Origin of the sequence: Paenibacillus sp. GCM10027626 (assembly GCF_042676285.1) — a bacterium.
Classification (GTDB): domain Bacteria; phylum Bacillota; class Bacilli; order Paenibacillales; family Paenibacillaceae; genus Paenibacillus_Z.
This window is the reverse complement of record NZ_JBHTHC010000002.1, coordinates 686,794-744,464: the sequence shown is the minus strand read 5'-3', so window position 1 is coordinate 744,464 and position 57,671 is coordinate 686,794. Positions and strand designations below refer to the sequence as shown.

Here is a 57,671-nt window from a genome sequence, read left to right as displayed (position 1 = left end):
AATTGTCGTCCCTTGATTCGGCTTGCTGAATACGTCGATTTGTCCTTCATGCAGATCAACAATCCGTTTGGCAATGGAAAGGCCTAAACCTACTCCTCCCGTTGTCCGTCTGCGCGCGCCATCGACACGGTAAAAGCGCTCAAACAGATGGCTCATATCGCTCTCCGGAATGCCTATTCCCTTGTCGGATACAGAAAGGCGTACATTGCCTTTTGTAATTGCAATCGTAATATCGATTGGCTCTTTGCTATATTTGATCGCATTGTCCAGTAAAATTACGAGCAGTTGTCTGATCTTATCCTTGTCCGCGCTCACCTTCACGTCGGTCTTCGGCGTATGCACGCGAATTATCCTTTGAAATGTCGTATAAAGCATATCAGCGGTTTCATCTGCCAGCTGCACCAGATCGAATGTCTCCAGCTTAAGCCAATCTTCCTGTTCCGCCTCCGCTAGTACAAGCATCGATTTGGTCAAGTTTTGCAATCGCTCGCTTTCTTTGACGATCGCTTCAATCGCTTCATCACGCACGTTATCGTTGTCTCGGCCCCAGCGGCTGAGCATATTGGCGTAGCTGCTTATGACAGTAAGCGGCGTCTTCAATTCATGAGATGCGTCAGCTACGAACTGCCGCTGTCTGGCGAAAGTCCGGTCCAGCTTCTCGATCATCTGATTAAAGGCTCTAGCCAGCTGCTCCAGCTCGGCGGACTGGTCCTTGCCGTTCAGTTCTATTTTGCGCAGCTTGCCGCTGCGGTCAATCTCGCGCATCGTCTGCACCATATGCTGGATCGGAGAAGTCAGCCGCGAGGTGAACCAATAGGTGCCCAGTATTGCAAACAAGATGGCGCCTGCACTCGTCACGGTCAGCGCGATAACGAGTACCTGCAGATAGCTGTCAAGCAGCGTCAGCTTGCGGTACAGCTGTATTTTGCCAATAACCTTATGCCCCTCGTACAAGGGCACTTCCATATAAATGACCCGCCGCCCTTCAACTAGCAGCATCCCGGTTTCAAACTGGCTGCTAAAGGTCGTCTCCAGCGCAATGAGCTCGGGGTCGGAGCCCTGGGAATTGATCGTCTTGCCGTCCGGTGTGACAATCCGGATCAACTCATTGACATTATAATAGTCGCGCAGCAGCTCGGGATCGCTCAATCCCGCTATATTGTCCACCCTTGGATCTTCAAGCAATATATTGACCTTGTTCGTTAGCAGCTGCTCCTCGCTGCGCATCGTAATCTTAATGACGAACAAATAGACAAATATGTTGAATAAAATAAGGATGAAAATTAACCAAAATATTGTGAAAAAAGTAAATCTCCTGCGGAGTGTCATGCGTCAGGCTCCTTTAACATATATCCCACCCCGCGAACGGTATGAATCAGCTTATGCCGATAGCCCTTGTCGATTTTCTGCCGCAAATAACGGATGTACACATCAACGAGATTCGTCTCTCCGATGAAATCGTATCCCCACACCTCTGACAAAATGTCTTCCCGGGATTTTTCTTGATTTTTGTGCTCGGCCAAATAAACTAGCAGTTCAAACTCCCGCGGCGTTAGCTCGATTGGCATCTCCTTGCGGAATACCTTACGCGAGCGCAGCTCAATTGACAGGTCTGCCGCTCTAATGACATCGGCACTCTCGGCTTCCTTCTGCTGCTGTCCGAAAATACGCAGCAAATTGCGAACGCGGGCCAACAATTCTTCCATCGCAAACGGCTTCGTAATATAGTCATTGGCCCCATGCTCAAAGCCGCTCACCTTATCAGGAATCGTATCCCGCGCTGTCAGTAAAATAATCGGAATCGGGTTGCCTGCTTGTCTTAATCTTCTCAGCACCTCAACCCCGTTCAGCTCAGGCAGCATGACGTCGAGCAGCAACATATCCCACTCGCCGGACACCGCCTGCTCCAGTCCGCTGCGGCCGTCGGCAGCCCGTCCAACTGTATATCCTTCATGCTCCAATTCCAGCTGTAATATGCGGGCAATTCCGTCTTCGTCCTCTATAACTAAAATACGTTCTTTCATCTCGTTGTCCACCCATTTCTTGTGGTTTCTCTAATGGAACCGATCTCCCTTTATCATAATAGAAGCGCCTGGGGCAATTCAAGTTGACCGAATGTCAAGGACCCCAGAGCGCTCAGGCATTATATGAATAACGTTAAGTCGTTTGCATCGACCAGGCTTCGACATCCCATACTTTAGTAACCCAATCCTCATAAAATTCGGGCTCGTGGGATACGAGAATAATGGTGCCTTTAAAAGCTTGCAGCGCGCGCTTCAATTCCGCCTTGGCTACGACGTCAAGATGGTTGGTCGGTTCGTCGAATGCAATCCAGTTGCTTTCGCGCAGCATCAGCTTGCACAGACGCACCTTGGCCTGCTCGCCGCCGCTCAACTGGCTAAGCGCGCGAGTAATATGCTCGTTCTTGAGCCCGCAGCGCGCCAGCGCTCCGCGCACCTCATGCTGGTTCATATGCGAAAACTCGTTCCATACATCGTCCAGCGGCGTAATGTTAGGCGCCTTAGCCTCCTGTTCAAAATATGCAGGATGCAAATAGTCGCCATGGTAGACCTCGCCATCAAGCGGCTGAATCAAACCGAGTATCGTCTTCAGCAGGGTAGATTTGCCAACACCGTTGCAGCCGACGATCGCAATTTTGTCGCCGCGCTCCACCAGCATGTTCATGCTTGGCAGCAGCGGCTTAGTATAGCCGATGACGAGCCCTTTAGCCTCGAACACGGTTTTGCCGCTTGTGCGCGCCTCTTTAAAGTTGAAGGTCGGCTTCATTGCCTCGTCGGGGCGGTCAATCCGCTCGATTCGCTCGAGCTGCTTCTCCCGACTCTTGGCCCGGCCGCTTGTAGAAGCGCGCGCCTTATTGCGCTGAATGAAGTCCTCCTGCTTTTTAATGTACTCCTGCTGCTTTTCATAGGCTTCAATATGCTGGCTTTTACTAATATCAGCCATAGCGAGAAACTTCTCATAGTTCGCCGAATAGCGCGTCAGCTTGGCAAACTCCAAATGATAGATCACGTTGACGACCTCATTCATGAAGCTTGTATCATGGGAAATCAGGATAAACGCATAAGGATAGTTTTTCAAATAGCTGGACAGCCACGTAATATGCTCTTCATCCAAATAGTTCGTTGGCTCGTCCAGCAATAAGACCGTCGGCTTTTCCAGCAGCAGCTTGGCAAGCAGCACTTTCGTCCGCTGGCCGCCGCTGAGCGCCGTGACATCGCGATCCAGCCCGATCGCACTTAGGCCGAGACCGTTCGCCATTTCTTCCACCTTGACATCGATCAGATAGAAATCGCCAATCTCCAGCTGCTCCTGGATTTCACCCATCTGCTCCAGCAGCACCTCCAGCTCCTCCGGATCGGCATCCGCCATCTTGGAGGCAATTTCCCCCAGCTCCTTTTCCAGCTCCAGCAGCGGGAGAAAAGCATCCTTCAATATATCGCGAATCGTTTTTCCCTGTTCAAGCTTCGTATGCTGATCGAGGTAGCCGTAACGGACCTTGGGCGTCCACTCGACTCTGCCTTCATCCTTGAGCACCTTCCCCGTTAAAATATTCATTAGCGTCGACTTGCCCGCCCCATTGGCGCCTACAAGTCCGACATGCTCGCCGGCCAGCAAGCGGAAGGATACATTTTTAAAAAGCATGCGATCGCCAAAATTATGATTTAATTCTTCCACGGTCAATAAACTCATTTTACTGCGGCTCCATTTCTTCTAAACTAACGACTTCGATAAGCCGCTCGCGTTCCATTGTATCACAGGACATGTCCCGATTAAATCAGCTTCCTGCGAAAAGCTGCTCAATCAGCGGCCAAAGCGCCCTTTTCGTACTTGCCAGGGAACTTTTGTCAGAGCCAATTCCCCGCCCATGCCACACTTGATGAATCATATCCTCGGGTGCGAACTGCGGCAGGCTTGCAGCCGGCTCGCCCGGAAGCATGGCAAGCCATTCCTTGCGCCCGCGGAATGCCATATCTTTATTTAACAGCCACCAAGTCCGTTTGTGTTCGAGCGCCAGCCGTCCAGCCTGCAAGCCTTTGCCCTCGCGCAGCCGGGCCGGGGTCCATTTGGATAAATACGGATCGGTCACCAAAATCAGATCATCCGCCTCCATTGCATAGCGGAGCGCTTCCGGCTGCAGCCAGCTGCTTGATAAGTCGAGCAGCGATACAGGAGCGCCGCAGTTCTCGTACATAAAATGAAATTTTTCCATTTTATCGGCCTGATCCTTATAGCCCCCCGTTTCCAGCCAGGGCAATCTGGCATGCCACTTGACCGCACCCTCCTGACATTGCGCATACCTCATGTCGGCCGCCTCAGATGCAGCGCGGCTTTCATCAAGCCGGAGAGCAGCATACCACTCAGGCGGCAGCAACGGATGCTCAAAGGCTGCACAAGCCTGCTGAATTCCGATCAGCCGCGCAAGCGCTAAAGCGATCGTCGTCGCTCCTGCGCCGGATGACAAGGAGGCAACCGCAATGCGTCTCGTCTTCTTCCCGTTATTGCAAGTAAGCTTCGGGGAGATATTCGCCCTTTTACCGTTATTTCCATTTTGTGCAAGCCACCCCTGCAATGCTTCCTCTACTTCCGCGACACCCGGATAGCGGCGTTCCGGGCTCTTTTCCAGCATGCGGGCTACCATAGCTCTTATCACTTGCGGGACGGCAGGAGGCAATTGCCGCGCGGAATCTGCAAACGAGGTTGGCGCAGTGCCGCCGCTCAGCAAGAAATAGAGCAGCGTGCCTAAACCGTATATATCTGTCCGCGGATCGCTTTGTCCAGCACCAGTCTGCTCCGGCGACGCAAAGCCCGGAGAACCGATTAGCACCGTGTCTTTGCCCGCTCCGGCTTTGAAATGCCTGGCAATGCCAAAATCAATCAATTTCACTTGCCCGCTATGATCGACCATAACATTGCCCGGCTTTAAATCACGATGTATAATCGGCGGCTGTTGCTTATGCAAATACGCCAGCGCACGGCACAGCTGCACACCAATCTCTAAAATCTCATTAAGCTCGGCCTTCCATACTTGCAAAGTTACGCCGTCGATATAATCGATGACGAGCAATTCCGCCTGATCGCGGCCAGGCGGGAAATAATCGACAATTTGCGGCAGGCAAGGATGGTTGAGGCGCATGAGCATTGCCGCCTCCTCCGCCAAATACAAGCCTTCAGCGGCATGTGCCCGATTAACTTTTACCGCCCGCAGCTTGCCCTGCAGCTTCCGGTCCTCGACCGCATACACTTCCCCCATACCTCCGCGGCCGATACATTTTATAATCCGGTAGCGCCCATTCCCGACATACTGTCCTGTAATTAAGCTCAACTTGTCTTCCTCCCTCGCACAAATGGCCGCAAAAAAAAAGCACCCCGGCATGCACAGCTTCATTCATCTGTGCAGCGGGATGCTTTCCCGGCTATGTTTTTATTTCTTCATTAAGTATAACGTAATTTCCTCGCGATTGTGAAATAATTGCTTCGCTTTCTGCAAAGTAAATTCAGCGTCCAGCTTTGCGATCACATCGCGTATCGTTTGCAGCGGCTTCTTGTGCATAAGCTTCACAGTAATAATTGCCGCAGCCCCGGCTTCTAATGCCGGAACCAGATCCAGCACCAGCTTGCACATTTGCAGCGGGCTCCAGCTCATATCGCATACCAGCAAATTAAACTGTCCCTGCTTGAACTGTACATCGGCCGCATTTTTGTTCAGTACGGTCAGCCGCGGATAAGCTGCAAGCGACGGGTGCAGTTCCGCTGGATCTACCGCCGTGACCTTCAGCCCCCGCTCAAGCAGCAGATGCGTCCAGCCGCCGGGAGCAGCGCCGATATCAAGCGCTTCCCGGTAGCTTGCCAAATCCAGATGAAAGGTCTGCTCCGCTTCCAGCAGCTTGAATTTGGCGCGTGATATTTGGCCGTCCTCCCGCTGGAATCGGACAGCTCCCCCTGGCCAATCGGAAAGCTGCTCCTCCGGTGTGCCGATCCCGACATATAATACATCCTTGCCTGCCAGAATTGAAATAATTTGCTCTGGTGACTTCACTGTTGGTTCAGCGCCAGTCTCCATCAGCACCGCATCCAATACGGCCTTCGTATCGGCAGCTGAATAAGGAAACGGACTATGGTCTACACGGCGCAAATGAACAGCAACCGTATGTCCGGCAAAGCGCAAACGGGCATGGCGCACTACATCGCCTAATGCCTGCAAGTCGTCTGCAGAGCCGCGGATGGGCAGCTTCCGCTCCACAGGCTGAAGATGGCGCAAAAAGATCGGCTCTTTGCTATGAATGCGCTCAAGGGCCTCCTCCCGCTCTTCAGCCACTTCAATCCAAAATATTTCGCCTGCTGCCAGCTGCATCATCTTCATGCCGGGGAACAAACGGCGAAGCTCCTCTGCAGCATAAGCGGCAAATCCGCGGTTAGCGGTACAAATCCATTCTGTCAAGCCCGTTCTCCCCCTATCGGCCGAATCCACGGACGATCATCTGCCCATTCGACCTCAACCGGCCAATCATAAGCATCGCTAATAATTTGAGCGGTTACGACATCCCGTTTAGGTCCAGCAGCCATAATTTCACCTTGACGAATAACAGCAACATGTGTAAATAATGTTATAATTTCCTCCAGATGATGGGTTACATATACGATGGTAATGCCGCGCCCTTTTAAATTGCCCAGGTCGATAAGCAGCTTCTCCCGCTCATGCAGATCAAGCCCGGCGCAAGGCTCGTCCATAATAAGCAGCTTGGGATTGCTCATCAGCGCTCTGGCCAGCAAAATTTTTTTTCGTTCCCCTTGGGATAACGTTCCGAAAGGCTGCTCGGCCATATGGCCAAGCCCAACTTCCTCAATATGCTGCAACGCCTTCAAGCGAACCTGCTCATCGATCTCTTGGTAAAATCGCAGGAAAGCATATTCGCCTGTCGCCACTACCTCCCATACCGGGTCGCCCAGGTTGAGCTTCTCCACCATCGATTGGCTTATATAGCCCACCTCTTTGCGCACTTCGCGCACATCGCATTCCCCAAAGCGATTTCCCAGCACATCGACAACCCCTGATGTCGGGAACAGATACCCTGTCATCATTTCCAGCAAGGACGTTTTGCCTGAGCCGTTGCGTCCCAGCAGCACCCATTGCTCGCCTTCCTGAATATGTAAATTGACATTGTTCAATATTGTTCGCTCGTCTCGGCGCCAACAAATATTCTGCATTTGAATCATTATCTTCAATCCCCCATTATGAATCGGTCATCGCTTTATTAATGATATGTACATGAACCGGAGCATGCTCCGCCAGCATCCGGTACATCTGCATTTTGCCTGCCGGACTGGAAGTATGCAAATAAATCGTTTTCGGAAACCGTCCGCTTTCAACAATATAACGAACGACCTCAAGCCCCGTCGGCTGTCCCCACCCCAGGTCATAATCCAGTGACAGCGTGTCAACTTCCTCATGCTGCAGCAGCAGGATGCATTCCTCTGCATTGCTGGCCAATACGAATCCGGCTGGACATGGTCTGTAATCATCCAAATAAACGTTCATCGTCCTATCTCCTCTCCCATTGACAGATAAGATCGAGCTGAGATCGATGTGTCCCATCGTCGTCTGACGGCGTTTCCAGTATAAAGGGTACTTCCTTCAGCAGCGGATGATTGACGAGCCATTCAAACCCTTCCGCGCTAATATGCCCCTCGCCAATTCTCGCATGACGATCTCGTCTGGCGCCGAAAGGGTAGACGGAATCGTTCAAATGAATAGCCAGCAGATGGTCGATAATGCCCAGCTGCTCGGCCTTGTCCAGCCACGCTCCGTGCGGTTGTCCGTCCCACTGGCCGCTGGCGACCAAATGGCAGGTATCCAGGCAAAAGCCAATCTTATTATGCCCGCGGCTCAGGCTGCGGACCTGTGCAAGCTCCTCCATCGTAATTCCCATCAGCGTATGCTCGCCGGATTGGTTTTCAATAAGCAGCTTGGCCTTCCCATTCCAGCGGTCCGCAATTTCGCTCAAGGAGATGACGATGTTTTGATAGCCTTCCAGCAATGTCTTGCCTTTATATACGCCAAAGTGTACGACCACTCCAAGCGAGCCGCATGCTTCAGCGATCGTCAGATCGTTAAGCAGCGACTCGGCAGTGCGCGCACGGTGAAGCGGATCTTCTGCCGCAATGTTAGCAGGATAAGAAGAATGGGCAATCGACACAAGACCGTTCTGCTCGCAATACTGCCTGCAGCGCTCCGCATCTGCGTGATCGAATGCTTTTACGGCAATGCTGCGAGGGTTTTTCGGAAAGTACTGAAAGGCGGCCGCCCCTTGCCCTAGGGCGCGTCTGGCCGCTTCCCGATATCCGCCGCGGGTAGAGACATGACAACCGGCTCTCATCGGCCGCTACCGTTCCTTCTGACAGGCTGGGCAGAAAAATATTTTGCGCGAGCTTGCTTCACTCTGCACAATCGTGCCATTACAACGCAGGCAGGGTTCGCCGCCGCGATCATAGACAAGGCACCGCTCGTTATAACCGCCCGTTAAAGTATCGTCTGAATCCAGCGGCAGCTCCATATAGCCGCCGGCAGAGAGAGCGTCATGCAGCACCTCCCGCATCGCTTTATATAACCGTTCCCAATCGGCCGCTTCCAAAGATGGAATGCGGATATCAGGACGGACGCCCGCTGCAAAGGCGATTTCATCTGCGTAGCAATTTCCTATGCCGGCAATTACATGCTGGTCGACCAGAGCAGATTTAAGCGCCGCTCGCTTGCCCGCAAACAGCTGTTTGAAGCGCTCAAGCGTCAGCCGCCTATCGAACGGATCAGGCCCCAGCGCTTGCAGCTGCGCGTCGACCTCCTTGGCGGTCAGGATGTGGATATAGCCAAGACGCAGGCCGATAAAGCGAAGCTCTCCTTTCGGGAAGCCGATCGTCACTTGGACCGATCGCTCGGGCTTCTCCGCCGCCGGTTTGAATTGAATCAAGCCGTCAAGCATAAGATGCAGCAGCAGCCTTTTCCCGTTATCCAAATGAAACAGCAGGAATTTGCCGCGCCGCTCCACATACCAGACTGTGCGCCCGACCAGCTCTGCTGCGAACTGCTCAGGCATCACGTTGATCGATTTTTCGCGGGTTACCTGCACGCCTGTAACCGGCTGTCCGGCAATGCGCGCTGCTAACTGTATACGATAATTTTCCATTTCCGGCCACTCTGGCATCGGGTCACTTCCTCGCTTATTGGTACAACTTTAGTAGGAACTAAAGCAAAATCTAGTTGTATTACAATTTATTTCTCCATTATCGTTAGCGTGCCAGTTTGCCAGTCATAATAAACGTCAAGGCGAGGATAATTGTTCAATTCTTTGCAACAATAGATGCAAATCCCCGATAACTTCATCAGCATGACAATTAGCGCGTCCAAGCAGCTCCTTGTAATTCGTTTCCGTCGCAAGACCTGTCAATACAAGCGCCGACCGGCAGCCTACAGCATGCGCCGCGGCGATATCTGTCGCCGGGTTATCGCCGATAACCCACACCTGTTCCACCGGGAGCCCGATGCGTGACAGGGCGTAATTCATCATGATTGCCGACGGCTTACCGATGACAGTCGGCTCTGCTCCGCTGGCCCGCTCCAGCATGGCCGATATCGACCCTGCTCCGGGAATAAAACCTTTATCAGAAGGAAGAAGCACATCCGGATTCGTTAATATATAGTCGGCTCCTGACCGGATATGGCTTACAGCTGCCGCCAGCCGCTCATAGGTGAGATGGCGGTCAATTCCTTGTACAACAACGTTCGGCTTTTCCTGGACGACCTGCAATCCGGCTTCGAGCAATGCATGCTCAAGACCGTGCTCGCCAACGACAAACACGCGTCCGTCTTGGTAACGATCGCAAATATAAGCTGCCGCAGCTTGCGCCGATGTGCAGACATGCTGCGGTTCAGCAGGAATCCCCATCGACTTCAGCCGTTCTGCTACCGCCTCCGGCGCAGCGGATGAATTGTTAGTAACAAATAAATAAGGCAGGTTAAGCCGTTCTAAGCCGCGAATAAGCCGATCGGCACCGTCAATCATCGTATTGCCGTGATAAAGCGTGCCGTCCAGATCAATCAACAATCCGCCGAGCTTCCGCATACTCATCGCTGATCCTCCTAACTTTAAGCCGCAGCCGTTCAATTCGCTTGCGTATCCCTTCAAGCTCTGCACGCTGCTTTGCCCCAGGGCGGACAAGCCCTGTATAGCGCCTCCTTGCAAGCGACAGCGCTGTTTCCGCTAACGCCAGCGCCGGCTCGAATTGCTTTGTTTTATGTTCATAATACATGGACAGCTCAATATGGGCTTCCCAGCTGTGCCATTCCGCCCCATCGGCAGCCTGTACAACCTTCTGCCACAATAACACAGCCCGCGGCCAATTGCCATACTTCTTGTCCCGCGCAGCCAGCATTAGCCACGCTTGGGGCGCCGGACTGCTCCATTCCTGCAGCCTGGCATAGAGCGGTTCGGCAGCGGGAGCGCCCTGCATCTTTTCCAGCCACATCCCGGTGCGGATCAGCTCTTCCGCCCCATCCGGGTAAGGCAGCCTTTCTCCCAGCTGTCCGGCAAGCAAGTGGGCGAAGCGAATCGCCAGACACGCAAGCGATATCATGTCGATTTCATTATGCCGGAATACGCCCAGCAGCGGAGCAGGCTCTTGGTCAGCCAGAAATTGAAAATAAATCGAAGGCGCCAGCATGCCAGGCACATCATCGACGCGGGCAATGCCAAGACGCTCCTCCTCGATATGGCTTAGCTTGCAGGAAGCGAGCGTATTGCGCCAAATGCTGCGGGAAGGATGCAGCAGATCGAGGTGAACCGGCTGCCAGGCAAATTGGCGGAAGCCATGCAGAATAAAACGGTTCATCAATACGGGCCAGTCGAAGGTTTTCCCGTTATAGGTGGCCAAATGCGTAAAGTTCGGCAGCTTATCCATGAGATAGGCCAACATTGCCCGTTCCTCCGCCGGATGGCGAATCAGCATTTGCTCGACTACAAATTGTTCGCCGCTGCAAAAACCGAGGCCGACCATGAAAGGAACATTGCCAGCCCCAATCCCGAGTCCAGTCGTCTCCAAATCAAAAAACAAAATGCGGTCATGGATAGGATTAACGGCTGACGCCCCTTCCTTCTGCGCCTGAAAGGCGATGAGACCCGCCGCAGTTGAAGCCAGCTCATCCAGCTGATGCTCCCCATGCCGGTAGGAAAGCGGGTAACGCCGCTCGCGCAGCAAAAAGCTGCCTTCCGCCGTCCGCTCCTCGCGGACGTCCATCCTTTTCCAGTCAGCCGACAGCTCCTCCTGCTGCGCATCTCCTGTATTCGCCGCCTCCGCTTTGCCTTCCTCCTGCTCCTGCGCAGCAGTATGGCTCTTCATTCGCAAAAGCTTATCACGCAGCCTGCTCATGGCATCACCTGTACTTCATCAATTAGTTCCAGTGCATTTGTTTTGCCGAGCAGCCCAACCTCTTCCATCGGTCCTACACAAGCCGGGCAGCCGCTCAGACAAGTACAGGAGCGAATAACCTCTCGCGCTTGCTCCAGCAGCTGCTCATGCACCTCGTAAAGCCGCTCGCTAAGCCCGATGCCGCCCGGGTAACGGTCATAAAAAAATATCGTCGGCCGTTTCGTATGTATCGCCTTCACCTGAGGCACCACGCGAATGTCCTGCGGATCACACATTAAATAGAGCGGCGCAATATGGACAAGCACGTTGGACAGGCCAAGCAAAGCCTGCTGCATCTCGTTCGTGCTTTTGCGCGCAGCCGCCTCTTCGCTGAAGGAAAACCAGTAGCTGCTCGTATGCAGCTCTTCCTCCGGCAGGTGAATTGGCCCTGAGCCGATATTTTCATGCGAGCGCAGACGAAGCTTCTTGAAAATAGTCGCTTTGGCGTTGACCGTTACTTCCCCGTATTGGCGAAGCAGCTCTCCGCTCTCGCACTGCTTGTCCACATGAAGCACCTTAAGCTCAACTGCCATGTTCGCATCTGTAAAATAGTCAACGTCCACTTCGCGGACGTAAGCTTTTTTCTCGGGATAATCCAGCTTCTCCACCTGATACTGGACGCCTTCATGGATATAGATCGCTTCTTCATGGATGAGCGTCGGCGCACTGAAGCGGTCAACTTCGCCAAGCACCCGGCTGCCGTTTGTCATATCGATAATAATAAAGTTCTCCTGCGCTGCAGACCGCAGCGATATTCCATGAGCCGGAAAGGACTGCTCCATCCAGTACCAGCGATTCTGGACCCGGTGCAGCACCTTTTCCTCTGTCAGAAATTCCAGCATATGCTCCAGCTCCTCCTCGCCAAATCGCTCACCTGCCTCAAACGGCAGCTCATAGGCCGCGCATTTGATATGGTCGATCAATATGAGCAGATTATCCGGATGAATCAACGCCCGCTCCGGCGGTCGGTTGAAAAAGAATTCCGGATGCTGAATCATATACTGATCGAGCGGATTGCTGCTTGCCACGAGAAACGTAACGGAAGTGCCCTGCCGCCGTCCGGCCCGTCCGGATTGCTGCCAGGTGCTGGCGATCGTTCCCGGGTAGCCGTTCATGACGCAGGCCTGAAGCTGGCCGATATCGATGCCGAGCTCCAGCGCGTTCGTGCTGACCACGCCGCGGATTTCGCCATTGCGCAGGCCGCGCTCGATTTCACGCCGCAATTGCGGCAAATAGCCGCCGCGATAGCCGCGAATCGTCTTCGCTCCCAGCTCATCCTTCACCTGCTCCTGCAAATAAGTAAGCAGCAGCTCGACACGGACCCGGCTGCGCGCAAACACGATCGTCTGCACCCCTTGGCGCAGCAGCATTCCCGCCAGACGACGCGTCTCCAGCACACTGCTGCGGCGGATTCCCATCTGCTTGTTCACAACCGGAGGATTATAGCAAATAAAGTGCTTCTCTCCCATCGGAGCTCCATTGTTGTCTATGAGCGCCACCTGCTCGCCGAGCAAACGCTCGGCATGCTCGCGTGGATTGTCGATGGTCGCCGAAGCGCAAATAAACTGCGGATTAGAGCCGTAGAAGCGGCAGATTCGCTTCAATCTTCTAATGACATTGGCAACGTGGCTGCCGAACACGCCCCGATAGGAGTGAACCTCGTCTATTACGATATACTTAATATTTTCAAACAGCTTTACCCACTTGGTATGATGCGGCAAAATCGCGGAATGAAGCATATCCGGATTGGTTACAACGATATGCCCGGCATTGCGCACCACTTGCCGCACCGCAGGCGGAGTGTCGCCGTCGTAAGTACTCGTCTTCAAATCGACATCCATCAGCTCTGCCAGCTGCTGCAGCTCAGCGACCTGATCCTGCGCCAGCGCCTTCGTCGGAAACAAATATAGCGCCCGCCCGCTCTCCTGCGCAAGCAGCGATTGCAGGACAGGCAGGTTATAACAAAGCGTCTTGCCCGATGCTGTCGGCGTGACCGCAACCACATGCCGTCCGTCTCTTACAGCGGCGAATGCTTCCGCTTGATGTACGAACAGCCGCTCGATCCCTCGTTCAGATAATGCCTTGCTAAGCTCAGGATGTATGCCGTCAGGCATCGGCACCGTCCGCGCCTCGCGGGCCGGAAAGGTATGCCAATGCGTAATGTTCTCAATAATGTCCGGCTGCTGCCGCAGCAGCTCCAGCCATTCCTCCAGACCGGAGGCTTTCCCCGTCCACCGGTTCATTGCACGATGTCCTCCTCATTCGTATACCTAATTTCTATTGTACAGAATGCATGTTCGGCCTGCAATGCCCACTCTAAACGGAGCGTTCAAAAAAATCGTAAGCCGCTTCAATTTCGGCAAACTGCCGCTTTCCTTCTTCGATCATCTTCGCAACGCTCTGTTTGTCGTAACGCGAGCTGAAATGCGTCAGTACAAGCCGCCTCGCTTTTGCCGCCTTCGCAATATCGATTGCCTGCTGTACAGTGGAATGGCCATAAGTATAAGCTTTTTCCTCCAGCCCTGTCTCAAATGTCGCCTCATGAACAAGCAAATCTGCGCCGCTGGCCAGCAAAATGCCATTTTCACAAGGGCGGGTATCTCCTAGCAAAGCTACAGTTCTGCCCGGAACATCAGGCTCAACCACCTCGGATGCAAGGATGATTCGGCCGTCAGGCAGCTGGGCATTCTCCCCCCGCTTCAGCCTTCCATAGAGCGGCCCCGGCGCTATTCCCAGTTCGGCCAGCCGCTTCGCATCAAGCCTGCCCGGCCGGTCTGCTTCCTCGACCCTGTAGCCATAGCAAGGCACCCGATGATCCAATGACGCAGCGGTGACGCGGTAATGCCCGTCGTCCATTACCACCTGTCGATCACCTTCAACCTCTACAATTGTTAGCTCATAGCTCAGCTGGGTCGCCGTATAATGGAACACAGCCTCCAGATAGCCTTTGATACCTGCAGGACCGTACAGCTCAAGCGCGCCCGCTCCTTCAAAATAAGAGCGACTGCTCAGTAAGCCCGGCAAGCCATGCAAATGATCGCCATGCAGATGGGTAATAAATATTTTTTCAAGCTTGTTCAGCTTTAATTTTGTTTCCATGAGCCGATGCTGGGTCGCCTCACCTGCGTCAAACAGCCAAAAACCGTTGGCCGGCTCAGGCAGCACCAAAGCTGCAGACGTTACATTACGCTCTTTTGACGGCCTGCCCGCACATGTACCGAGAAACAAAAACTTCATCGCGCAGCCTCCTTTTTATCATCATATAACAATACCCTTGAGCATGCGAATTTGCAGCTTCGCACACCCAAGGGTTAATGATCGTCCTACGCCTTATCTACGTTAAAATACTGTGCCTGCGGATGAGCAAATACCATGGCCGATACTGAAGCTTCCGGCTCCATCATAAACCCTTCTGTCAGTTCAATGCCAATGTCCTCCGGCTTCATCAGCTCGAACAGCGGCTGCTGATCCTCCAGGTTGGGACATGCCGGGTAACCGAACGAGACGCGTATTCCTTGATAACGGGCGCCATGACGCTGCTTCATCGTCATTTCCAGCGGATCCGGGAAGCCCCAAATGTCGCGCATCATATGGTGAACCTTTTCCGCCAAGCCCTCAGCGACCTCAAGCGCTACGGCTTGCAGTACATGGGAGCGCAAATAGTCGCCGCTGTCCTTCCACTGATTGGCCAAATCTCGTACACCCGCTCCCGCTGTAACGACAAGGAAACCGACATAATCCATCTCCCCGCTCTCTACCGAGCGTAAAAAATCTGCCAGACACAGGTAAGGCTCTACCTGCTGGCGTGGGAAGGAGAAACGTTTGATTTCCCGTCCCGGCTGCTGCGGATCGTAGATGATAATATCATTGCCCGAAGATTGCGCCGGGAAGAAGCGATACATGCCATGAGCCTGAATAATGCCGTCCGTGACCGCTAATTGCAGCACCTGATCGACCGTTTCTTTAAGCTGCGCCGCCTTTTCGTTGCCTTCTGCGAGCAGCTGCTCCACCTTGCCCTTCAAGCCCAAGTGATGACCAAGCAGCATCTGCATATTCACATATGGAATAATCTGCGGAATCGGCACATTGCGCAGTACATGACGCTCTAAATCCGGCGGCAGGTAAATGGGAGCATCTGTGGCAATATTCGAGCGCACAGCCCGCGTTAAAGTCGGCCCTTCCTTCTTTTCCTCAGGCTCCAGCCCGCCTGATGCCTTGAAATTGGCCCATTCCTCCTCAAAGGCTTGACGATGCTCAGGCACCATCAGCTTGTTGACGATATCAAGGCCTTCCATTGCATCTTTGGCATAAAGAACAAGTCCATCATATTCTGGACCGATTCTCGTTTTTGTAAACTTGCGGGTCAAGGCCGCTCCCCCTACAAGAATAGGGGCATTAATGCCTGCCGTACGCAAATCCTGAGCTGTCACGACCATCTGCTGCGCCGATTTAACAAGCAGACCTGAGAGCCCGATGGCATCTGCCTGCTCCTTGCGATAAGCTTCTATCAATTGCTCCGGCGGCACCTTAATGCCAAGATTTATTATTTTATAGCCATTATTCGACAAAATAATTTCGACCAAATTTTTGCCGATATCATGGACATCGCCTTTTACGGTCGCCAATATAACTTTCCCTTTGACCGCCGTTTCATTCTTCTCCATAAACTGCTCCAAATGAGAAACCGACGCCTTCATTACTTCCGCGCTTTGCAGCACCTCTGCCACAATCAGCTCATTATTGTTGAACAGCCGGCCGACTTCCTCCATCCCTTTCATCAACGGGCCGTTAATAATGTCCAGCGGGGCATATTTTTTTAGGGCCTCGTCCAAATCGGGGATAAGGCCTTCCTTCGTGCCTTCAACGACATAAGAAGCAAGCCGTTCTTCCAGCGGCAAATTCGACGTTTTTTCTTTTTTCGCGATCTTCTTGTCCCGGAATGCAGATACGAATGCCGCAAGTGTCTCGTCATTCGTGTTGAAGATCAATTCTTCCGCCAGCTTCCGTTCTTCTTCAGGTATAGACGCGTAACGCTCCAGCTTTTCCGTGTTGACAATCGCATAGTCCAGTCCGGCCCGCGTACAATGATACAAATAAACCGAGTTCAGCACCTCGCGGCCAGCATCCGGCAATCCAAAAGAAATGTTGCTTAGGCCGAGAATCGTTTTGGCCTGCGGATATTTCTCTTTGATCATGCGAATGCCTTCAATCGTCTCTACAGCCGAACCGATATATTGCGGATCGCCGGAGCCCACCGGGAACATATTCGGATCAAAAATAATATCTTCCGGATTTAAGCCGTATTTGTTGACAAGTAGTTCATACGAACGGGTAGCGACCTCCATCTTCGCTTCCCGCGAAACAGCCTGGCCGCGCTCATCAATCAAAATACAGACAACGGCCGCTCCATAACGATGAATGAGCGGTACAATCTTCTCGAATTTCGTTTCGCCGTCCTCCAGATTAATGGAGTTGATGATCGCTTTGCCTTGCGAATATTTGAGCCCCAGCTCAATGATATGATCATAGGTTGAGTCAAGCATGAGCGGCACTTTAATTTTCTTGACCACCTGCGGCAAAAATTGCTGCACCGCATACGCTTCGTCAATGTCTGTATCCTGGAGATTGATGTCGATAATATGAGCGCCGCCCTTAACTTGCGCCCTGGCGATTTCGGAAGCTTCATCGAATTTTTCTTCTTTAATAAGCCGCTTGAATTTGCGCGAGCCCGAAATGTTGGTGCGTTCGCCAATCATGATCGGACGATTGTCCGCTTCAATAAATACGGTATCTATTCCGGAAACGGCCGGCGGATGCTCGCCCATCTGTTGGCGCGGCTCGTATTTGGACAAAACCTCCACCATGGCACGCGTATGCGCCGGCGTTGTCCCGCAGCAGCCGCCGGCAATGTTGAGCCAGCCCTGCTCAGCAAAGGCGGCAATCTTCGTCGCCAGCGATGCCGGCGATTCATGATATTGCCCGTTCTCATCAGGCAAGCCCGCATTCGGATAACAGCTGATTGCCGCATCGGCAATTGCCGACAAGGAACGAATATGGTCGCGCATAAATTCCGGTCCTGTCGCACAGTTGAGACCGATCGAGACCGGCTTCAAATGTTCCAGCGAAATATAGAACGATTCAATGCTTTGTCCGGCAAGCGTCGTGCCCATCGGTTCGATTGTGCCGGAAATCATGAGCGGCAGGTGGGTGCCTGTTATTTCATACGCCTTTTGAATGCCGATGCTGCCAGCCTTTACATTCAGCGTATCTTGAGAAGTTTCCAGCAGCAGCGCATCAACTCCGCCTTCAATTAGCGCCACCGCTTGCTCGCAATAGCTGTCAACGAGCTGATCGAACGTTACGCCGCCCGTGACTGACAACGTCTTTGTCGTAGGTCCCATCGCACCAGCCACATAGCGCGGATGGTCCGGCGTCGAAAACTTTCTTGCCGCTTCGACGGCGATAGCTGCCGCTGCCAGGTTGATTTCCCGCGCCTTCTCGGGTATATCATATTCCACCAGAACGACTCCTGTTGCGCCAAACGTGTTCGTCTCCAAAATATCGGCGCCTGCTTCCAAATAAGCTTCATGAATATCACGAATGACGTCCGGTCGCGTCAATACAAGCATTTCATTACAGCCTTCGAGGTCTTCGCCGCCGAAATCTCTAGCTGTCAAATCGCATTGCTGAATCATCGTTCCCATCGCGCCATCCAATATTAAAATGCGCCGCTTCAGCATTTCCTGCAATGTCGGTTTGTTCATTCAAAAGACCCCTTCCGTGTCGAAAATCATTAAGACATAGTCTACCAGAATACTCGGAATTTGAAAAGCTGGCAATCGACAGCCTTCCGGTTTTATAATATAATTATTCATATCGGAAATAAGAATATTGGAAATGAGGGATTCGGGAATGGCTGAAATTCGCATTCGCAACACAGAAGAACGTATCCAGGGCGAAGAAAACGTTCGCGCTTTTTTGGACCAACAGGAAGTATTATATGAACATTGGAATCCAGCCAAACTTTCCGCAGAGCTGCAAAATAAATTTGTTTTGAGCGCTGAAGAGAAAGAACAGATCTTGGCTACTTTCGACGAAGAAATTCGCGATCTGGCACAGCGCCGCGGCTATCAGACATGGGATATTATCGCCCTGTCCGATGCTACGCCTAATCTGGATGAGCTGCTCAAAAAATTCGAGCAGGTGCATACCCATACCGAGGATGAAGTACGCGCCATTACTGCCGGCCGCGGCATCTTCATTATTAAAGGCACTGACGATGTCGGCTATTTCGATGTTGAACTGGAAGCCGGCGACGTCATCTCCGTGCCGGAGCACAAGCCGCATTTTTTCACCTTAATGGACAATCGTCAAATCGTTGCAGTTCGTCTCTTTATTGAAACTGAAGGCTGGATCGCGCATCCCTATGAAGATCCCGCATTTCAAAAATGAGAAAAGGTCGAGTTCAGGAAAGCATCTCCTGTGCTCGACCTTTATTTTAACATATCCGATCTAGCTAAGCAGTGGCAACAATTGTTCCAGACTGGAAATTTCAAGCGTAGGAATAATTTCGTCCGTCCGTTGTTTTCCGTCGCGGTTGATCCATACCGAAGTCATGCCAATTGTATTGGCGCCCAAAATATCAGTTGTCAGCTTGTCGCCCACCATGATGCCATCCTCCGCCTCAAGCCCAAGCCGCTCAAGCGCATGCTCGAATATCTCCGCCGCCGGTTTGCCACGGCCAAATTCGCCGGAAATAATAATATGATCGAAATACGGTATAAGCTCAGGCACGCCATCGAGCTTTTCCTGCTGCAAGTCCGGCGAGCCATTCGTCAGCAGGAGCAGCTTATATTTGCCTTTCAATTGATCGAGCACCCGGAATGTCTCCTCGTATACAATCGGACGCTTGCGGCGCTCTGCCGGGAATTGCTCCGCCAGTTCAGCGCCAAGCTCAGCATCGTCGATGCCTAGCGCCTTCAGTCCGTTCGTCCATGCATCCTTGCGATATCCTGGCACTAACTGCTCCATCTTGCGGAACTCAGGCTGCTTGCCGGCAGTGAAATTGCCCCAAAGCCCCTCGAATGGATTAATTCCGATCATCTTCGTAAACGTAATCGTCTCGTACGATTCATACAGCTTGCGGGCTTCAGCGCGGACTGCCTCTTCCAGCTTGTCCGGATCGATGCCGGTCTTGGCCGCTGCCGTCTCGCAAGTTGCCGCAAATGCTTCCTGAACGCTGCGGTCATCCCACAACAAAGTGTCATCCAAATCGAATAAAACTGCCTTCTTAGCCAACCCAATTCCTCCTAAATGCGATTACAGCTTATTTTTCGTTGAAAGTAACTTGATTTGCCGCAGCAAAGGCCCGCAGACGCTCCGTCATTTGTTCAATCGGATAACGGTTAATCGTACGCGTAAACACCCAGTTCGCACCCTTCACTTGCTCGATGACAACATTGCCGGGTTCAACCTTAATCGCCTTTATATTGCTAGCCATCAGCATCCGGTCGCCGCTAAAACGGCGCGTCTTCACATAATCCTTACCAACAGCCAAATAAGGGCGCCGCAAAATAAACATGACAGCCAGCAGCAAATAACAAACGATGGTTACCCAGAACAAGGTGCCGCTCGTCTGCTCCGCTCCAGAAGCGGTAGACATAATGGCAAACAAGGCTGTAAACAGCACTAAAAATGCCGGTAAAATAATGCTGCGCCCTTTAAAGATATCCGCGCCGGGCGCAGAGACACCCGTATTTAACGGCTTCTCCCCCCGCTTTTTCCGCTGCTTGTTCAGTTGAGCTTGATTTTTTCTTACTTTTCTTTCCCATGACCGCGCTGACACAAATATAACCTCCTAAAATGCTGTCTAATGTTTTATTGAGCCTCCGCCGTTTGAATCTTCATCCTCTGCCCAGCGAATCGAATTCATCTGATTGCGGAAGTTTCTTCTGAAGTTGTCCAAATATTCCTTGCGCAGTTGTTCGCGCTCGGCCGTCTCCTCTGCTGTGAGCCCAACTGTCTTATGCTTGCGCGACAGCTCATTAATTCTTGCAATTAACTTCTCCAAAACAAGACGCCTCCCTGATCATTAAAGCAATGACATATGTACCACCCTTTACTTTGCATTTTTAATCCTCAATTGTCAAGAATGCCGCGAGATGTTCACCCTTTGTTCCTTAATACTGCCAAAACAAATGCATAAAAAAAAGCGTCGAATCCGGGCAATGACCCGGACGCAACGCTTACCTAAATTGAAACTATCCCCCATAACGTCCAACCATTACTTCGCAGGCACGATCAACGTCTGTCCTACCTTCAACATACTGCTCTTCAATTGATTCCGCTGTTGAATATCATAGACGACACGTCGTAAATCCTCGTCTTGATTGCGTACCTTGCCCGCTATTGCCCATAGCGTGTCCCCCGCGCCAACTACGAGGATGCGTTCATCGGCACGAGCCGGCTCCAACTGCTCCCCGTTAGCGCTGCTTTTCACTAAATTCAACCCGCTGTAGAGCAATATTGCGAACAGCGCTGCTGCTGCAACACGCACCATCAGACGTCCTGCCGTCCGCTTCTTCATTGCCTGCTTTGCCGGCTTATTGCCCAGTTCCTTCCGATCGCTGCTATAATAAGAGATTGTCATCATGACCAGCACCCCAAACGTTTGTTCTGTTTTGTTGAATTTAGAATAGCACGAACATCCGTTTGCAGTCAATACCAAAACAAGAACTTTTGTTCGTAATTTTTTTGCAAAATAATTAAAGTGCATTTTTTCTCGAACCTATGTTTGTACGAACTCCGGTTCTGTGCTATAATTTTACACAAATGAACTTATGGAGTGATTCCAGTGTCGAAACTTTCCAACCGCCAGCAGGCGATACTCGAATTCATCAAGAATGAAGTTCGGGAGAAAGGCTACCCGCCATCTGTACGTGAAATCGGTGAAGCAGTAGGTCTCGCCTCGAGCTCGACGGTACACGGCCATCTGGATCGATTGGAGAAGAAAGGTCTGATCCGGCGCGATCCAACCAAACCGCGGGCGATCGAGATTTTGGACCAGACGATTTCAGAGCTGCCGTTCCCGCAAGCCATCGCCAAAGTGCCGGTCGTCGGCAAAGTAACCGCAGGTATGCCGATAACAGCAACCGAGAACATCGAAGACTACTTCCCGTTGCCGGCCGACCGCGTCGGGGACGATAACGTCTTTATTCTCAGCGTTATGGGCGAAAGTATGATCGAAGCGGGTATTCATGACGGCGACTATGTGATCGTCCGTCAGCAGCCGACTGCCATGAACGGCGATATCGTCGTAGCAATGACCGAGGATGATGAAGCAACCGTCAAGACCTTCTACAAAGAGAAGGATCATATCCGCTTGCAGCCGGAGAACGCTACGATGAAGCCGATTCGATTGCGCAATGTCACCATTTTGGGCAAGGTTATCGGATTGTTCCGCGACATCCATTAGAATGCGGGGCTGCCTTGCATAAGGCAACTCAAGTTACAGTGAAAAGGAAAGAGCTGTCTCAGAAGCAGTTGACAAACCGCTTCTGAGACAGCTCTTTTTTAACCACGCCAGAATTTATACGTTTTCAGGCTGTGCGGAAAAAACAAAATTCTTATTGGCGATAAAAACCACCTCAAGCTTACGAGGCGGGTTTGCCAGGCAAACCTATAGGTCGCTCATCCTCGAAGGACTTCGATAGAAGTTTTTCTCATCGCGTTCATATAGATACAGCTTCCCATTATCCGCATAGGTAAAGCCTGGGCCGTGAAAGCCCCTCCTTTTCAGCTCCTTGCGCAAATAATGCATCAGCGCTGCATGGCTCACAATAAGCACGCTGCTTGCCTGTCCGACCATAATTTCATCGATCACCGTTTTGACCCGCGCCTTTGCCTCCTCTATATCCGCTCTCGTGCGGCGATTAAACAGCCCTGAAAACCTGATTAGGATCGCCCACACAAGAAAGGGCAGCTTCAACTTGAACTTGAATTCAGGCGCCGGAATTTCCCGCAGCTCTGCCTTCACATGAAGCTTTCCGCCAAAAATTAATTCAGCCGTACGAACCGCCCTCGGCATTACACTGACATAGCACTCATCCCAAGCCGTTTCCCCCAGCCCGGTTTCTCCCTCCTCAATATCAGCCTGATCATAGGCGCGAAACCATTCCGTCACCTCATCCGCACTAAAGCGCCTCCCTTTCGGATATGGATGCTTCACTTTGAAATGTCGAACTAACCCGATTTTTCGTACCATATGCATATGAGCAATCTGCTCCCTGTCTCCCCTTTCACCATCAGACTCAAATGCGAACAAACGGACTTATTCGCTAGTATGCCAATTGTGGCAGAACTTGTATCCGTATGCAACCCTTTTACAAACAAATAAACTCTGCAGGCAGGCAGAGTTTAATCGCTTCTATACTGGGCAAAAACCACGGATTTATGCAATTAGTAACAAACACCCAATCATTAAGCAACTTTCAAGCATAACTTAACATGTACTCTGATCAAGGAGGTGCATGACAAAATGGGATGTGTTGGAGGAGAATTTCGTAACAACATGGGCTCGACGCTGGTTCTGTTCATTCTGCTGGTTATTATCCTTTGCGGCTGCTTTGGATTTGGATTCATCTAATCTGTGCTTGCTCATTCGCAAGACCCGCCTATGCGCGGGTCTATTTTATTTTGTTTGCTTATCATCGGGGAAGATCCCCTTCCTGCTTTGCTTGTAAAGCTGATGGCCGTATACAGCCGCCGCACCGCACAATATCCCCTGAACAACAGACTCTACACCCCACCCGATCGAAAAGCCGGAAAGCAATATAGCTGTGGCAGTGACAATGTAGATAATCGTCCAGTCGGGAACGTGCGGCGTGCGTTTCAACACTATTCCTACAATCCAGCAGCATACAACGATAGAGCTTAACCGTTGATCAACCAGGTTCATAATCGCATCCCATTCCATTACTATCACTCTCCCATTTTTAATAGAATATGCTTGGACAACATATCTTATGAGGGCGATTGCTCTAATAGGAACACCCGAAATGAGAGTTGATAGAAAACGACTGAAGCCTCCCTTGGTGCTATCGCTGCTTCGCCGTAAAGCAAGCTCTCATGCGCTTTGTCGCTGCAGTGAACTTAAACTTTCTGTGCATCAAAAAGAGCCCCGCGCTAGCGGAGCCCATGTGCCAAAGCAATATCGAATTGACGGATATTTCGCTCTAATATAACCGCAAATATTGATCCCGTTCCCACTGATGAACTTGCGTTCGGAACATATCCCATTCAATCTCCTTCAGCTCGCAAAAATGAGCTAACGCGTGATCGCCCAATGCGGCACATGCCACTTCACTGGCAAGCAGTTCGTCAAGAGCTTCCTTTAGATCAAGCGGCAGACTTACAATTCCTTCGCTCTCCCGCTCTTCCTCTGTCATGATATAAATATTGCGGTCCGTAGACGCAGGAAGCGGCAGCTTGCGGGCTATGCCGTCAAGCCCGGCCTTCAGCATGACCGCCAATGCCAGATACGGATTAGCCGCAGGATCGGGATTTCTCACTTCTACACGCGTGCTGAGGCCGCGGGAAGCGGGAATCCGGATCATCGGGCTGCGATTGCTAGCCGACCAGGCTACATAACACGGCGCCTCATAGCCGGGCACCAGCCGCTTATACGAGTTGACTGTCGGGTTCGTAATGGCGGCAAACGCTCTGGCATGCTGTAAAATACCAGCCATATAATGCCTTGCCGTATCGCTTAGGCCAAGCTCGTCATGCTCATCATAAAATGCATTCTCCCCGCCGCGAAACAGCGATTGATGGCAGTGCATGCCCGATCCGTTCACCCCGAACAGCGGCTTCGGCATAAAGGTCGCATGCAGGCCATGCTGCCGCGCCACTGTTTTGACGACAAGCTTGAAGGTTTGGATCTGATCCGCCGCCTTCACAGCATCGGCATATTTGAAATCGATCTCGTGCTGTCCAGGCGCCACCTCATGATGTGAGGCCTCGATTTCAAACCCCATCTCCTCCAGCGTCAGCACAATTTCCCGCCGGCAATTTTCGCCCAGATCGGTAGGCGCCAAATCGAAGTAGCCGCCCTGATCATTCAACTCTGTAGTCGGGTTGCCCTTCTCGTCGGTCTTGAACAAAAAGAATTCCGGCTCCGGCCCTACATTCATAGCGGTAAAGCCCATTTCCTCCGCTTCGCGAAGCACGCGCTTTAAAATCCCCCGCGGGTCTCCGGCAAAGGGCGACCCATCCGGCATGTAGACATCGCAAATCAGCCGCGCGACACGCTCCTCCGCAACCCACGGGAAGACGACCCAAGTATCAAGATCCGGGTACAAGTACATGTCGGATTCTTCAATCCGTACATAACCTTCAATTGAAGAGCCGTCAAACATCATCTTGTTGTCAAGCGCTTTTTGCAGCTGGCTGACCGGAATTTCGACGTTTTTAATCGTGCCCAGCAAATCTGTAAATTGCAATCGAATAAACCGTACATTCTGCTCCTTGGCGATTCGCTTAATATCCTCTGCTGTATACCCCACGAAAAACTCATCCCCTTCCATGCTACTTCTTGGTATAAAAATGAGAAAGCTGGCCTTGAATCATCAAGTTCTTGCCCGGCTGACGTTCCGTCAGCCCTTCCTTAAGCAGCCCTCTGAGCTGCTTGACATTCAATGAGCGCCGCCGCTGTTCCGACTGTTCGCTGACGACAGTAGCTTCCTCGGATTGCCGCTTAAGCGGATTTATAACCTGCTTGATGCCGGCAATATTGATCCCCTTCTCAATGAGAGCCTTAATCTCGAGGAGGCGTTCCACATCATTAAAAGAAAATAACCGCTGATTGCCTGAAGTGCGGGCCGGAACAATCAATTCATGCTGTTCATAATAACGGATCTGACGCGCAGTCAAATCCGTTAGTTTCATTACGATGCCGATCGGGAATAGTGCCATATTTCGACGTATTGCATCGCTCATGACCTATCAGCCCTCCGCATTGATATTATGATCAATATTTTACTCCCGGCGCCAAAACATGTCAATCGGCGTAAGGTTTTATAACAATAAGTTCACGTTCAGCTAATGAAGATAGTGCATGAAGCACTCCATACTTGACATGAGCATAAGTAAGACCGCCTTGCATATACGCGATGTAAGGTTCTCTTACAGGAGCATCAGCAGACAGCTCAAGGCTGCCGCCCTGCATAAAGGTGCCCGCAGCCATAATAACCGGGTGCTCATAGCCTGGCATATCCCATGGCTCAGGCACGACATGCGAATCGACTGCCGCCGCGCGCTGGATGCCTTGCACAAAAGCGATTAATTGTTCCGGCTCTTTGAAGCGAACCGCTTGAATCAAGTCCGTCCGCAGCTCGTCCCAGCCCGGCTTGCTGATAAAGCCCAGGCGCTCAAACATTGCCGCGGCGAACACACTGCCTTTGAGCGCTTGTCCTACCAGATGCGGGGCCAAAAATAGCCCTTGGTACATCGCCCGCAAAGTGTCGAGCGTCGCTCCTACCTCTCCGCCAATCCCGGGCGCAGTCAAGCGATAGGCGGTCAGATTGACCGCTTCGCGCGTCCCGGCCACATATCCCCCCGTAGGTGCTATGCCGCCGCCCGGATTTTTGATTAAGGAGCCTGCCATCAAATCTGCGCCAACCTCAGTCGGCTCCATCAGCTCTGCAAATTCCCCATAGCAATTGTCAACGAATATTTTCACATCCGGCTTCAGCTTGCGAACACGCTCGACCATTTCCGCGATTTGTGCGATCGTAAAGGACGAGCGCCAGTCATAGCCGCGCGAGCGTTGAATGCCGACCACCTTCGTCTGTTCGCCGATCCGCTCGGCGACCTGCTCCCAATCCACGCCCCCATCCGGAAGGAGGGCGACCTCGCCATAGCCGATGCCAAAATCCTGCAATGAGCCGCGGCCATCGCCCGGGTCGCCAATGACTTTATGCAGCGTGTCGTAGGGGCGGCCTGTAATGTAAAGCAGCTCGTCCCCAGGCCGCAGCAGACCAAAGAGCGCACAGCTGATCGTATGCGTTCCCGACACAAAATGAGGGCGGACAAGCGCCGCTTCCGCCCCGAATACGTCTGCAAATACTTCATCCAACACTTCCCGGCCGCGGTCATTATAACCATATCCTGTCGAGCCGTTGAAGTGATAGTCGCTTACACGATGCTTCTGAAAAGCTTGAATAACTTTCCATTGATTGCGTTCTGCCGTCCTGTCCAATCTGCGAAAAGCGCTTTGCACCTGTTCTTCTACTGAATCCGCCCATTGCAGCAGGATGTCCCAATCCGGACGCCCGTCGCTTCCTAGCTGTCTTCGCTCCATCCCCGTCACGCTGTTCTTCTCTCCCTCTATTAGTGTGCCTCGGACTGATGCTGCTGTGTATAAGCCTGCAGCTTATAGCCATGCACCTCATAATCATGTTTGTTCAGCTCGATCTTCAGACGCATCGTGCCGCCGTCAAGCTCCTGCGCGACTACTTCGCCAATCCGGTATGCCAGAGCGATCAGATCGCCTCTGTCGGCCGGCAAAGCAAAAGTGCGCGTATCGCCCGTCAGTTTATTTTGAATCGCTTGCCGCAGCCGCTCCAAATCCTCCGGGTTAAATGCGCTCATCAACAGCGTATCTTCGCCGCTATGAGGCAGCAATTGCGCCTGTTCGCCCTCGCAGAGGTCCATCTTATTGTACAAAATAATCTGCGGCGTGCCGGAAGCGCCGAGCTCGCCAAGTATTTGATCCACAACAGCCATCTGCTCATCGCGCATCGGCGAAGAGCTGTCTACGACATGCAGCACCAAATCCGCTTCATTTACTTCCTCCAGCGTCGCCCGGAAGGCAGCAATCAGATCATGAGGCAAATTTTGAATAAAGCCGACCGTGTCTGTCAGCACGACCTCTTTGCCGCTTGGCAGCTCCAATGCCCGCGACGTCGGATCAAGCGTTGCAAACAATTGATTTTCCACATAGACGTCCGCATCGGTCAGTTCCCTTAGCAGTGTTGATTTCCCCGCATTCGTGTATCCGACGAGCGCAACTTGCAGCGCCCCCGATTTGCGTCTGCGTTCGCGGTGCAAATTGCGGTGCTGGACAACCTCTGCCAGCTGCCTCTTCAGATCGGCAATCCGATCGCGAATATGGCGCCGGTCCATCTCCAGCTTCGATTCCCCCGGGCCGCGAGTGCCGATGCCGCCGCCAAGCCGGGATAAGTTTTTTCCATGCCCTGACAGGCGCGGCAGCAAGTAGCTTAGCTGTGCCAGCTCGACCTGAATGATCCCCTCTCTCGTCTTGGCCCGCTGCGCAAAAATATCAAGAATCAGCTGAGTGCGGTCAATAATTTTCAAGTCAAGCTCCTGCTCGAGATTGCGAACCTGCGCACCGGAAAGCTCCTGATCAAAGATAGCCGTCGTCGCCCCAAGCTCATCAGCAACCGCCCGCAATTCCTCCACTTTCCCTTTGCCAATAAACCAGCGAGTGTCCGGCGTTTCCCGATTCTGCGTAATTGCCGTCAACACTTCTACGCCAGCCGTTTCGGCAAGACTCACCAATTCTTGCAGCGAATGCTCCGGATCAGCACTCCCGCGCTTAATCGCAGGCGTCACCAAGCTGACCAAAATGGCGCGATCGGGTATTCCAGCCTCTGTCTCATAAGTCGATTGTCGCATCCGCTTAATGAAAGCTCCCTTCTATTATCACTTATCCCATTTCAAATCCTCCGGGCGGATTGCCATTAACTCTTGTCTGCCCGGCGAACTGCTCTGATATTGCCCCAGCAATCTGACCGCCTGATGACGAAACGCCTTTTCAATGATATTGCGCACATAGCGCGCATTGCTGAAGGAATAGACAGCAGACATTTTTTCCTCCATCAAGTGCTGCCTAAGCTTGAACAGCGCATGCGGCATCAGGCAATAATCGCGCTCCTTGGCCATCAGTTCGGCGATTTGGATCAATTGGTCGATCGAATAGTCGGCGAACTCAATCTGAATCGGAAAACGCGAAGGCAAACCCGGGTTCGTCAGCAAAAACTGTTCGATTTCCAGCGGGTACCCCGCTAAAATCAGCACAAACTGATTGCGATGATCCTCCATCGCCTTTACAAGCGTATCGATAGCCTCTTTGCCAAAATCCTTTTCACCGCCGCGCGCCAAGCTGTAAGCTTCATCAACAAACAGTACCCCGCCTAACGCCTTGCGCACAAGATCGCGCGTTTTTTGTGCCGTATGACCAATATACTCCCCGACAAGATCGGCCCGCTCCACTTCGATCAGATGTCCTTTGGAGAGCACACCCATCTTATTAAACAACTTGGCGACAATCCGGGCAATCGTCGTCTTGCCTGTGCCAGGGTTGCCTTTAAAGATCATATGATAGACATGCGAGCCGCTTGAAAGACCTGCCTCACTTCTCATTTTGGCTATTTGCAGTAGAGCATAAATTTCATAGACCAGCAGTTTCACATTATCCAGTCCAACCATCTGCTCCAGCTCTTGGCTGATTTCGTTGTAAGGATCTCCCGGCACAGGCGATTTGACAGCTGCAGGCTCACTTTCGATCGCTTGTGCAGTGGCGCCAACTGAGTGCGTTTCTTGTGAGCGCAATACAACGTTGATTTGCCTTGACGGCCGCGAGCTCCCGGTCTGTCCAGTCGTCACGATTCGTTCATTCATCCGCTCCATCACCCGTCCCCCGTATCCGTCTCTATTTGAGCGCAGCACAGCGGATTGCAATCTGCAGCAACCGTCCTTTGCGCGCCTTTTCCATATGTATTCTAGCGGAACAAGGCATATTAACAGATTTGCGAAGACGATTGATTATGAAAGGGCTATAGCGCACCTGTCGAACGAACGCCTATCAGCATCAAAAAAGCATCCAGCTTCCACTTCGTCATTGCAAGCACTTCGCGGGACTGATTGCGGGCGGCAGACAGCACCTGCGACTTGAAACCGGCTGTAACTGTGTTCTCATAGCCGATAAATGACGCAATCTCTCCGGCGCGAACAGCATGGTAATCATGAGTAACAATTATGATGCTGTTCCACCCGTTTAGTTTGGCCAAAGGCTTGCTAAACAATAAATTTTCATATGTACTCGTCGATTTGTCTTCGAGGACGAGCCGTTCTGGCGGCATTCCCTTCTGCTCAACCAAATAATTGCGCATGCCTTCAGCTTCTGTAATTGAAGCACCATTGGAATCGAGTCCGCCGCTCAAAATCAAATGCGAGACAACCCCCTGCTCGTACAGCTTGTAAGCATGGTCAAGCCTTTCCTTCAGCCCCGGGCTCGGCACGTCATTCCACAAAGCCGCCCCCAGTACGATTGCAGCGTCGGCCTTGGCCAGCTCCTTCGGAGGGGAATAGCTATTAATCGTCCACAATAAATAAGCGCACCAAAATGCTCCGAAAGCACAAACCCAAGCCATAAGCCGAAGCAAACGAGCAAAGAGAGGCCTCTTCCCGCCTCCCGATCGCTTATTTCGCCGCTTGACCGACTTTGGTTCAGCCTTCTTTGCCGGTGCGCTTCTGCTGCCGCTATCAGCGGCTGTCTTGGAAACGCCAGCGGGACGGCCAGGACGCGTGGCCCTGGCTGCCGTGCCGGCTGACTTCACTTCCTTCTTGCTTCCGCTTCTCTTGGTCGATCCGCGGTTATTCGGCTGTACGGTCTTGTTCATGACTCACTAACCTCACCATTCTGAGCGGCAAGTGCTTTTCGATGCTTTAAGCTTAATGTAAAGTAGCGAAAACGCCCGCTCTTAATTGCTGATAGCAGTCTGCCAGCCGTCTTGCGGGCAAGCGCCGCATCCTTATTGCTGATAACGCCTTGACGCACCGCATCCTCCAGCTCATCCTCATCCAGCAAATATACTTCCCCGGTCGGCAAGACGACGACATCCAGATACAAATCATCAAACCACGGCACCTGCTGATCCGTCAGCCCTTGCGTCTTACATACATCGATATACCACTGGACAACACGATTTTTGTCATCAAACATTGTCGTCACCACAAACTGTTCTCCGCGGGGAAAATGCTGCATCCACAAATAGCCGCGATCGGCCAGGCAAAGCTTGCGGCCATTGTATTCCTTCCATAGCGGATCCCGCAACTCATGAATACGATACAGTGTGACAATTCCCTTGAACTCATCGCCATTCATCGTCAGACAAGTGTAACTTTTTCGTAATATGCGCCGCCAATTGGCTCGGTCTGAAAATTTTCTTTTCATACGGAACGACCTTTCCGTTAAAATCGCAACCAAGTATCGAGCTTTCCTCAGGCTGCAAGTTGCGTGTTTCCCCACATACTACTAGTATATTCCGACTTATAAAAAAAAGCTTACCATATCTTAACTTCTATCTCCAGCGCTGATGGTAAACCGGCTGATTATTTTGAAAAAAGGAGAGCATCGGCGCTCTCCCGTTCATAACGAATTATTGTACTTCAATCTCAATCGTCTCGATTTTCACTTCTTCCGTAGGCTTGCTCATCTCTCTGCCATTTGCCTCTACTGGTGTCTGGGCGATTTTTTTGACAACGTCCATGCCATCTTTCACTTTACCAAAGATTGTAAAATTCGGCTGGCTGTTCAAGCCCCCCGCAACCGGGCCTGTACAAATGAAAAACTGGCTGCCGCCGGTGTTGGGTTGCCCCGTATTTGCCATCGCCACGACGCCATCCTCATATTTATGGCCGTTGTTCAGCTCATCCGGAATGTTATAGCCCGGGCCGCCGGTGCCATCCGCTTTCGGGTCGCCGGTCTGGATCATAAAATCTTCAACAATCCGATGAAACTTAATGCCGTCATAAAATTTTTCGTTGGCCAAAAAGACAAAGCTGTTTACGGTTTGCGGCGCATCCTTGGCAAAAAGCTCAACCGTAAAGGCGCCTTTTGTCGTTTTGAATTTTGCCAGATAAGTTTTCTCTACATCAATCGCCATTTCCGGCATCTTTGGCCACGACAACACTTTTTGTTCGGTTTGCTTGTCGTTGTTGTCAGCGGCTTTATTTGCATTTTCTTTATTTCCGTTTTCTTTTTTGCCGCAGCCAGCCATTACGATCACTAGCGCAACAGCCATTACAAGCAGAAGACCCTTCTTAAACGCCATGATGTTATTACCTCCACTATTGGTTCACTTCGACCGGTTCAGGAGTGCTGCTGAAATTCGCAGCGCTCCTGTTATCTTCCCGTTGTTCATACGATTGCATATTGCCGCTGTTTGTTCCCTGATTGCCCATCCCGTTATCCGGCGGCTGCACTTCCTCGACCGGCATTTCCGGATCCGGCTGCTCTACAGCACCATTTCCTGAACTGTTGCCGCTGCCGGGATCTGTTCCCGGATCCGGACTTCCGTTACCTGGATGAGACCCGCTGCCGTTGCCTTGTCCATGGCCGTTCCCTTGTCCATTTCCTTTTCCCGGCTGCGCAGGCGAGCCATTGCCGTTGCCTTGTCCGTTGCCGTTCCCCTGGCCTTGGCCATTGCCTTGTCCGTTGCCCTGGCCGTTGCCTTGCTCCTGGCCGTTATCGGTGCCATTGCCTTGTCCATTGCCGCTGTCAATCGGCGGCAGGCTCCAGTCGCCATCGCCGCTGCCATTCGTGCCATCCTCCGGATTTTCCGGAGTGTCAGGAATTACCGGATCCAGCTCCTCTGCCGGAATCTGCACGGTCAATCGGTCGGAAGGCGTGCTCTCTACATCGTTATCCGCATCGTAAGCCGTTATATAGTATTGATAAGCCATACCCGGCTGTATGCTTAAATCTGTCGTTCCATTCGCGCTAAGCGAATCCAGATGGCGAGACGCTTCCTGCTCCGAGGTCTCTTTGCGGTATACGCGATAGGTAATATTTTTCCCTTCCACAGGGTTCCAGGATATATCGACGCCCTTTTTGTCCGCATTATAGGAAGCAGTCAGCCCGGTTACCTGGGCGAGCGGCTTCTTCTCCTTCACGCCGTTTGGCTTATCAAAGCCTTTTACCGGCATCCCTTTCATAGCCGCCTGCATAACTTTGCTGAACATTGCGGCCGACTGCGAGCTGCTTTGCTTCAGCAAATGCTCTTTGTCTGTTTTGTCGTAGCCCATCCAGACGACTGCTGTCCATTCCGCCGTATAGCCAGCGAACCACGCATCGCGGTTGTTGCTCGATTTGTAATTTGGAATGCCGTGCTGCGTTGTACCGGTCTTGCCTGCGACCGGACGGTCAATGCGCGCTTTTGTACCGGTACCGCCCTGCTCTAATACCCCGCGCAAAAGATCTGTCATATACCATGCGGTATCGGAGCTCATCAGCCTTTTCGCTGCCGGCGCATTATATTCATATTCCGCCTTGCCGTCTTTGCTCTCGATGCGGATTAGCGCATGCGGGTCTACCTCCCGGCCATCATTGGCAAAAGCGCTGTATGCCTTCGCCATTTGCATCGGCGTCACCCCGCGCGTCAGCCCCCCCAGCGCAATGGCGAGATTGCGGTCATTTGCCTCATCCAGCTCAAAGCCAAGCTTCTCGGCGAATTTGAGCCCAGTCTTGACGCCAATTTCATTCAGCAGCCATACGGCCGAAGCGTTGCGCGATTCCTTGATGGATCGGCGCATGTCGATCGCACCGATAAATTTATTGCGATTGGAATCGCTAGGGCAATAGTTGCCGTAGCAGCGCTTCTCATCCATTACGGTCGACCATGGAAACCAGTCTCCTGTATCAAGCGCCGGTCCATAGGAGGCAATCGGCTTAAAGGCCGATCCAGGCTGGCGCGGTACAAGAACCCGGTTAAGCCCTTTATTTACATAATCGCGTCCGCCGACCATCCCCTGGATGTTGCCGTTGCGGTGATCAACAATAACCATCGCGCCTTGCACCTTTTGATCGTCGACGCTCTGTTCGAAGTTGCTTTCATCCTCAAACTCTTTCTCCATAACCGATTGCGCCTGCGGATTCAAAGTCGTATAAATTTTGTAGCCGCCGAGATTGAGCTGCTCCTCGGACAAACCTGTGCGCTGCTCAGCCTCATCAACGACATAATCGATAAAGGCCAAATATTTTTGTTTGCCGCCATCTTCTACCGATTTGGCCGGCGGCACATATTTTTCAGCGGCGGCCTTCGCTTCCTGGACCTGCTGATCCGTTATAAAGTTCTGCTCCCGCATCAAGGAGAGCACGACGCCCATCCGTTCCCTCGATTTCTCCGCATTGCCCAGCGGATTATATTTGTTCGGCGACTTCGGCGTGCCCGCCAACGTCGCAATCTGCCACACTTCCAAATCTTTAAGCTCACGGTCAAAATAATACTTGGCCGCCGCCTTGACGCCGTAAGTGCCTTTACCGAAATAAATCCGGTTCAAGTACATTGTCAGGATTTCCTCTTTCGTAAATTGATGTTCCAGGGCAACAGCGATCGAAGCCTCGGTCGCTTTGCGGAAAAAGGTCTTGTCATGCGATAAAAAGAGGTTCTTGGCGAGCTGCTGGGTAATCGTACTGCCGCCCTCAACCGCGCTCCGCGCGACGACGTCCTTCACCAGCGCCCGTCCGATCGAGACAAAGTCAATTCCCGAGTGATCATTAAATCTGCGGTCCTCTGTGGCAATAAATGCGTTGCGCAGCAGCTCGGGCAGCTCTTCATATTCTACCACTTCCCGGCTGAAGCGCTTGAGCTTGGCCACCTCATTGCCATTGATGTCGTAAATGGTGGATGGCTCCTCCATCACGAACTTATCTTTGTTCTCCGTCAAAATCCGCTCGCCATTCAATACAATTAACAAATATCCAATTATTCCACACACAACTGCAAAGGCACTCGTAAAAAACAACCATACCAGAACTTTTTTGCCGCTGATTCGCTTCTTAGCCTTCTTCGGGCTCTTCTTGCTCGTATTGCCAGCTCTGCTGCTTCTTCTTCCAGTGTTTGGTCCATCAGCCATAGCCGACTCCCCTCCTGCCTTGACGAGTGTTGTATCCCGCCTCTATTTATGCTCTTTATGTCTAATCGGCAAGCTATGAGCGTACGGCGCGCTCACAAGAACGAAAAGAACAACCCTGCACGCAGCGGGTTGCTCTTTCGTGCCGTTATCCAATTAAACGCAACACAAAATAAAAAAGTTTCAAAACGGCCGGCGAATTATCCTTCGCTCCCTGAATCCTGCTGCATTAAGGATACGTTGCGCTGCGGCGTAAAGGTCGAGATCGCATGCTTATACACCATTTGCTGGCGTCCTTCGCTATCGATAACAATTGTAAAATTGTCGAATGCTTTAATAACACCGCGAATTTGAAAGCCATTGGTCAAATATACCGTAACCGGGACACTATCCTTGCGCAATTGGTTCAAAAATGTATCCTGAATGTTGATCGTCTTGTTCATTATCCGTTTCCCCCATCACTAAAAAGATTGGTTAGAAGTATATTCAATATCCTCTTTAAACTTTCCTGCTATTATAGCATGAATTGGTTTTAAATTCTCATGAAAATTTTCAAAGATTTCAACCCATTCAATTTCCTTCATATGCCGGAACCAAGATAGCTGCCTTTTGGCGAAGCGGCGCGTATCTCGTTTGAGCAGCTCCACCGCCGCCTCAAGCGCATACTCCCCTTGCAAATAGCCGACAATTTCTTTGTATCCGAGCCCTTGCATGGAAATCGCAGCCGGCGGCACGCCGCGCGTCAGCAGACCTTGCACCTCTTGGACAAGCCCCTCCGCCATCATCGCATCAACGCGCTGCTCGATCCGCGCATACAGCTTTGCGCGCTCCATCGTCAGGGCAATCATGCACAAATGATAGGGCGATTCTTTTTGCTGGCCTTTTAGCTGCTCGCTCAAGGTTTGCCCGGTAATATGAAATATCTCCAGCGCGCGGATGATGCGCCGCTGATCGTTAACGTGCAGCCGCGCAGCCGACTGCGGATCGACAGCGCGCAGCCTTTCCAGCAGCATTTCGTTGCCATGCGTACTGGCCAATTGCTGCATCTCCGCGCGAAAGGCTTCATCGGAGTCCGCCTCGGAAAAATCATAGCCGTACACGACTGATTCCACATATAGCCCGGTGCCGCCTACAATCATGGGAAGCTTGCCCCGGCCGGCAATCTCAGCGATCAGCGCGCGGCAGCGCTCCTGAAACTCCGATACCGAGAACGGATGGTCCGGCTCGCAAATATCGATCATATGATGAGGGATGCCCTCCATCTCTTCCGCCCGAATCTTCGCCGTTCCGACATCCATCCCGCGGTAGACCTGCATAGAATCGCCGGATATAATTTCCGCGTTCCACGCCTTTGCCAGCTCGATGCTGGCGCTCGTCTTGCCGACTGCCGTCGGCCCGACAAGCACCAGCAGCTTTTGCTTTGCCGGCATCTCTAATTGCTTGCTCATGATAGCTTAATCACTCCATAGGCTATTTTGTTAACATGCTGCCGCACAAAACCGAGCCGCTCAAATTCCCTACTTTCGCGGTGCTCCTTCAAGACAACGGATTTGCGCGCGACCCGAACTGCATCCGCCACCGCTTGCTCCGTCAGTGCGGCCCGGTTAGCGACGCCGCGCAGCGGCTGCAGTGCGGCGGAATCATGCAGCGGTTGACGAAACATCGGGTCAAAATAGACAATATCCGCACTTTTGTCCGGCAGTGCGGCCAGAAACGCGCCATGCTCAGCACACTGCATCTCCACGCGGCGCAGCGCCTCATTGACATCTTCATGGATCGTCTCGTACCGCTGCAAGCCTTCGCGGACAACGGCACATAGCACAGGCTCGCTCTCCAGTGCGGTAACATGACCATCCGCACCGGCGGCGTAAGCAAATACAATCGCATCCGATCCTAAACCTGCCGTACAATCGATGACGCGGTCGCCCGGCCGACAGCCGCTCAACTCAATAAGCGGGTCCCGCTCGCCGCGGCGCATCCGCTTAATGCGGACATAAGCCATGCTGGGATGGAAATAGAGCGGCGGCTTGGCGTCATCCTCGCCATAAAAGCGCAGCCCTTGCGCGTCTATTATAAGTAGACGATGATCATTGTATCTTCGTTTCAATCCGATGAGCGATTCTTTTCGGCGGGGGACGACGCGCGCTCCCAATTCCTCGCCTAATTGCGCCGCCTGCTGCATGAGTTCGGGCGATGGCTTGGGCGCAGTCGTAATAATCATGACATCACCCGCTTGAACATTTTTTCCAGCTGATAAGTCGTCATATGTACAACTATCGGCCGTCCGTGCGGACATGTGTAGGGCTGGCTGCAGGCGGCCAATCTTGCGAGCAGCGTTTCCCCTTCTTCGCGGGATATCCGGTCGTTAGCCTTGATCGACGCTTTACAAGCGCACATGATGGCCGACTTCTCCCGCAATTTGCCGATGTGAACGGCGCCTTTTTCCTGCAGCAGCCATTCTGTCATCTCCTCGATCACTGCCTGCTCGTCGCCGCGTGGCAGCCACTCCGGACAAGCACGCACGAGGAAGGCGCTGCTCCCGAACGGCTCAAGCTCAAGTCCGGCATCTGCCAGCAGCTCCAGCTTGCTGCGCAGGGCGCTTGCCTCGGATGCTGTAAACTCCAGCGTAATCGGGACAAGCAACTGCTGGCTTGCCTGCTCTGGCCGCCCGAATTTATCCAAATAATACTCGTAATTTATTCGTTCATGCGCGGCATGCTGATCAATGAGAAACAGCCCTTCCTCATTTTGGGCGACAATATAAGTGCCATGAAGCTGGCCAATCCAGTAAAGCTCCGGAAACTTCTCCCCATGCTGTTCCCGCTCGGGAGCGGCCGTCTGCGGCGGGACCGGATCTGGGCCGGACGGCTGATCGGGCTGCTGCTGCTCCTGCTCATGTACAGGAGTTAGCGGTGCTGCAGCCGCCGTCTCTCTGACCGCCTCAGCAGTCGCTGGCGCGTCATTGTAATATGAATCTTTCGCTGGCGGAGCCATAGGCGGAGCAGGGGCATAAAGCCGTTCAGCCGTGTCCTTCGGTATAACCGGCTTACTGACATTATAGGCAAAGCCGCCTGTCCCTGCGCCGCTCCAATTTCCGCCCGCCCTCGTCTCCGCGGCCGCTTCCCCTGCCACTTTGGCTTGTGGCGGTTCTGCAGGGTCGGGGCGATGGAACGAGATCTGATCCTGTACGAACAGCGGCTTCGAGCGTTCTGTCTGGGCCGGCCCGGGAATATGGCGCTGCTTTCCAAGCGCTTTCTTCAGGCTTTCCTCAATAAACTCCCGCAATTCGGCTTCTTTGCTGAAGCGCACCTCCATCTTGGAGGGATGGACGTTGACATCCAGCAGTGACGGATGCATGCCCAGTTCCAGCACAACTAGCGGATAACGATTGATCGGCAGCAGCGTGTGATAGGCCTGCATAATCGCCTGATTCATAATAAAGCTGCGGATGTAGCGGCCGTTGACGACAATGGTAATGCCATTGCGATTAGCTCTGGTCTGCTCCGGCTTGGAGATATAGCCGCGCAAATCATAGTCCGGATGCTCGCCTTCTACTGCGATCATCGCCTTCGCTGCGCTTGAGCCGTATACCGCGGCAAAAGCTTGAAGCCTGTCGCCGCTTCCCAGTGTGCGCAACAGGGAATTGCCGTTATGTTTTAAAGTAAAAGCTATTCCCGGATGAGCAAGCGCAAGCCGATTGACATAATCGGCAATATGTCCAAGCTCGGTCTGAATGGACTTCATATATTTTAAGCGTGCAGGCGTGTTGAAAAACAGATCCCTCACGGCAATGTCTGTCCCTTGCGGCGCACCCGCCTGCTCCAGCACCTGTACAGCGCCGCCTTCAATCACGAGCCGCTTGCCCAGTCCGCTTGAATCTGCGGCAGAGAGGCACTCCACCTTCGATACTGCCGCAATACTCGGCAGCGCCTCGCCGCGAAATCCAAGGCTCGCAATCCGAAACAAGTCTTTATCGCTTTTTATTTTGCTTGTTGCATGCCGAAAAAAGGCCGTCTCCATATCATCGGCTTCGATGCCTGAGCCGTTATCCGTCACCCGAATCAAGCTTAAGCCGCCTTCTTCAATGACTACATCTATTGCCGTTCCCCCTGCATCGATCGCATTTTCCAGCAGCTCCTTGACGACCGAAGAAGGACGCTCAACGACTTCTCCGGCGGCAATCTGGTTTGCCAGCTGCTCGTCCAATACTGTAATTTTACCCATTCCACGTCCTCCTTTAACGGTCTGTCATCATTTTTCTTCCTGCAGCCGCTGCTTCATTTCGTTCAGCCACTGCATCGCCTGCATCGGGGTCATATTAAACAAATCGAGCTGCCGCAGCTGTTCCGCTACCATTTCAGCCTTCGGGGAAGCCTTGCGAACCTTTACAGGCTCGTGCTGCACAGTTTCCGCGCTAAACATCGCCAATTGCACGACATTGCCCTGCGTCGGCAGCTCCTCCTTCGCCGGAGCCGCTAATGCGGCTGCTGTTTCTTTCACCATATCGGGAGCTGTACGCGGCTGAGCCGTTTCGTTATGCTCCAGCGATTCCAGCAGCGAATAGGCCCGGTCAATGATGCCGCTCGGCAGCCCGGCCAGCTGCGCACAGTAGATGCCATAGCTTGTACTCGCCGCCCCGGGCACCAACTTGCGCAAAAACGTTACATTATCGCCCGTTTCCTGCACAGCCATACATGCATTTGCAAGCGACGGCAGCGTCTGCTCCAGATGCGCCAGCTCATGGAAATGCGTTGAGACGAGCGATTTGCAGCCGACCTCATGATGGACAAATTCAATAACCGCTTGCGCAATTGCCATCCCCTCGGCTGTCGAGGTGCCGCGGCCCAGTTCATCGATAATTACAAAACTTTGCGCAGTGGCCTTTTCCGTCATTGCCTGAATGTCCTTCATCTCGACCATAAACGTGCTCTGTCCGCCAATCAAATCGTCAGCAGCGCCGATCCGGGTAAAAATGCGATCCGTAAGCGGCACGACAGCGCGCTTAGCCGGTACGAATGATCCGATCTGCGCCATGATGCAAATAAGCGCCACCTGACGCATATATGTACTTTTCCCTGCCATATTCGGGCCGGTAATGAGCAGCATCGCTTGCCCGCTGCGCGTAAGCGACGTGCCATTCGCTATGAACGGCACTCCCTCCATAACAGCTTCCACCACGGGATGCCGCCCTTCTTCAATAACGAGGTCGTACGACTCCGTTATTTCCGGCCGCACAAAGCGCTGCTCCGCGCCGATCGTCGCCAGCGACTGATATACGTCCAGCGTAGCCAAAGCCTCGGCCAGCTTCTGCAATCGGTGCAGATGGAGAGACAAATGCTCCCGCAGTTCAACAAATTTGGCATACTCCAGGTCGACCATTTTCTCCTCTGCCTCAAGAATAAGCCGCTCCTTCTCCTTCAGCTCGGGCGTTACGAACCGTTCGGCATTAGCCAGCGTCTGCTTGCGCTCATAGCGTCCTTCTGGCAGCATCGACAGATTCGCCTTCGATACTTCAAGATAATAGCCGAATACTTTATTGAAACCGATCTTCAGCGTGCGGATGCCCGTCGCCTCGCGCTCCTGACGCTCCAGCTCGGCCAGCCACTTTTTGCCGCTGACGCTCGCTTCACGCAGCTGATCCAAATAATCGTCGTAGCCTTTGCGGATCAGACCGCCTTCGCGAACCGATACCGGCGGATCATCGACGATAACCGTCTCGATCATAGCCGCCAAATCGGCACAATCGTCAATGCCCTGCATAAGCAACTGCAGCGTTGCCGAGCCTGATGCGGCACATAAAGCTGCGAGCGGCGGTACATGCTGCAGCGAGCTTTTAAGAGCGTTCAAATCACGCCCGTTGGCGCTGCCGAAAGCTACGCGGCCGACCAGCCGCTCAAGGTCGTAAATCTCATTCAATTCGCTGCGCAGCTCATCGCGCAAAATCAAATCATGGTACAGCTTGTCCACCGCTTCCAGCCGCTCGTCGATCGGCGCTTTGGACAATAGCGGCTTATCGATCCAGCGGCGCAGCTGGCGCGCCCCCATGGAAGTGCGCGTACGGTCGAGAAGCCACAGCAGCGAGCCTTTTTTGCTGCGGTCGCGGACCGTCTCCGTCAGTTCCAGATTGCGCCTCGTGAAAGGATCCAAAATCATATACTGATTCGGCTCATAGACGCGAATTTGTCTGACATGACCGAGCGAGCGCTTCTGCGTTTCATTCAGATAGCCAGTCAGCAGGCTTACAGCCCGATAACGGGCAGCGGACAGCGCCGTTAATTGCGCAGCGTCAAATTGCGCGGCAAGGCGCTCATCCTCCATTGGCTGCCGCACGGTGAACAAGACCGGACGGCTCCAGCCCGCCGCAAGAGGCTCAAGCTGCTGCAGAAGCGCCGCGTCGCCCACGATCTCAGAAGGATGATACAAATTCATTTCATCCAGCAGTATATCTACAGATCGCACAACGCTTGTCACATAGAGCTCGCCAGTTGACAAATCGCAGGCAGCGACACCGTAGGCTTCGTCCCCGACGGCAACTGAGACAATAAAATTGTTCGCCTTATCGGCAATCGACTTCGACTCCATAACCGTTCCCGGTGTAATGACGCGAACGATCTCGCGCCTGACTACGCCTTTGGCCGCAGCCGGATCCTCGACCTGCTCACAGATCGCAACCTTGTAGCCTTTTTCAATGAGACGCGCTACATAGCCCTCGGCTGAATGGTAGGGAACGCCGCACATCGGAATGCGCGATCCCCCGCCCCCTTCCCGTCCTGTTAGCGTAATATCCAGCTCTCTGGACGCCTGTACGGCGTCATCAAAAAACATTTCATAAAAATCGCCCAAGCGGAAGAAAAGAAAAGCGTCCTTCGCCTCCTCCTTGATGGCGAGATACTGTTGTATCATCGGGGTATATGATGCCATGGCGCCCCTCCTGCATAAAAGATAGCTGATTGTTAAACATCAGATCTCCATTATAACAGAAAAGCAACCCGACGTGCTCAAAACGGCACGATCACCGATGCGCGGCCGCGCAAACATCGCTATCACTTCCCGAAATGCGCCATTTCGCCCGGAAATCGCTTGCTTCATCCCAGCATGCTCCGCGGGCGAGCGCCTTAAAAAAGGGCTCAATGCCGCCAGCCAATCGCCGCCATGAAGCCGTTGCACGCATTTCGGCAAGCAGCGGCTCCATGCACTCCATCAATCGTTCGCGGTCATTGGCATAGTAGGCGGCCGCGTACCGCTCCTCCTCGGCCGGGCAATAGCTTAGCGCCGCACACTCACATGCGCAAAGCAGCGCAAGCGAAAGCGCCGCCTTGGCCGCTAGCGGCGAGACGAGCCAGCTTGAAGGTGTACGATATTCAAATCCGCCATAAGGCTGCAGCCGAAAATCGCCGAGCGAGCCGTAGCGGGGACGGCGCCTGCGGGCGCTCTCCGGCTCAGCCAGGGCAAGCGGGAACGCCACGTAGCTGTCCAGCAGGCGCAGCAGGCGGCCATGGAACGGCACGCCGCTAATATGAATATGGCCGCCTAAGGCAAAGCCGCTGACCGGCATCCCCCCGGCTAGCCAGCGCAGCGTTGGATCATCAATTTTTTCCGCTGCCTGCAGCAGCAGCCTTCGAATGTTTTTTATCAGCTGCTCAGGCGTCTCTGCCGGCGCCGGTCGCAGCTCGGCAACCGGATACCGGACTTGCCCGCCAATGAATACCCCATCGCAGCCGGCCCCATGTCCGTCCTGCAAAAAGCGGGAGGCCGGCACTACCTTCCCTGTCTTTGAGGCAAGCAAAAATTCCGGATCGGCTCCAAGCAAAATAGGACGCTCGGAGCTCAGACTGCAGCGGTAATCGCCTGCAAAGCGCTGCAGCGCCGTGAGCCAAATCATGGCAGCTTCCTCTCCTGCCCCTCCGCCCAGCTCGCGATCCGGCAAATAAATCGGACCGGCCCTGCTATTTCCCCGTTCGCCAAGCTCCACCTCAACACAGCCGCAATCGAGCCCGGCTGCGTATAAAGCGCGAACGGCGATTTTGACTGCTCTGCGGTAGTTGAGATCGGAGCTGTCCAGTTGTTCATTTGCCCGGCCGCCTACTGCCGGCTTGAGGCCGCCAATGACCGCCACCTGCAGCGGCGCAAGCTCAAACAGCCGTACGATCAGGCGGCGCCGATTGACCCAGCTGCTCCGGCTGCCTACGGCGCCAGAGGCGCTGTGGTTGACCGCAACACCTGCGCGCTCCAGCTTGCGCTGCAGTGCCGCCCGGTTCATCGTCAAGAAAGCGGCGGCTCCGCGATTGACAATATACAAGCCGGAATCAAGATATTGACCCGGCAGCCTTTTACCGCCCAACGCCACAACCGCATCTCCGGCTTGGGGATCGCCGCCTGCCTCCGCGATATGAAAACCTGACATTGCGGCATCGGTGCGTCCGACTCCCCATAGCCATACTTTTCCTGGCCTCGTCCCCAGCATTTCACATCACCGCCAGCTTCCCGTTATCATGCATTTCAATTGAACAATTGGAGCATAAAATTTTTTTCAAAAAAAAGAGGGCAACCGCCCTCGATCCCCAATCTGCTTTTGCATATGATACAAAGGCAGGAGGATTCCTGAACCATAAATTACAATTCGTCGTCAAGCAAATCCGGATCGAGATCGTCGAAATCGCCGTCATGGAAATCGACATCCTTTTCCCAGTCGTCCCCTCCAGGAAAGACGGCTACGAACAGTTTCGTTTCCGCAATCATTTCGACCGAAAATTCACGTTCTACCCGGAGTACAACGCTTGAGCCATTGGCAGAAATATTCGCCTCGATACAATTTGGTTCCTGCGTCGACTCTGCCGTAACTTCCTCCGTCGAAGCCCGGTGCCTCGGGTCGATGTAGGAAAGCGGCACATGCTCGACATACGAGAGCGTTTCCTTGGCCACATCCGTTTGCGAGTTTTTGTTGTAAGAATACCAAATGTTGATATCGTAAGTACCAATTACTTCGATTCCGTCACCCGAGCGGACTGCTTCATACTGGTGATTAATAATCCACGCACCAAGAATGCTAGTGGGATTATGAGGCGGCGTGACGGTGTGGGTAACTGTAGAAAACTTACGACCCTTGCCACAGACAGCTTTCGTTAAAATCTCTCTACGCTGAAGCTGTTTATCTGCAATAGTCATCGATTTAACCTCCTCCATACAATCATTCAATTAAAGTGTATGCAGGACATAGGCATTTGTTGATAAACTTAGACGAACAAATAGACAACATTATTAAAAAATGCCGACATCCCAGCAATATCAAGCTTTATCGGCTTATCTAACGACTATGAAAGGGATGAAAGTATAAAATCCTCGCCGCAGCATGAAAATGCTAACCGGGAGGATTTTTTTGCGCGTCTTGTTACAGACGGTAAATAGCTTTGTATTTTTTCTCCAAATAGGCTACCAAATAGCCCGGATCAAGCGGCTTGCCGGTTATGGCCCGGATAAGCTCGGATGGGCTGCGCAGTTTGCCATAGCGATAGATGCGCTCTGTCAGCCACTCCTTGATCGGGTGCAGCTCACCGCGTTCAACCAAATCCCACATTTGCGGCAGCTCGCGCTCCATCGTATCCGTCATTTGTGCCGCGTACATATTGCCGAGCGAATAAGAAGGGAAATAGCCGAACGCTCCGCCGGACCAATGTACGTCCTGCAGTACGCCTTCCCCATCATGCCTCGGCTCTACGCCCAAATATTCGCGGTATTTCTCATTCCAGAGCGCCGGGAGCTCCGCAGCCTTCACTCCTTCATTGAAGATCAGCTTCTCCAGCTCATAGCGAATAATAATATGAAGATTGTAGGTCAGCTCATCGGCTTCCACGCGGGTTAATGACGGCTCCACTACATTGATCGCCCGATAGAAATCATCAACAGGTACCTGTAGCTGCTTGGGGAACAGCTTCTGCAAATCGCCATAATAACGGTTCCAGAACGGCTTGCTGCGGCCGATTACATTTTCCCAAAAACGGGATTGCGACTCGTGAATGCCCATCGAGGTTCCCGTGCTAAGCGTCGTGCCATTCAGTTCTTTCATTATATTCTGTTCATACATCGCATGGCCGCACTCATGAATCGTGCCGAACAGCGCACTAGTCACATCGCGGTCCAAATAGCGCGTTGTAATCCGGACGTCACCGGTGCTCAAACCTGTCGCGAACGGGTGCACGCTTTCATCCAGCCGGCCTGCTTTAAAATCAAAGCCGAGCTGCTCCAAAATAAACAGACTGAATTTCTTTTGCGTCTCTTTGTCAAACGATTGCCCCAGGAAGCTCCGCTCCGGCTGATGCGGAGATGCGGCTACTGCGGAGACAAGCGGCACCAGCTTCTCGCGCAGGCCGCCAAAAACCTGATCCAGCTCAGCCGTCGTCATGCCCGGCTCGTACATATCGAGCAGCGTGTCATAGCGGGTGGCGCCTGCCCCCCAAAGGTCGATAAATTGATTCGTATATGTAATAATTTTGTCCAAGTACGGTTGAAACGCAGCATAATCGCCCGTTTCTTTAACTTCTTCCCAGAGCGATTCCGCTTGGGAGGTCAGCACCACATACTCTTGATTAAGCTTTGGCGGAATTTTCACACTGCGATCGTATTCCTTGCGAGTCTCTGTCACGAGCCGCTGATTAATTTCGTCCAGCTGCCCGAATGCGCCAGTCTCCTCCAGCTCGGATAACCATTCTCCCATCTCCGGCGCTGTCTGCAGCTCGAACAACCGTGCGGAAAGCGTACCAATCGCCGCCGAGCGCGAATCCATCCCTTTGCGCGGCGCTCCTGTCCGCAAATCCCAATACAGTACTCCGAGTGCTTCCTCATAATTTTTGATCTGTCCGATCCGCTCGCGAAATGACTGCAGCGTATCTGTCGTCTTCGTCGTCACTAGGTTCAGTCCACCTTCCTTGGAAAAAATTAGGGAGCCTCATCTCCCTCTAACTTGATAGTACATGGAGCAAAACGTATAATCAACCTTAGTCCTAATAAAATGTCAGAAAGGAGCGGCCTCACATGCATTTTACCTTTACTTCGTCAGCAGTTGAGCGGCTCTCCGCCTATCTTGAGGAAGGAAACCGCAAATTGAAGCTTCATTATGATACAGAGGGCTGCGGCTGCGTCGTCAGCGGCGTGCCTGCCCTGCAAATAATAGACACACCCGACCCGGAGGACGTCGAAGGCAGCGGCGAGCCCTATGCCGTCTGGTATGAGCCGCGCTACGAGGTGTTTTTTGAGCCGCGTTTAAAAGTCGACTTCGACCGCAGCCGCGGCAGCTTCAGCCTGAAGAGCGATAATCAAATTTACACCGTACATATGCGTTTGCTGACGTAAGCAAACGCGCTAAAAAAAGCGTCTCTCCATTGCGCTATATTGCAGCGTGAAGGAAAGACGCTTTATCAATTTTACATCTGCGCCGTGCGCCGCGCATACAACTTCGCCTGCGCCGCCGCCTGACGGGCTAAAATAACATCCGAGCGGTCCCGCAAGCGATGACGGTCGATTAACGCGGCTTCTGTACCGCTTGGCCGCCCCCAGCTGCCCCGCATTTCGGATATACATAACGACCAGCATTGCTTCCACAGCTGCGGATCGGTTAATGGCAGGTTAAAATCGCGAAAAGGCTGATTATTTTTTACAGCAGCGATTTTCGTTCTAATTTGCAGTACAAGCGCCTCCTGCGCGAGACCGATGGCCGGCAACTCGCCTGCCGACAAACGTCGATGGGCTTGCTTGAACATTTTTAATGCACCCGGCAAATTACCGCGGCGATGATGGTATGAGCCGACCGCAAGTTGAATGAGCCCTACCCAGACTTCCGCAAGCGGATCGTCGCTGCGCTGCTCCTTCCAATGCTCCTCCAGCAATTCATGACATTCGAAATAATCTCTTGTGACATGAAATTCTACCAAAAAACGAACATACGCCGCGGGATAAATAGTATGATTCATGATGTTTACCCGCCTCTATGAAAATTATTTTAAATTTCGGCATGAAAAATGAAACCTTTGATAATATTAGACGTAATTGTACTGAAAGGCAACTCAAATTTTATTGTGGTCCAAACAGGAGGAGAAGTATCAGATGAAGAAAGGTTTGCTTTTGTTTATGGCTTTCACACTGTTCTTCGCTTTTAGTGTAGGAGCGGCTGATGCCAGACCGAGAGGCGGACTGAAATCCCCGAAGCAAAGCTTTACAAAAACGCCGTCCAAACCGGCGGACAATGCGAAGCAAAGCAACCCGGGAACTGGCACGAAGTCGCCAGCAGCGAATCAGCAGCGCGGTTTTAACAGTGGGGGCGGATTTTTGAAGGGTATGATGATCGGCGGCCTGGCAGGTATGCTGTTCGGCAGCATGTTTGCCGGAATGGGCTTTATGGGCGACATGCTCGGACTGATCGTCAACTTGTTCGCGATTTTCCTTTTGATCGTGGCCATACGCGGCATCTTTATGTATTTCAAAAATCGCCGCAAGCCTTATGAACCGAATGATCGGAGACCTTATTAATAATGCGGATTTACACCGACGAAATTATTAATGCCGTCTGTCTCCACATCGCTGAGCGCAAAGGCGTGACGCCCAATGATGTTGAAGCCCAGCTCTCGTATGAAGAAGAGTACGGCTTCACCGCTGAGGTTTGGGTTCAGGGACGAAGCCAATATTTGGTGGAAGCCAACTTATTAGAAGCGATTGAACAATATATGTTCAAGCAGTACAATATGCGCGTATTCCGCTCACAAATTACGATCGATGCCGATGAAGAGTTTTGGGCGGATATTGAAGAGTAATAATATTATAAAGAACGAACAGGCCCGGAATGCTTCGGGCCTGTTTTATTTTCCAAATTGTTGAAGTCAAGCTCTATAATAGAGCAGCAGAGCGTATCTTTATATGTATTATTGTACATCCGAGAAATATCAATAAACCCGGCAATAAGACAATAAGCCCCGGTTGCGTGACGTTCTCAAACAAAGCGTTAATAACGGAGACAACAACAAAAATCAAAACAATAATAACAATGTCAAGCAAAAGCGTCCGAATACGGAAATACCCTGCTTGGATAATCTTTAGCGCACGGAGATTCCAAACTGCTGCAATGAGCTCCAGTAACAGCAGGCTGATCGCGGCTCCAGTATACCCGAAACCGGGGATCGCCAAGAGGAAATAAAGGAGCACAAAGCTGATTAAAATGGCGCTGGCAAGGCTTACGAATGGAAGCTTCTTGTGATTCTGCGCCCACAGTACGCTTATCGATATTTCCCGCAGTCCGGTAATTAGCGGCACGGGCGATAAATACTGAATTGGAAGCTTCGCTTCATGCGTCCCAAAAATAAACCAAGACAATTCCCCGGCATAGAGATATAGAAATAATCCGGAAATCAAGCCCCACAACCATCCTATCTCGAGAGCCGCAGACGTACGCCGATAAAAGTTATCCGTTCTGCCTTCCTGCCAGTCTACGGCTATTTTCATGGTTAACGTGTGAGATACTGCCGCAGTAAGAATCGTCGGCATATAGACAAGGATCATGGCCATCCCCGTCAGGACGCCGTACATCTGCATGGCTTCCAAGGCGGAATACCCTGCCGCCTGCAACCGCTTAGGGACCAGAAGCGCCTCAATGAAGTCCGAAGCGGGGATAAGCAGTCGTGTAACAGCTATAGCGAATGAGGTTTTAAGCAACAAAGAAAAAGCCTGTCCGGTGGCGGACGGTTCATAGGCCTTCTGCTGCTGCTGGGAGCGGGAGAACAAAAGCAGGACGATAAGTACAAGAAAGGCGAGCAATGCGCCCGCGGATGTGCCGAGGACGCCGCCACCTAACGCCCTGGCAACACCGCTCGGCAGAAAAAAGATCACGAGCAGCACCAAAGCAGCCACGCGAACAAATTGCTCTGTTAACTCGGATATCGCGATCGCATTGTACCATTCCAATCCTTGTAAATACCCTCGCAATAAACTAAGCAGCGGAACGATGAGAAGTGCGGGCGATAAACAACGGATTGCGAAATCAAGTTGAGGATTTCCGAGAATATGAGCAATCAAAGGGGAAAAGTGAAAAGCAAAGAGGCTGACGGCCGCGCCGATCAGAAGGATGATAAAGGAAATTATTCTAAAAAATAACCATCCTTGTGCAGCATTCTTTGCTGTTGATAATGCCAGCGCTGTTGGCAACCCTCCCGTAATAAGAATAAGCGTTAATCCGTAGAAGGAATATGCAATTTGATACAGACCAACGCCTTCCGCACCAACCAGCCTTGTCAGGGCGACTCTTCCAATCAATCCAATAAATTTAACAAAAAATATAGTAGCGGCTCGCATAGCGGTCTGTTTCATTAAAAGTGGCAGCTTCAATACATTCACCCCATAAACCAAACTTGCCCTTGTCCATTCATATGACAAGATGGCTACAGGTATGAACTTTTAATCGTTAATATGAATAAGAAGATACTTCGTATATTTATCCCAACCGAGATCAAAGGGAACTTGATAACGATCCGCCGTATGGGAATTTACAAGCGGATATCCATTCAGATCAAATCCAGTTACTACAGAGAAATGATCGATATCGCCCTTCATTTCATAAGCGATCAAGTCACCCGGTTTCAATTGAGAAATAGCTCCGGAACGATTTTTTTTCGTTGATTTCACGATTTCCGGAAATGATCCATGAGCAATGAGTGATGCATGCCCGGATCGCAGCAAATGATTTTTGAAGGCATCCGTTTGCACCCACGCTCTACTCCCGCCAACTGACTTAATATAGCGCCAGTTATACGACATTTTCAATCCGCCGCCTTCTACTGGATCCCCGACAACCTGAGAAGCGAAATTGGTACAATCTCCACCTATTCCGGTATAGTCCAAATAATTGCGGTTATACCGGTTATTATTGCCCGCACCCCATGCAAGCCCCGCATATTTATTGGCATATGCAACCGCACGCTGCCGATTATATTTCGATGTTTTTTTTACAGTTATCGTATTCTGATTTACAGCAGGGGTAATTTCGTTCGGCAAATCCGCGATTAAAGCTGGATTCTCATCGAGCGGATCCAGATACCACTCACGAGATAAAGACCATGTGTCATTTCTTTTCTTAAGTACAACGGCATGTCGGGTCCCAATACCAAAAGATTGCGGCGGCAAGTTTTTATTGTTTAAGTAAACGTAGTCCAGCTTTAATTGTTGAATAAGGGATACCTTGGCCGTATCCTTGCTAATATGAAGTCGCACGATTCGAATCGTACTGCTTGCATCAACAAACTGCATTTTTCTTTTTTTCGCCCATTCATGCAAATATTCCGTTTTATTTATTTCATGTTGAAACGCACTCTTGCTGAGTTTTTCTTGAATCCGGTAATATTTTGAAATCTCTTCTTGTTTTTTGTCGACAAAAAATTGGGTACGCTCATCAAAAAGACTTTGCAAAAATCGGCGGACGGTCTCTTCAGCGACATCATCCGCCTTCTTAACCGGTTCATATGCCGTAGCGTTAACAAGAAAAACAATCATAAGAAAAACTTTTCCGATGCTGAACATGAATACTATTTCTCCTTATAGGATTATCATTGGCGGTTTCGTTTCGTTCCAGCGGCAAGAACTTCCTTCCCCTCTCGATACAAGCGCGAGTAAGCCATACAGACCATCGAATGGCTATCGCAAAAAAGAAAGAGGGGATCTTAGTGGTCCCCTCTTTTGATAAGGAGCGCTAGTCTGTAAACTCTTGAACCCAGCCGCCATTAAAATAGGCGATGCCAATTTGATTGAAGCTGCTATTCAAAATATTGGCGCGATGCCCCTCACTGTTCATCCATTGGTTCATTACTTCTCTCGGGCTTGTCTGGCCTTTGGCAATGTTTTCTCCAGCAGCATTATAGGTAATCCCGAACGATTTCATCATATCAAACGGAGAGCCATATGTTGGAGATTGATGATCAAAATAATTGTTATTGATCATATCCTGTGCTTTGGCCATAGCCACTTTCGAGAGGCTGCTGTTCAGAGTGAGGGCCTTTAAGCCTGCACTCGTTCTGGCTTGATTCACCAGCTCCAATACTTGCTGCTCATCTTGGGATGAATTTCCTGACGGTTGTTGTTTGACGGGCTTCTCTGGGGTTACGGGTCGCCCGCCATTTACCGGCTGCCGCGGATTTTCTGGCTGCACCCCGTTTACCGGCTGCCGCGGATTTTCAGGCGCGACTCCATTTACCGGCTGTTGCGGATTTACGGGCTGATTCGTCGGTTGTTGTACCGGTGTAGTAATACCTTTGAACAAATCCAGCCAGTTAGATCCATCACCATTAGAGGGTTGATTCATCTTAACCGATAATTTCCCTGGAGCATTTGAAATCGATGAAGCTTGGGTTAAATTCGGCATATGTGCCCCATGACGTGCCTGTGTTTCAACCCTTGTTTGTTTTGGCGTTATTTGATTGTTGACTGTATTAGGACCTGAACTCGCACCCGAACAACCAGCAACGAGTAATAATGCAGCTATTGCAAGAAATGATTTCATAACAATCCCTCCCTGTACCGTCAATGTATTGGCGCTAATGAACAAAGTTTGTGCAAACTGCCATTGATTTATTCAGTCCGCAATTCCAAAAAATCACAACGCAAAATACGAACTTCTGTTATTCTATTGTCAGAGGAGATCGATGCCATTTGGTACCATTTGAGTCTAGAAGGGAAAGGAATGAACTAGATGAGCAGAGTATTTTTAGACATCTCAATGTCACTGGATGGATTTATTGCTGGAAGGGATGACGACGTAGAACGGCTGCACGATTGGATTCTGGATTTCAAAACCGGCATTTTTAAGAAAAGCGAAGTCCTGAAAGAGCTGTTCGAAAGGACAGGTGCGATTGTTGCCGGCAGACGAGTCTATGAGATCACATCTGGATGGAGCGGAAATCATCCGATTCGCGGCGTTCCCATCTATGTACTTTCCCATGACATCCCGGAAAACGTTCCTCAAGGAGGGACTGTATTTACTTTTGTTTCAGAAGGCATTGATGCTGCCATACGAGAGGCCAAGGGGGCGGCAGGCGATAAAGACGTATATGTGCTGGGTGGGGCGGCAGTAGCCCAACAATGCCTCAAAGCGTCGCTCCTTGACGAGATTCATGTGCATATTGCCCCCGTACTGCTTGCAGACGGGTTTCGTTTGTTTGATCATATCGGATCCGAGTGTATCCAACTTGAAACGATTAGGATCTTAGAATCTCATGGGACAACCCACCTGAGATATCGCATCATCAAATAAATATTTGTCTTGAATAAAAAGAGCGGACAAGCCAATAGCACATGCAATAGCTTGTCCGCTCACCACGGCATTTAGAAAGCTTCTGGAACAGAATCAATCCTTAACTATAATTTGATTTAAATGATTGCGCGGAGCTTCATTATTCCGGATTTTCTCTATATTTTCCACAAAATACCTACACCGGGTTTCGTGGAATTTCATGCCGTCCGGCATGCCTGCCGTATGCGGAGTCAGAATTACATTTTTTAATGCTCGCAGCTCACTGTTCAAGCTTAACGGCTCCACTGTAAACACATCAAGACAGGCCCCGCCGATTACATTATTCCCCAGAGCCTCAATCAAGTCTTCTTCACAAACAATCGGGCCTCTTGCCGTGTTCACAAGCAGCGCATTACGTTTCATTTTACTTAAAAAGGTGCGGTCGACCAAATTTCTGGTGGATTCGTTAAGAAAAATATTGGTTGTAATGACGTCAGAATTTATAATTAAAGTGTCTAAATCAACGAGTTCTGCCGTTTCACTTTGGATCGTTTTATTTGTATCATAGGCCAGCACTTTCATTTTAAAAGCACTCGCCAGCTCCGCAACTCTTGAGCCAATCGCGCCAAAGCCGATCGTTCCGAGCGTTTTCCCGGCCAGCTCGCCGCCAACGTATTCCAGGCTCGTTTCATCTCCCCTATTTTTCATAAAGTGATCCAGAAAAGGGATATTTTTGTAATAACCTAAAATGAAAGCCATAATATGCTCTGCCACTGCATTCGCATTTACGCCGGCCGCATTGCTTACCCAAATATTTTTGCTGGTGCAAGCTTCGATGTCCACATTGTCATAACCTGCACCGGTTTGGACCAGCTTTAAATTTCCGGCCTTTTCAAGCAGTTCATCGTTTACTTCGATATGCTCCGGAATTAATACATCCGCTTCGCCAATGAACGCCTCAACCCGCTCCGGTTCAACAATGCGAATGGACCAGCTTTCCGGAAAAGCTTGTACGACCCTCTCTTTAGAGCGATCACTAAAATAACCAACAATCAAAATATTCATTCGTTCACAACCTCTGCAGCTAGTTTTATCATGCATTAGCCCAAGCTTCAAAGAAAGTACGCTTAATATTGGCAATTACCAGCGCCGGAGGCTCATTTTCCAGACAATCGACCTCAAATGTAATGACCGGCTTTCTTGTCGGCTTCGGGCTCGTAAAAAATTGAATATCCCGCAAAGTGGAGAGGAAGCTTGTCAGCTCCCCTACCCCCACTTCAGAATCCTTGACCCCAAACGGGAGATGCTTATCACCGAAATAAGGGGCTTCACGGTCTTTGATGTAACTGTTTCCGATGTGGATATGCGTCAAGTATTCTTTGGCCAGCCATAATGATTTGTGCGGATCTTCCCCCATAATCGGGAGATGGCTTTGATCCAGCAGAAGGCCGAAGTTATTGTGTTCGCTTCGGACTATGGCTGCTGCATGTACCGCCTCATGAGTAGGGCCAAGCAAATATTTGCGGTCCATGTAGCGATCCCCGAGCTCTAGCGATATGCAAAGCTCATATGCGCCTGCCCGCTCCTTGGCATACTTGCATAGCTGCATCGCAGAATCTATAAATGCCTCGATACTCTGGCGCTTGCTTTCTTCACCCTCAAATTTGCCGGTTACGATATGCATCACTTTGGCGTCCATTTCATAGCATTGCTCGATCAGCATTTGACATTGCTGAACAGACTTGCTTCTAACAGCCGGGTCCAAGGAGCTTAGATTAATGTTTAGCTGTCTAAAAGCATCACCACCATTGAAAAGAATTTCCACGCCACTGTACTGCATATATTTTTTGGCAAGCTCTCTTGTTTCCCGACTGGCAATATAAGAGACTTCCACGGCGGTAAAAAACGGGTCTTCCAGTATCGTAAGCAGACCAGTCATCATCTGTTCAGGTCTATCCTGCGGAAAAGGAAACAGTTTCGGCAGCACAATACCGATACTGGCCGTTTTTTCGAGCTGCTCCATCATACAATTTTGCCAGACAGAATAAGCTCCGGCAGTTCCTTTACCGTATCAATGACATGCGTATGATAATATTTCCCCCACACTTCAATCGGTGTCGATCCTTGCATGACGCCAATGATTGCTCTGCAGCCCGCATTATAACCCTCGAGCATGTCCGCCGGCGTATCGCCGATTTTAATGACTTGCCTGACGTTTTGCACATTTAAATATTCCATCGCTTTAAAAACCATGAACGGAGCCGGGCGTCCCTTGCCCTCTGGAACCATGTCCAGATGTACCGCATAATCGATCAGCCCATTTTTAACCCAGCCCAACGAATCCATAATGACGTCGTTGATATCCTTATGGAATCCTGTTCCTGTCGCTACTTTGATCCCGTTATCCTTGCACCATTGCAGCGTTTCCGTGGCGCCTTCGATTTCCCGGCAATTTTCTTTATAGTAGGCAATCATATATTCCGTGTACTTTTCATAAAGTTTGACCGCCTCATCATGCGTCGAAGCATCAATATCGACCTCGAAATTTTTGAAGTCAATCATATTCCCATTTGTCCGTGCAATCAGAAATTGATAGAGATGGATCTTGTTTGTGCCCATATGCGTGCTGATTTCATCTCTCGTCACATTCAATCCGTAATCAACAGCCGCTTGATAAAGGCAGTCCCTTACGCCATTGTTGTCTTCTACCAATGTTCCTGCCAGATCAAATACAGCTAATGCAATATTTTTGTTCATGTTTAATCTCTCCTGTTCCAATCATTTTGTACCGGTGTAATATCTACTTCTGCAAAACTTTGTCCAGCGCTTTCTGCGCCTTCATCTTCGCTTCCTTCAGCACTTCTGCCGCCGGTTTGTTTTCAATCAACACTTTGTCCTTCGCCAATTCGATTTCGTCATAAATTTTACCGCCTGTCGGGTCGACATATGGAGCGATTCCGTTCGTTTTTGCTTGCTCCAGCGGAACGGCTAAATAAGGATTTTTCTTCAAAGCTTCCTGATAAAGTTCTGTGTCCACTGCACTTTCCCGAACAGGAATATATCCGGTTTCGACAGCCCAATATGCGGTTTGCTTCGCTTCAGAATAAAATTTTACAAATTCCCAAGCGCCCTGCTGCTCTTCTTTCGAGGCATTTTTAAACAGATTAAACATGACCGATACCGCTACAGGCCGAGGCTTGCTGCCTTTAAGCCCTTTTTGCATCCCGGTTGCCACTTTGGTGAAATCCAAATCCCCGCCATCGCCGGAAGAGCCTGTATAGCCTGCGGATTTCCCGTTCATCACATTATCAATCGTTTTGTACCACCATTCCCAGCCGTTGCCGCCATAAACGGTTTCCATAATTTTGTCCTCATGAATCCATTTGCGAATCAAATCCCAGGCATAAATCCATTCTTCCGAATCAATGGTGACGGTTTTGCCGTCTGCGGACACAATATCTCCGCCTGCTGAACGGGCATAATCAATCATATGCTCGGCATACCACATAACGGACCAGCCCATAATGCCTTCTTTTTCTTTAATTTGTTTTGCCGCTTCCCCCAGTTGCTCCAGGTTCTCGAGGGCGTCATAATCAATCTTGTGTTTTTCAAAAATATCTTTTCTGTAATACATCATTTGCGAAGCGACATAGGCTGGAACGCCTAATGTTGCCTCCTTATACCGGCCTTGTTCCAGCAGAAGCACATCGTCCTTGTTATACTCCGGCTGATTCATATACTCATCCAGCGGAAGCAATACATCATTGCTGGCCAGCTTCATAAATTCAGGATAACCGTTAATTGCCAGGGCGGGAGGATCGCCGGCTGCCAGCGAGGCCTGCAGCGCTTGCAGCGTTTCACCGTAATCCCCTTGAATGACAGGCACAATTTCATACTGCTGATTGCTGCTGTTAAAATCTTTTATAATCTTGGCCATCGTTTCCCCGAGCTTGCCGCCCAGGCCGTAATAAAACTCGATTTTGGTTTTCTCTTTTGTTTCAGGCGCAGCACCTGTATTTTTTGCCGGAGAAGCACCGCTTGAGCAGCCGATTACACCCGTCAAAAGGACGGCAAAACTCAAACAGTACAACAACACCTTTTTCTTCACGTTTTTCACAGTGTACATCCTCCCGGGTAAAATCCCTTTTTGGTCTCATCATCAAGTCTTCTTGCCTTAGCAGTTGCGGATTAATCTGATAGTAGCGCATCACCACCTTATTTATTGACATAAAGACTGGCCATCGACTGAATAATTTTTTTACTCGATACGGCAAGCAGAATAAACATCGGCAGCAGCGATACGGCACAAGCGGCCATTGCCAGCGGGAAATCCATCCCGTAGCCTGCCTGGCTCATAAACAATCTTCGCAAACCGATCGTAACAAACATATTGTCTTCGGACTTGAGCAGCAATGAAGGCCACATATAATTGTTGTAGCTGTAAATAAAGGTAATCAGAACCAATGAAGCAATCGCATTTTTGGAATAAGGAATGTACACGGTGAAGATAAGCTTCAGATGTCCGGCCCCGTCCAATTTGGCTGCATGAATGACTTCCTTGGGCACTTGAACGAACGTTTGCCGCAAGAAGAAGATCGAGAAGATGCTAATAAACTCACTCAAAATATAGCCGCTATGGGTATCCAGCAAATTCAGTTTAGAAATCAGAATAAAGGACGGGATATAAGTTACAGCTGACGGCAGCATATAAGTAGCCAATATAAGCACGAAGCAGAACTGCACCCATTTTTTCTGAATCGCCACGAAAACATAGGCTGCAAATATTGCAGACAGCAGTTGAAACACAATGATGATCGCACTGACGTAAATACTGTTCCACAAATAAAGCAGCATCTTCGTTTCTGTAAAGACGCGAATGTAATTTTCGAAATGAAACACACTCGGCAGCAAATTTCCGCTGTATAGTTCATTTTTTGGTTTGACGGAAATGACAAGCATCCAGATATACGGAAAGATCATCGTGAAGCTGACTAAAACTAACAGCGTATACGTTACAAAGTTCCTCATTTTCCCCGCGTACAAAGATCTCACCTCACTTCTTGAACAGGAATTTGGACAACACATAATTAAATGCGCTGATCAAGAGACAAATGATTAGAAAAATAATGGCCAGGGCCGATGCCGGTCCGGTTTCGTACCATTCAAACGCCATGACGTAAAAATAGTAGAGAATCGTTGATGTCGCGCCCGAAGGTCCGCCTTGTGTTAAAATGTAAATCTGATCATAAGCTTTGAGTGAATCCAAGGTAAATAAAATAAACAGAAATACAAGAATAGGAGCAATTGCCGGCAAGGTGATCCGCATTAATTTCCTGAATCCTTTGCCTCCGTCAAGCGCATTTGCTTTCTCCACTTCCGGGTCTAATTTGGCCATTGCAGAAGTCAGCAGCAGTACAGCAAGGCCGAGATATTGCCAAACCGTTACAACGATGACGACCATCATGGAGGTCGATTGTCCGCCCAGCCACGCGACCGGCTCCAGGCCGATTCCCTTCAATAGCGCATTTAGAATACCTGTATCCTTATCGAATATGCTGATCCACACCATGGAAACGACGATCGTCGGCGTAATCCAGGCTGAGAACACAGAAGCAACGAAGAAATTCCGCAGTGCTTTGATTTTGTTTAGCCATACGGCCACCACCAATCCGAGCACGATCGGCGGGACAACGGTAAAAAAGGTAAACACCAGTGTATTCATCAGTACCTTTTTGAAAAAGGAATCCTCTATAAAATTCCGGTAATTATCCAGCTGTACATATTGATAGTCGGGTGAAATGTAATTCCAATCCGTAAAACTGATGTGGAATGTTCTAAACAACGGATAAATCCAAAAAACAACTAACGGAATGAGTGTTGGCAGCAGCAGCGCAAGCGCCCATAAATTGTCTTTTGCCTTTCTGCCGATCGTCTTGGCCATCTAATCGTGCTCCCTAATGATGTCATTGATCTCCCTGCCGTCACAAATATGCGGGATTTG

General features: G+C 51.2%; 54 protein-coding genes (2 of these 54 only partly in view). 6 read left to right on the top strand and 48 right to left on the bottom strand.

Annotation, left to right across the window (positions count from 1 at the left end; genetic code table 11):
* The 14 genes from ACFQ0N_RS07085 to metH all read right to left on the bottom strand — a co-directional run.
* Window positions 1-1,329: the 5' portion of a HAMP domain-containing sensor histidine kinase gene (locus tag ACFQ0N_RS07085; protein WP_379324230.1), read on the bottom strand. The gene continues 27 nt to the left of window position 1, outside the view; the window shows 1,329 of its 1,356 coding nt (coding positions 1-1,329); its start codon is at window positions 1,327-1,329; its stop codon lies off the left edge, out of view.
* Window positions 1,326-2,024 carry a response regulator transcription factor gene (locus tag ACFQ0N_RS07080; RefSeq protein ID WP_379324228.1) on the bottom strand — a complete coding sequence of 233 codons (699 nt, stop codon included), beginning with the start codon at window positions 2,022-2,024 and terminating at the stop codon, window positions 1,326-1,328. Before ACFQ0N_RS07080 ends, ACFQ0N_RS07085 begins: the two co-directional genes overlap by 4 nt.
* A 133-nt stretch (window positions 2,025-2,157) precedes the next feature.
* Complete coding sequence (locus tag ACFQ0N_RS07075) at window positions 2,158-3,711, bottom strand: ABC-F family ATP-binding cassette domain-containing protein (protein ID WP_379324226.1); 1,554 nt, start codon at window positions 3,709-3,711, stop codon at window positions 2,158-2,160.
* Between the two features lie 85 nt (window positions 3,712-3,796).
* Window positions 3,797-5,344, bottom strand: a complete 1,548-nt coding sequence (locus ACFQ0N_RS07070) for a serine/threonine protein kinase (RefSeq protein WP_379324224.1) — start codon at window positions 5,342-5,344, stop codon at window positions 3,797-3,799.
* 99 nt (window positions 5,345-5,443) lie between these two features.
* Window positions 5,444-6,460: an SAM-dependent methyltransferase gene (locus tag ACFQ0N_RS07065; RefSeq protein ID WP_379324222.1), complete on the bottom strand. Its 1,017-nt coding sequence runs from the start codon at window positions 6,458-6,460 to the stop codon at window positions 5,444-5,446.
* Entirely contained in the window at window positions 6,457-7,236 is a 780-nt protein-coding gene (locus tag ACFQ0N_RS07060; protein ID WP_379324220.1) for an ABC transporter ATP-binding protein, read from the bottom strand. Before ACFQ0N_RS07060 ends, ACFQ0N_RS07065 begins: the two co-directional genes overlap by 4 nt.
* A 16-nt stretch (window positions 7,237-7,252) precedes the next feature.
* Window positions 7,253-7,558, bottom strand: coding sequence for a cyclic-phosphate processing receiver domain-containing protein (locus ACFQ0N_RS07055; RefSeq protein ID WP_379324218.1), 306 nt, complete (start codon window positions 7,556-7,558; stop codon window positions 7,253-7,255).
* A 4-nt stretch (window positions 7,559-7,562) separates the two neighbouring features.
* On the bottom strand, window positions 7,563-8,396 hold the full coding sequence (locus ACFQ0N_RS07050) for a deoxyribonuclease IV (RefSeq protein ID WP_379324216.1): 834 nt from the start codon (window positions 8,394-8,396) through the stop codon (window positions 7,563-7,565).
* Between the two features lie 6 nt (window positions 8,397-8,402).
* On the bottom strand, window positions 8,403-9,218 hold the full coding sequence (locus ACFQ0N_RS07045) for an Fpg/Nei family DNA glycosylase (RefSeq protein WP_379324214.1): 816 nt from the start codon (window positions 9,216-9,218) through the stop codon (window positions 8,403-8,405).
* 117 nt (window positions 9,219-9,335) lie between these two features.
* A complete protein-coding gene (locus ACFQ0N_RS07040) occupies window positions 9,336-10,142 on the bottom strand; it encodes an HAD-IIA family hydrolase (protein ID WP_379324212.1) in 807 nt (268 codons plus the stop codon).
* The gene (locus ACFQ0N_RS07035; RefSeq protein WP_379324210.1) at window positions 10,108-11,439 is read right to left on the bottom strand and encodes a ribonuclease H-like domain-containing protein; all 1,332 of its coding nucleotides are present in this window, start codon (window positions 11,437-11,439) and stop codon (window positions 10,108-10,110) included. Before ACFQ0N_RS07035 ends, ACFQ0N_RS07040 begins: the two co-directional genes overlap by 35 nt.
* Window positions 11,436-13,721, bottom strand: coding sequence for a DEAD/DEAH box helicase (locus ACFQ0N_RS07030; RefSeq protein ID WP_379324208.1), 2,286 nt, complete (start codon window positions 13,719-13,721; stop codon window positions 11,436-11,438). The genes ACFQ0N_RS07035 and ACFQ0N_RS07030 overlap by 4 nt, the downstream gene beginning before the upstream one ends.
* 73 nt (window positions 13,722-13,794) lie before the next feature.
* Entirely contained in the window at window positions 13,795-14,715 is a 921-nt protein-coding gene (gene rnz / locus ACFQ0N_RS07025; RefSeq protein WP_379324206.1) for a ribonuclease Z, read from the bottom strand.
* A gap of 86 nt (window positions 14,716-14,801) precedes the next feature.
* Window positions 14,802-18,242 (bottom strand): methionine synthase, encoded by a 3,441-nt coding sequence (gene metH, locus ACFQ0N_RS07020; RefSeq protein WP_379324204.1) that lies wholly within the window; start codon window positions 18,240-18,242, stop codon window positions 14,802-14,804.
* Between the two features lie 148 nt (window positions 18,243-18,390).
* Between metH and ACFQ0N_RS07015 the strand changes: the two genes are divergently transcribed.
* Window positions 18,391-18,930, top strand: coding sequence for a 1,2-dihydroxy-3-keto-5-methylthiopentene dioxygenase (locus ACFQ0N_RS07015; RefSeq protein WP_379324202.1), 540 nt, complete (start codon window positions 18,391-18,393; stop codon window positions 18,928-18,930).
* A gap of 60 nt (window positions 18,931-18,990) precedes the next feature.
* On the opposite strand, the gene ACFQ0N_RS07010 is transcribed toward ACFQ0N_RS07015, so the two are convergent.
* The 4 genes from ACFQ0N_RS07010 to ACFQ0N_RS06995 all read right to left on the bottom strand — a co-directional run bounded on the left by ACFQ0N_RS07010 (window position 18,991) and on the right by ACFQ0N_RS06995 (window position 21,130).
* Window positions 18,991-19,776 (bottom strand): HAD family hydrolase, encoded by a 786-nt coding sequence (locus ACFQ0N_RS07010; protein WP_379324200.1) that lies wholly within the window; start codon window positions 19,774-19,776, stop codon window positions 18,991-18,993.
* 28 nt (window positions 19,777-19,804) lie between these two features.
* The gene (locus ACFQ0N_RS07005; RefSeq protein WP_379324198.1) at window positions 19,805-20,323 is read right to left on the bottom strand and encodes a hypothetical protein; all 519 of its coding nucleotides are present in this window, start codon (window positions 20,321-20,323) and stop codon (window positions 19,805-19,807) included.
* Window positions 20,324-20,347: 24 nt separating this feature from the next.
* Window positions 20,348-20,548 (bottom strand): DUF896 domain-containing protein, encoded by a 201-nt coding sequence (locus ACFQ0N_RS07000; RefSeq protein ID WP_379324196.1) that lies wholly within the window; start codon window positions 20,546-20,548, stop codon window positions 20,348-20,350.
* Window positions 20,549-20,761: 213 nt separating this feature from the next.
* Window positions 20,762-21,130: a LysM peptidoglycan-binding domain-containing protein gene (locus ACFQ0N_RS06995; RefSeq protein ID WP_379324194.1), complete on the bottom strand. Its 369-nt coding sequence runs from the start codon at window positions 21,128-21,130 to the stop codon at window positions 20,762-20,764.
* Between the two features lie 201 nt (window positions 21,131-21,331).
* Between ACFQ0N_RS06995 and lexA the strand changes: the two genes are divergently transcribed.
* A complete protein-coding gene (gene lexA, locus ACFQ0N_RS06990; protein WP_379324192.1) occupies window positions 21,332-21,952 on the top strand; it encodes a transcriptional repressor LexA in 621 nt (206 codons plus the stop codon).
* A gap of 204 nt (window positions 21,953-22,156) precedes the next feature.
* On the opposite strand, the gene ACFQ0N_RS06985 is transcribed toward lexA, so the two are convergent.
* From ACFQ0N_RS06985 to ACFQ0N_RS06895, 19 genes are all read right to left on the bottom strand, one after another.
* Window positions 22,157-22,747, bottom strand: a complete 591-nt coding sequence (locus ACFQ0N_RS06985; protein ID WP_379324190.1) for a histidine phosphatase family protein — start codon at window positions 22,745-22,747, stop codon at window positions 22,157-22,159.
* Between the two features lie 420 nt (window positions 22,748-23,167).
* The gene (locus tag ACFQ0N_RS06980) at window positions 23,168-23,452 is read right to left on the bottom strand and encodes a phage holin family protein (RefSeq protein WP_379324188.1); all 285 of its coding nucleotides are present in this window, start codon (window positions 23,450-23,452) and stop codon (window positions 23,168-23,170) included.
* A gap of 259 nt (window positions 23,453-23,711) precedes the next feature.
* Complete coding sequence (gene glnA, locus ACFQ0N_RS06975; RefSeq protein ID WP_379324186.1) at window positions 23,712-25,040, bottom strand: type I glutamate--ammonia ligase; 1,329 nt, start codon at window positions 25,038-25,040, stop codon at window positions 23,712-23,714.
* A 22-nt stretch (window positions 25,041-25,062) separates the two neighbouring features.
* The gene (locus tag ACFQ0N_RS06970; RefSeq protein ID WP_379324184.1) at window positions 25,063-25,473 is read right to left on the bottom strand and encodes a MerR family transcriptional regulator; all 411 of its coding nucleotides are present in this window, start codon (window positions 25,471-25,473) and stop codon (window positions 25,063-25,065) included.
* A gap of 61 nt (window positions 25,474-25,534) precedes the next feature.
* Window positions 25,535-26,836 carry a methionine gamma-lyase family protein gene (locus tag ACFQ0N_RS06965; RefSeq protein ID WP_379324311.1) on the bottom strand — a complete coding sequence of 434 codons (1,302 nt, stop codon included), beginning with the start codon at window positions 26,834-26,836 and terminating at the stop codon, window positions 25,535-25,537.
* 29 nt (window positions 26,837-26,865) lie between these two features.
* The gene (gene hflX, locus ACFQ0N_RS06960; RefSeq protein WP_379324182.1) at window positions 26,866-28,173 is read right to left on the bottom strand and encodes a GTPase HflX; all 1,308 of its coding nucleotides are present in this window, start codon (window positions 28,171-28,173) and stop codon (window positions 26,866-26,868) included.
* Between the two features lie 27 nt (window positions 28,174-28,200).
* On the bottom strand, window positions 28,201-29,178 hold the full coding sequence (locus tag ACFQ0N_RS06955; protein ID WP_379324309.1) for an AAA family ATPase: 978 nt from the start codon (window positions 29,176-29,178) through the stop codon (window positions 28,201-28,203).
* A gap of 155 nt (window positions 29,179-29,333) precedes the next feature.
* Window positions 29,334-30,179: a YdcF family protein gene (locus ACFQ0N_RS06950; protein WP_379324180.1), complete on the bottom strand. Its 846-nt coding sequence runs from the start codon at window positions 30,177-30,179 to the stop codon at window positions 29,334-29,336.
* A complete protein-coding gene (locus ACFQ0N_RS06945; protein WP_379324178.1) occupies window positions 30,176-30,733 on the bottom strand; it encodes a ribonuclease FAU-1 family protein in 558 nt (185 codons plus the stop codon). Before ACFQ0N_RS06945 ends, ACFQ0N_RS06950 begins: the two co-directional genes overlap by 4 nt.
* Window positions 30,734-30,938: 205 nt before the next feature.
* The gene (locus tag ACFQ0N_RS06940; protein ID WP_379324176.1) at window positions 30,939-31,613 is read right to left on the bottom strand and encodes a peptidylprolyl isomerase; all 675 of its coding nucleotides are present in this window, start codon (window positions 31,611-31,613) and stop codon (window positions 30,939-30,941) included.
* A 16-nt stretch (window positions 31,614-31,629) separates the two neighbouring features.
* Window positions 31,630-34,416, bottom strand: a complete 2,787-nt coding sequence (locus ACFQ0N_RS06935; protein ID WP_379324174.1) for a transglycosylase domain-containing protein — start codon at window positions 34,414-34,416, stop codon at window positions 31,630-31,632.
* A 197-nt stretch (window positions 34,417-34,613) separates the two neighbouring features.
* Window positions 34,614-34,856 carry an RNA chaperone Hfq gene (gene hfq, locus ACFQ0N_RS06930; protein ID WP_379324172.1) on the bottom strand — a complete coding sequence of 81 codons (243 nt, stop codon included), beginning with the start codon at window positions 34,854-34,856 and terminating at the stop codon, window positions 34,614-34,616.
* An 18-nt stretch (window positions 34,857-34,874) separates the two neighbouring features.
* Window positions 34,875-35,861 carry a tRNA (adenosine(37)-N6)-dimethylallyltransferase MiaA gene (miaA, locus tag ACFQ0N_RS06925; RefSeq protein WP_379324170.1) on the bottom strand — a complete coding sequence of 329 codons (987 nt, stop codon included), beginning with the start codon at window positions 35,859-35,861 and terminating at the stop codon, window positions 34,875-34,877.
* Window positions 35,858-36,634: a class I SAM-dependent methyltransferase gene (locus tag ACFQ0N_RS06920; RefSeq protein WP_379324168.1), complete on the bottom strand. Its 777-nt coding sequence runs from the start codon at window positions 36,632-36,634 to the stop codon at window positions 35,858-35,860. Before ACFQ0N_RS06920 ends, miaA begins: the two co-directional genes overlap by 4 nt.
* A complete protein-coding gene (gene mutL / locus ACFQ0N_RS06915) occupies window positions 36,631-38,637 on the bottom strand; it encodes a DNA mismatch repair endonuclease MutL (protein ID WP_379324166.1) in 2,007 nt (668 codons plus the stop codon). The genes ACFQ0N_RS06920 and mutL overlap by 4 nt, the downstream gene beginning before the upstream one ends.
* Before the next feature lie 27 nt (window positions 38,638-38,664).
* The gene (mutS, locus tag ACFQ0N_RS06910) at window positions 38,665-41,334 is read right to left on the bottom strand and encodes a DNA mismatch repair protein MutS (protein ID WP_379324164.1); all 2,670 of its coding nucleotides are present in this window, start codon (window positions 41,332-41,334) and stop codon (window positions 38,665-38,667) included.
* Between the two features lie 91 nt (window positions 41,335-41,425).
* On the bottom strand, window positions 41,426-42,877 hold the full coding sequence (locus tag ACFQ0N_RS06905) for a putative amidoligase domain-containing protein (protein WP_379324162.1): 1,452 nt from the start codon (window positions 42,875-42,877) through the stop codon (window positions 41,426-41,428).
* Window positions 42,878-43,026: 149 nt separating this feature from the next.
* Window positions 43,027-43,578, bottom strand: coding sequence for an outer spore coat protein CotE (locus tag ACFQ0N_RS06900; RefSeq protein ID WP_379324160.1), 552 nt, complete (start codon window positions 43,576-43,578; stop codon window positions 43,027-43,029).
* 223 nt (window positions 43,579-43,801) lie between these two features.
* On the bottom strand, window positions 43,802-45,316 hold the full coding sequence (locus ACFQ0N_RS06895) for a carboxypeptidase M32 (RefSeq protein ID WP_379324158.1): 1,515 nt from the start codon (window positions 45,314-45,316) through the stop codon (window positions 43,802-43,804).
* A 125-nt stretch (window positions 45,317-45,441) separates the two neighbouring features.
* On the opposite strand from ACFQ0N_RS06895, the gene ACFQ0N_RS06890 reads away from it, so the two are divergent.
* Window positions 45,442-45,759: an iron-sulfur cluster biosynthesis family protein gene (locus ACFQ0N_RS06890; protein ID WP_379324156.1), complete on the top strand. Its 318-nt coding sequence runs from the start codon at window positions 45,442-45,444 to the stop codon at window positions 45,757-45,759.
* A gap of 71 nt (window positions 45,760-45,830) precedes the next feature.
* On the opposite strand, the gene ACFQ0N_RS06885 is transcribed toward ACFQ0N_RS06890, so the two are convergent.
* Window positions 45,831-46,376, bottom strand: coding sequence for a DUF309 domain-containing protein (locus ACFQ0N_RS06885; protein ID WP_379324154.1), 546 nt, complete (start codon window positions 46,374-46,376; stop codon window positions 45,831-45,833).
* A gap of 133 nt (window positions 46,377-46,509) precedes the next feature.
* Between ACFQ0N_RS06885 and ACFQ0N_RS06880 the strand changes: the two genes are divergently transcribed.
* Both ACFQ0N_RS06880 and ACFQ0N_RS06875 read left to right on the top strand, forming a co-directional pair.
* Entirely contained in the window at window positions 46,510-46,932 is a 423-nt protein-coding gene (locus ACFQ0N_RS06880) for a hypothetical protein (protein ID WP_379324152.1), read from the top strand.
* A 2-nt stretch (window positions 46,933-46,934) separates the two neighbouring features.
* Entirely contained in the window at window positions 46,935-47,213 is a 279-nt protein-coding gene (locus tag ACFQ0N_RS06875; RefSeq protein WP_379324150.1) for a YxcD family protein, read from the top strand.
* Window positions 47,214-47,286: 73 nt separating this feature from the next.
* On the opposite strand, the gene ACFQ0N_RS06870 is transcribed toward ACFQ0N_RS06875, so the two are convergent.
* The 3 genes from ACFQ0N_RS06870 to ACFQ0N_RS06860 all read right to left on the bottom strand — a co-directional run bounded on the left by ACFQ0N_RS06870 (window position 47,287) and on the right by ACFQ0N_RS06860 (window position 50,941).
* Entirely contained in the window at window positions 47,287-48,777 is a 1,491-nt protein-coding gene (locus ACFQ0N_RS06870) for an oligosaccharide flippase family protein (RefSeq protein ID WP_379324148.1), read from the bottom strand.
* Between the two features lie 69 nt (window positions 48,778-48,846).
* A complete protein-coding gene (locus ACFQ0N_RS06865; RefSeq protein WP_379324146.1) occupies window positions 48,847-49,965 on the bottom strand; it encodes an amidase domain-containing protein in 1,119 nt (372 codons plus the stop codon).
* Window positions 49,966-50,134: 169 nt separating this feature from the next.
* Window positions 50,135-50,941, bottom strand: a complete 807-nt coding sequence (locus ACFQ0N_RS06860; protein WP_379324144.1) for a CAP domain-containing protein — start codon at window positions 50,939-50,941, stop codon at window positions 50,135-50,137.
* 189 nt (window positions 50,942-51,130) lie between these two features.
* Between ACFQ0N_RS06860 and ACFQ0N_RS06855 the strand changes: the two genes are divergently transcribed.
* A complete protein-coding gene (locus tag ACFQ0N_RS06855; protein WP_379324142.1) occupies window positions 51,131-51,691 on the top strand; it encodes a dihydrofolate reductase family protein in 561 nt (186 codons plus the stop codon).
* 93 nt (window positions 51,692-51,784) lie between these two features.
* Here the strand turns inward: ACFQ0N_RS06855 and ACFQ0N_RS06850 are convergent, their stop codons facing one another.
* From ACFQ0N_RS06850 to ACFQ0N_RS06820, 7 genes are all read right to left on the bottom strand, one after another.
* The gene (locus ACFQ0N_RS06850; protein WP_379324140.1) at window positions 51,785-52,735 is read right to left on the bottom strand and encodes an NAD(P)-dependent oxidoreductase; all 951 of its coding nucleotides are present in this window, start codon (window positions 52,733-52,735) and stop codon (window positions 51,785-51,787) included.
* A 28-nt stretch (window positions 52,736-52,763) separates the two neighbouring features.
* Entirely contained in the window at window positions 52,764-53,696 is a 933-nt protein-coding gene (locus ACFQ0N_RS06845; RefSeq protein ID WP_379324138.1) for a sugar phosphate isomerase/epimerase family protein, read from the bottom strand.
* The gene (locus tag ACFQ0N_RS06840; protein WP_379324136.1) at window positions 53,693-54,427 is read right to left on the bottom strand and encodes an HAD hydrolase-like protein; all 735 of its coding nucleotides are present in this window, start codon (window positions 54,425-54,427) and stop codon (window positions 53,693-53,695) included. Before ACFQ0N_RS06840 ends, ACFQ0N_RS06845 begins: the two co-directional genes overlap by 4 nt.
* 43 nt (window positions 54,428-54,470) lie before the next feature.
* The gene (locus ACFQ0N_RS06835) at window positions 54,471-55,787 is read right to left on the bottom strand and encodes an ABC transporter substrate-binding protein (protein WP_379324134.1); all 1,317 of its coding nucleotides are present in this window, start codon (window positions 55,785-55,787) and stop codon (window positions 54,471-54,473) included.
* A gap of 98 nt (window positions 55,788-55,885) precedes the next feature.
* Window positions 55,886-56,698 (bottom strand): carbohydrate ABC transporter permease, encoded by an 813-nt coding sequence (locus ACFQ0N_RS06830; RefSeq protein ID WP_379324132.1) that lies wholly within the window; start codon window positions 56,696-56,698, stop codon window positions 55,886-55,888.
* 25 nt (window positions 56,699-56,723) lie between these two features.
* Window positions 56,724-57,611 carry a carbohydrate ABC transporter permease gene (locus ACFQ0N_RS06825; protein ID WP_379324130.1) on the bottom strand — a complete coding sequence of 296 codons (888 nt, stop codon included), beginning with the start codon at window positions 57,609-57,611 and terminating at the stop codon, window positions 56,724-56,726.
* Window positions 57,612-57,671, bottom strand: partial view of an alkaline phosphatase family protein gene (locus ACFQ0N_RS06820; RefSeq protein WP_379324128.1) — the 3' portion only. 1,095 nt of this gene lie beyond the right edge of the window; only the last 60 of its 1,155 coding nucleotides appear in the window; its start codon lies off the right edge, out of view — the gene reads right to left on this strand; its stop codon occupies window positions 57,612-57,614.

Bases quoted from the DNA above. Each gene is read 5' to 3' on its own strand.
- ACFQ0N_RS06855 (WP_379324142.1), top strand. From the start codon at position 51,131: ATGAGCAGAGTATTTTTAGACATCTCAATGTCACTGGATGGATTTATT.
- ACFQ0N_RS06980 (WP_379324188.1), bottom strand. From the start codon at position 23,452: ATGGAATGGGATGCGATTATGAACCTGGTTGATCAACGGTTAAGCTCT.
- ACFQ0N_RS07060 (WP_379324220.1), bottom strand. From the start codon at position 7,236: ATGATTCAAATGCAGAATATTTGTTGGCGCCGAGACGAGCGAACAATA.
- ACFQ0N_RS06905 (WP_379324162.1), bottom strand. From the start codon at position 42,877: ATGCTGGGGACGAGGCCAGGAAAAGTATGGCTATGGGGAGTCGGACGC.
- ACFQ0N_RS07075 (WP_379324226.1), bottom strand. From the start codon at position 3,711: ATGAGTTTATTGACCGTGGAAGAATTAAATCATAATTTTGGCGATCGC.
- ACFQ0N_RS06830 (WP_379324132.1), bottom strand. From the start codon at position 56,698: ATGAGGAACTTTGTAACGTATACGCTGTTAGTTTTAGTCAGCTTCACG.
- ACFQ0N_RS06985 (WP_379324190.1), bottom strand. From the start codon at position 22,747: ATGCATATGGTACGAAAAATCGGGTTAGTTCGACATTTCAAAGTGAAG.
- rnz (WP_379324206.1), bottom strand. From the start codon at position 14,715: ATGAAGTTTTTGTTTCTCGGTACATGTGCGGGCAGGCCGTCAAAAGAG.
- ACFQ0N_RS06825 (WP_379324130.1), bottom strand. From the start codon at position 57,611: ATGGCCAAGACGATCGGCAGAAAGGCAAAAGACAATTTATGGGCGCTT.
- ACFQ0N_RS06995 (WP_379324194.1), bottom strand. From the start codon at position 21,130: ATGATGACAATCTCTTATTATAGCAGCGATCGGAAGGAACTGGGCAAT.
- ACFQ0N_RS07045 (WP_379324214.1), bottom strand. From the start codon at position 9,218: ATGCCAGAGTGGCCGGAAATGGAAAATTATCGTATACAGTTAGCAGCG.
- ACFQ0N_RS07050 (WP_379324216.1), bottom strand. From the start codon at position 8,396: ATGAGAGCCGGTTGTCATGTCTCTACCCGCGGCGGATATCGGGAAGCG.
- ACFQ0N_RS06850 (WP_379324140.1), bottom strand. From the start codon at position 52,735: ATGAATATTTTGATTGTTGGTTATTTTAGTGATCGCTCTAAAGAGAGG.
- metH (WP_379324204.1), bottom strand. From the start codon at position 18,242: ATGAACAAACCGACATTGCAGGAAATGCTGAAGCGGCGCATTTTAATA.
- ACFQ0N_RS07015 (WP_379324202.1), top strand. From the start codon at position 18,391: ATGGCTGAAATTCGCATTCGCAACACAGAAGAACGTATCCAGGGCGAA.
- ACFQ0N_RS07030 (WP_379324208.1), bottom strand. From the start codon at position 13,721: ATGAACCGGTGGACGGGGAAAGCCTCCGGTCTGGAGGAATGGCTGGAG.
- ACFQ0N_RS06940 (WP_379324176.1), bottom strand. From the start codon at position 31,613: ATGGCGTTTAAGAAGGGTCTTCTGCTTGTAATGGCTGTTGCGCTAGTG.
- ACFQ0N_RS06860 (WP_379324144.1), bottom strand. From the start codon at position 50,941: ATGAAATCATTTCTTGCAATAGCTGCATTATTACTCGTTGCTGGTTGT.
- ACFQ0N_RS06920 (WP_379324168.1), bottom strand. From the start codon at position 36,634: ATGATTATTACGACTGCGCCCAAGCCATCGCCCGAACTCATGCAGCAG.
- ACFQ0N_RS06880 (WP_379324152.1), top strand. From the start codon at position 46,510: ATGAAGAAAGGTTTGCTTTTGTTTATGGCTTTCACACTGTTCTTCGCT.
- ACFQ0N_RS07080 (WP_379324228.1), bottom strand. From the start codon at position 2,024: ATGAAAGAACGTATTTTAGTTATAGAGGACGAAGACGGAATTGCCCGC.
- mutL (WP_379324166.1), bottom strand. From the start codon at position 38,637: ATGGGTAAAATTACAGTATTGGACGAGCAGCTGGCAAACCAGATTGCC.
- ACFQ0N_RS07040 (WP_379324212.1), bottom strand. From the start codon at position 10,142: ATGAGTATGCGGAAGCTCGGCGGATTGTTGATTGATCTGGACGGCACG.
- ACFQ0N_RS06865 (WP_379324146.1), bottom strand. From the start codon at position 49,965: ATGTTCAGCATCGGAAAAGTTTTTCTTATGATTGTTTTTCTTGTTAAC.
- ACFQ0N_RS06840 (WP_379324136.1), bottom strand. From the start codon at position 54,427: ATGAACAAAAATATTGCATTAGCTGTATTTGATCTGGCAGGAACATTG.
- hfq (WP_379324172.1), bottom strand. From the start codon at position 34,856: ATGAACAAGACGATCAACATTCAGGATACATTTTTGAACCAATTGCGC.
- ACFQ0N_RS07055 (WP_379324218.1), bottom strand. From the start codon at position 7,558: ATGAACGTTTATTTGGATGATTACAGACCATGTCCAGCCGGATTCGTA.
- ACFQ0N_RS06945 (WP_379324178.1), bottom strand. From the start codon at position 30,733: ATGAAAAGAAAATTTTCAGACCGAGCCAATTGGCGGCGCATATTACGA.
- ACFQ0N_RS07035 (WP_379324210.1), bottom strand. From the start codon at position 11,439: ATGAGCAGGCTGCGTGATAAGCTTTTGCGAATGAAGAGCCATACTGCT.
- ACFQ0N_RS06900 (WP_379324160.1), bottom strand. From the start codon at position 43,578: ATGACTATTGCAGATAAACAGCTTCAGCGTAGAGAGATTTTAACGAAA.
- ACFQ0N_RS06890 (WP_379324156.1), top strand. From the start codon at position 45,442: ATGCATTTTACCTTTACTTCGTCAGCAGTTGAGCGGCTCTCCGCCTAT.
- ACFQ0N_RS06935 (WP_379324174.1), bottom strand. From the start codon at position 34,416: ATGGCTGATGGACCAAACACTGGAAGAAGAAGCAGCAGAGCTGGCAAT.
- mutS (WP_379324164.1), bottom strand. From the start codon at position 41,334: ATGGCATCATATACCCCGATGATACAACAGTATCTCGCCATCAAGGAG.
- ACFQ0N_RS06970 (WP_379324184.1), bottom strand. From the start codon at position 25,473: ATGAGCGATGCAATACGTCGAAATATGGCACTATTCCCGATCGGCATC.
- ACFQ0N_RS06845 (WP_379324138.1), bottom strand. From the start codon at position 53,696: ATGATGGAGCAGCTCGAAAAAACGGCCAGTATCGGTATTGTGCTGCCG.
- ACFQ0N_RS06885 (WP_379324154.1), bottom strand. From the start codon at position 46,376: ATGAATCATACTATTTATCCCGCGGCGTATGTTCGTTTTTTGGTAGAA.
- ACFQ0N_RS06875 (WP_379324150.1), top strand. From the start codon at position 46,935: ATGCGGATTTACACCGACGAAATTATTAATGCCGTCTGTCTCCACATC.
- ACFQ0N_RS06965 (WP_379324311.1), bottom strand. From the start codon at position 26,836: ATGGAGCGAAGACAGCTAGGAAGCGACGGGCGTCCGGATTGGGACATC.
- ACFQ0N_RS06950 (WP_379324180.1), bottom strand. From the start codon at position 30,179: ATGAACAAGACCGTACAGCCGAATAACCGCGGATCGACCAAGAGAAGC.
- ACFQ0N_RS06955 (WP_379324309.1), bottom strand. From the start codon at position 29,178: ATGAATGAACGAATCGTGACGACTGGACAGACCGGGAGCTCGCGGCCG.
- hflX (WP_379324182.1), bottom strand. From the start codon at position 28,173: ATGCGACAATCGACTTATGAGACAGAGGCTGGAATACCCGATCGCGCC.
- miaA (WP_379324170.1), bottom strand. From the start codon at position 35,861: ATGAGCAAGCAATTAGAGATGCCGGCAAAGCAAAAGCTGCTGGTGCTT.